The organism is Neisseria animaloris, from assembly GCF_900637855.1.
In the GTDB taxonomy this organism is placed as follows: domain Bacteria; phylum Pseudomonadota; class Gammaproteobacteria; order Burkholderiales; family Neisseriaceae; genus Neisseria; species Neisseria animaloris.
Genome location: NZ_LR134440.1, coordinates 1,836,056 through 1,893,726, shown reverse-complemented (window position 1 = coordinate 1,893,726; position 57,671 = coordinate 1,836,056). Strand labels below are relative to the sequence as shown.

At 49.5% G+C, this 57,671-nt stretch carries 56 protein-coding genes and 2 pseudogenes (1 of these 58 cut by a window edge); 43 read left to right on the top strand and 15 right to left on the bottom strand.

Annotated features, from left to right (window positions below):
* The 17 genes from EL216_RS08890 to EL216_RS08810 form a co-directional block, all read left to right on the top strand.
* A protein-coding gene (locus tag EL216_RS08890) for a nucleotide sugar dehydrogenase (RefSeq protein ID WP_085391123.1) crosses the window boundary here: on the top strand, positions 1-1,145 show its 3' portion. It extends 160 nt beyond the left edge of the window; only the last 1,145 of its 1,305 coding nucleotides appear in the window; its start codon lies beyond the left edge, outside the window; the stop codon is at positions 1,143-1,145.
* 15 nt (positions 1,146-1,160) lie between these two features.
* A complete protein-coding gene (locus tag EL216_RS08885; protein ID WP_085391122.1) occupies positions 1,161-2,213 on the top strand; it encodes a Gfo/Idh/MocA family protein in 1,053 nt (350 codons plus the stop codon).
* Between the two features lie 136 nt (positions 2,214-2,349).
* The gene (locus EL216_RS08880; RefSeq protein ID WP_085391121.1) at positions 2,350-3,390 is read left to right on the top strand and encodes a glycerol-3-phosphate dehydrogenase/oxidase; all 1,041 of its coding nucleotides are present in this window, start codon (positions 2,350-2,352) and stop codon (positions 3,388-3,390) included.
* Positions 3,387-3,968: an acyltransferase gene (locus EL216_RS08875; protein WP_085391120.1), complete on the top strand. Its 582-nt coding sequence runs from the start codon at positions 3,387-3,389 to the stop codon at positions 3,966-3,968. The genes EL216_RS08880 and EL216_RS08875 overlap by 4 nt, the downstream gene beginning before the upstream one ends.
* Positions 3,969-3,984: 16 nt before the next feature.
* Positions 3,985-5,064 carry a DegT/DnrJ/EryC1/StrS family aminotransferase gene (locus EL216_RS08870; protein WP_085391119.1) on the top strand — a complete coding sequence of 360 codons (1,080 nt, stop codon included), beginning with the start codon at positions 3,985-3,987 and terminating at the stop codon, positions 5,062-5,064.
* 40 nt (positions 5,065-5,104) lie between these two features.
* Entirely contained in the window at positions 5,105-6,523 is a 1,419-nt protein-coding gene (locus tag EL216_RS08865; protein WP_085391118.1) for a lipopolysaccharide biosynthesis protein, read from the top strand.
* A gap of 34 nt (positions 6,524-6,557) precedes the next feature.
* Entirely contained in the window at positions 6,558-7,724 is a 1,167-nt protein-coding gene (locus tag EL216_RS08860) for a glycosyltransferase (protein ID WP_085391117.1), read from the top strand.
* Between the two features lie 30 nt (positions 7,725-7,754).
* A complete protein-coding gene (locus tag EL216_RS08855; protein WP_085391116.1) occupies positions 7,755-9,059 on the top strand; it encodes an O-antigen ligase family protein in 1,305 nt (434 codons plus the stop codon).
* A complete protein-coding gene (locus tag EL216_RS08850; RefSeq protein ID WP_085391115.1) occupies positions 9,056-10,123 on the top strand; it encodes a glycosyltransferase family 4 protein in 1,068 nt (355 codons plus the stop codon). The genes EL216_RS08855 and EL216_RS08850 overlap by 4 nt, the downstream gene beginning before the upstream one ends.
* 16 nt (positions 10,124-10,139) lie before the next feature.
* Positions 10,140-11,312, top strand: a complete 1,173-nt coding sequence (locus EL216_RS08845) for a glycosyltransferase (RefSeq protein WP_085391114.1) — start codon at positions 10,140-10,142, stop codon at positions 11,310-11,312.
* Positions 11,305-11,916, top strand: a complete 612-nt coding sequence (locus tag EL216_RS08840; protein WP_085391113.1) for a sugar transferase — start codon at positions 11,305-11,307, stop codon at positions 11,914-11,916. Before EL216_RS08845 ends, EL216_RS08840 begins: the two co-directional genes overlap by 8 nt.
* A complete protein-coding gene (locus tag EL216_RS08835; protein WP_232005239.1) occupies positions 11,909-12,544 on the top strand; it encodes an acetyltransferase in 636 nt (211 codons plus the stop codon). Before EL216_RS08840 ends, EL216_RS08835 begins: the two co-directional genes overlap by 8 nt.
* A gap of 6 nt (positions 12,545-12,550) precedes the next feature.
* Complete coding sequence (locus EL216_RS08830) at positions 12,551-13,726, top strand: DegT/DnrJ/EryC1/StrS family aminotransferase (protein WP_085391111.1); 1,176 nt, start codon at positions 12,551-12,553, stop codon at positions 13,724-13,726.
* A gap of 99 nt (positions 13,727-13,825) precedes the next feature.
* Positions 13,826-15,730, top strand: coding sequence for a polysaccharide biosynthesis protein (locus EL216_RS08825; RefSeq protein WP_085391110.1), 1,905 nt, complete (start codon positions 13,826-13,828; stop codon positions 15,728-15,730).
* Positions 15,731-15,800: 70 nt separating this feature from the next.
* Entirely contained in the window at positions 15,801-16,928 is a 1,128-nt protein-coding gene (locus tag EL216_RS08820) for a polysaccharide export protein (protein WP_232005290.1), read from the top strand.
* Between the two features lie 36 nt (positions 16,929-16,964).
* A complete protein-coding gene (locus EL216_RS08815; RefSeq protein ID WP_085391108.1) occupies positions 16,965-17,405 on the top strand; it encodes an arsenate reductase/protein-tyrosine-phosphatase family protein in 441 nt (146 codons plus the stop codon).
* A 43-nt stretch (positions 17,406-17,448) separates the two neighbouring features.
* A complete protein-coding gene (locus tag EL216_RS08810) occupies positions 17,449-19,599 on the top strand; it encodes a polysaccharide biosynthesis tyrosine autokinase (RefSeq protein WP_085391107.1) in 2,151 nt (716 codons plus the stop codon).
* Positions 19,600-19,689: 90 nt separating this feature from the next.
* Here EL216_RS08810 and queA read toward each other — a convergent pair whose 3' ends face one another.
* Entirely contained in the window at positions 19,690-20,727 is a 1,038-nt protein-coding gene (queA, locus tag EL216_RS08805) for a tRNA preQ1(34) S-adenosylmethionine ribosyltransferase-isomerase QueA (protein WP_085391106.1), read from the bottom strand.
* A gap of 415 nt (positions 20,728-21,142) precedes the next feature.
* Here queA and accB point away from each other — a divergent pair, with 415 nt between their 5' ends.
* From accB to EL216_RS11100, 6 genes are all read left to right on the top strand, one after another.
* Complete coding sequence (gene accB, locus EL216_RS08800) at positions 21,143-21,604, top strand: acetyl-CoA carboxylase biotin carboxyl carrier protein (protein WP_085391105.1); 462 nt, start codon at positions 21,143-21,145, stop codon at positions 21,602-21,604.
* 93 nt (positions 21,605-21,697) lie between these two features.
* Complete coding sequence (gene accC, locus EL216_RS08795; RefSeq protein WP_085391104.1) at positions 21,698-23,059, top strand: acetyl-CoA carboxylase biotin carboxylase subunit; 1,362 nt, start codon at positions 21,698-21,700, stop codon at positions 23,057-23,059.
* A gap of 145 nt (positions 23,060-23,204) precedes the next feature.
* The gene (gene prmA / locus EL216_RS08790) at positions 23,205-24,092 is read left to right on the top strand and encodes a 50S ribosomal protein L11 methyltransferase (RefSeq protein WP_085391146.1); all 888 of its coding nucleotides are present in this window, start codon (positions 23,205-23,207) and stop codon (positions 24,090-24,092) included.
* A 316-nt stretch (positions 24,093-24,408) separates the two neighbouring features.
* A complete protein-coding gene (locus tag EL216_RS08785) occupies positions 24,409-25,218 on the top strand; it encodes a Slam-dependent surface lipoprotein (protein WP_085391103.1) in 810 nt (269 codons plus the stop codon).
* A gap of 266 nt (positions 25,219-25,484) precedes the next feature.
* Positions 25,485-26,492: a biotin synthase BioB gene (bioB, locus tag EL216_RS08775; protein WP_085391102.1), complete on the top strand. Its 1,008-nt coding sequence runs from the start codon at positions 25,485-25,487 to the stop codon at positions 26,490-26,492.
* Positions 26,493-26,647: 155 nt separating this feature from the next.
* Positions 26,648-26,854, top strand: coding sequence for a hypothetical protein (locus tag EL216_RS11100; protein WP_085391101.1), 207 nt, complete (start codon positions 26,648-26,650; stop codon positions 26,852-26,854).
* Between the two features lie 63 nt (positions 26,855-26,917).
* Here EL216_RS11100 and rclC read toward each other — a convergent pair whose 3' ends face one another.
* Positions 26,918-27,496 carry a reactive chlorine resistance membrane protein RclC gene (gene rclC / locus EL216_RS08770; RefSeq protein ID WP_085391100.1) on the bottom strand — a complete coding sequence of 193 codons (579 nt, stop codon included), beginning with the start codon at positions 27,494-27,496 and terminating at the stop codon, positions 26,918-26,920.
* A gap of 317 nt (positions 27,497-27,813) precedes the next feature.
* Here rclC and leuS point away from each other — a divergent pair, with 317 nt between their 5' ends.
* The 16 genes and pseudogenes from leuS to EL216_RS11515 all read left to right on the top strand — a co-directional run bounded on the left by leuS (position 27,814) and on the right by EL216_RS11515 (position 41,043).
* Positions 27,814-30,450: a leucine--tRNA ligase gene (gene leuS / locus EL216_RS08765; protein ID WP_085391099.1), complete on the top strand. Its 2,637-nt coding sequence runs from the start codon at positions 27,814-27,816 to the stop codon at positions 30,448-30,450.
* Between the two features lie 583 nt (positions 30,451-31,033).
* The gene (locus tag EL216_RS08760; RefSeq protein WP_085391098.1) at positions 31,034-32,590 is read left to right on the top strand and encodes a TerC family protein; all 1,557 of its coding nucleotides are present in this window, start codon (positions 31,034-31,036) and stop codon (positions 32,588-32,590) included.
* 174 nt (positions 32,591-32,764) lie between these two features.
* Positions 32,765-32,908, top strand: coding sequence for a hypothetical protein (locus tag EL216_RS11095; protein WP_158087738.1), 144 nt, complete (start codon positions 32,765-32,767; stop codon positions 32,906-32,908).
* Positions 32,909-33,002: 94 nt separating this feature from the next.
* Positions 33,003-33,209 carry a hypothetical protein gene (locus EL216_RS08755; RefSeq protein WP_085391097.1) on the top strand — a complete coding sequence of 69 codons (207 nt, stop codon included), beginning with the start codon at positions 33,003-33,005 and terminating at the stop codon, positions 33,207-33,209.
* Positions 33,206-33,829 (top strand): hypothetical protein, encoded by a 624-nt coding sequence (locus EL216_RS08750; protein WP_085391096.1) that lies wholly within the window; start codon positions 33,206-33,208, stop codon positions 33,827-33,829. Before EL216_RS08755 ends, EL216_RS08750 begins: the two co-directional genes overlap by 4 nt.
* 1,040 nt (positions 33,830-34,869) lie before the next feature.
* Positions 34,870-35,061: a hypothetical protein gene (locus EL216_RS08745; RefSeq protein WP_126300862.1), complete on the top strand. Its 192-nt coding sequence runs from the start codon at positions 34,870-34,872 to the stop codon at positions 35,059-35,061.
* The gene (locus EL216_RS08740) at positions 35,039-35,395 is read left to right on the top strand and encodes a hypothetical protein (RefSeq protein ID WP_126300861.1); all 357 of its coding nucleotides are present in this window, start codon (positions 35,039-35,041) and stop codon (positions 35,393-35,395) included. The genes EL216_RS08745 and EL216_RS08740 overlap by 23 nt, the downstream gene beginning before the upstream one ends.
* A complete protein-coding gene (locus EL216_RS11355) occupies positions 35,346-36,020 on the top strand; it encodes a hypothetical protein (RefSeq protein ID WP_408633964.1) in 675 nt (224 codons plus the stop codon). The genes EL216_RS08740 and EL216_RS11355 overlap by 50 nt, the downstream gene beginning before the upstream one ends.
* A gap of 159 nt (positions 36,021-36,179) precedes the next feature.
* Complete coding sequence (locus EL216_RS08730; protein ID WP_126300860.1) at positions 36,180-36,791, top strand: hypothetical protein; 612 nt, start codon at positions 36,180-36,182, stop codon at positions 36,789-36,791.
* A gap of 385 nt (positions 36,792-37,176) precedes the next feature.
* Positions 37,177-37,581: a hypothetical protein gene (locus EL216_RS08725; RefSeq protein WP_085390975.1), complete on the top strand. Its 405-nt coding sequence runs from the start codon at positions 37,177-37,179 to the stop codon at positions 37,579-37,581.
* A 303-nt stretch (positions 37,582-37,884) separates the two neighbouring features.
* Positions 37,885-38,406: pseudogene (locus EL216_RS08720) on the top strand (calcium-binding protein); the annotation flags it as partial.
* 61 nt (positions 38,407-38,467) lie between these two features.
* Positions 38,468-39,163, top strand: coding sequence for a hypothetical protein (locus tag EL216_RS08715; RefSeq protein WP_126300859.1), 696 nt, complete (start codon positions 38,468-38,470; stop codon positions 39,161-39,163).
* 867 nt (positions 39,164-40,030) lie between these two features.
* On the top strand, positions 40,031-40,240 hold the full coding sequence (locus EL216_RS08710; RefSeq protein ID WP_126300858.1) for a hypothetical protein: 210 nt from the start codon (positions 40,031-40,033) through the stop codon (positions 40,238-40,240).
* 58 nt (positions 40,241-40,298) lie between these two features.
* A pseudogene (locus tag EL216_RS11350) lies at positions 40,299-40,685 on the top strand (hypothetical protein); the annotation flags it as partial.
* Entirely contained in the window at positions 40,671-40,859 is a 189-nt protein-coding gene (locus EL216_RS11520; protein WP_282956166.1) for a calcium-binding protein, read from the top strand. The pseudogene EL216_RS11350 and the gene EL216_RS11520, both read left to right, overlap by 15 nt.
* A gap of 49 nt (positions 40,860-40,908) precedes the next feature.
* Positions 40,909-41,043 (top strand): calcium-binding protein, encoded by a 135-nt coding sequence (locus tag EL216_RS11515; protein ID WP_158087735.1) that lies wholly within the window; start codon positions 40,909-40,911, stop codon positions 41,041-41,043.
* Between the two features lie 652 nt (positions 41,044-41,695).
* Here the strand turns inward: EL216_RS11515 and EL216_RS08695 are convergent.
* The 8 genes from EL216_RS08695 to EL216_RS08665 all read right to left on the bottom strand — a co-directional run bounded on the left by EL216_RS08695 (position 41,696) and on the right by EL216_RS08665 (position 45,849).
* Complete coding sequence (locus EL216_RS08695; RefSeq protein WP_085390970.1) at positions 41,696-42,346, bottom strand: site-2 protease family protein; 651 nt, start codon at positions 42,344-42,346, stop codon at positions 41,696-41,698.
* A 41-nt stretch (positions 42,347-42,387) separates the two neighbouring features.
* A complete protein-coding gene (locus tag EL216_RS08690) occupies positions 42,388-42,756 on the bottom strand; it encodes a Type 1 glutamine amidotransferase-like domain-containing protein (protein ID WP_269471225.1) in 369 nt (122 codons plus the stop codon).
* Between the two features lie 7 nt (positions 42,757-42,763).
* Positions 42,764-43,000, bottom strand: a complete 237-nt coding sequence (locus EL216_RS11445) for a Type 1 glutamine amidotransferase-like domain-containing protein (protein ID WP_269471214.1) — start codon at positions 42,998-43,000, stop codon at positions 42,764-42,766.
* 173 nt (positions 43,001-43,173) lie between these two features.
* A complete protein-coding gene (locus EL216_RS08685; RefSeq protein WP_085390969.1) occupies positions 43,174-43,794 on the bottom strand; it encodes an L-threonylcarbamoyladenylate synthase in 621 nt (206 codons plus the stop codon).
* Positions 43,795-43,911: 117 nt separating this feature from the next.
* On the bottom strand, positions 43,912-44,301 hold the full coding sequence (locus EL216_RS08680) for an ACP-like domain-containing protein (RefSeq protein ID WP_232005289.1): 390 nt from the start codon (positions 44,299-44,301) through the stop codon (positions 43,912-43,914).
* A 259-nt stretch (positions 44,302-44,560) separates the two neighbouring features.
* Positions 44,561-45,397: a PHP domain-containing protein gene (locus tag EL216_RS08675; protein ID WP_085390983.1), complete on the bottom strand. Its 837-nt coding sequence runs from the start codon at positions 45,395-45,397 to the stop codon at positions 44,561-44,563.
* Positions 45,398-45,407: 10 nt separating this feature from the next.
* Positions 45,408-45,638: a hypothetical protein gene (locus EL216_RS08670; protein ID WP_085390968.1), complete on the bottom strand. Its 231-nt coding sequence runs from the start codon at positions 45,636-45,638 to the stop codon at positions 45,408-45,410.
* Positions 45,616-45,849, bottom strand: coding sequence for an RNA-binding S4 domain-containing protein (locus EL216_RS08665; RefSeq protein WP_085390967.1), 234 nt, complete (start codon positions 45,847-45,849; stop codon positions 45,616-45,618). The genes EL216_RS08670 and EL216_RS08665 overlap by 23 nt, the downstream gene beginning before the upstream one ends.
* A gap of 294 nt (positions 45,850-46,143) precedes the next feature.
* Here EL216_RS08665 and EL216_RS08660 point away from each other — a divergent pair, with 294 nt between their 5' ends.
* Positions 46,144-47,673 (top strand): catalase, encoded by a 1,530-nt coding sequence (locus EL216_RS08660; RefSeq protein ID WP_085390966.1) that lies wholly within the window; start codon positions 46,144-46,146, stop codon positions 47,671-47,673.
* Positions 47,674-47,987: 314 nt separating this feature from the next.
* On the opposite strand, the gene EL216_RS08655 is transcribed toward EL216_RS08660, so the two are convergent.
* Genes EL216_RS08655 through EL216_RS08635 form a run of 5 tightly spaced genes read right to left on the bottom strand, consistent with a single transcriptional unit; the run spans position 47,988 to position 51,757 of the window.
* The gene (locus EL216_RS08655) at positions 47,988-48,248 is read right to left on the bottom strand and encodes a hypothetical protein (protein ID WP_085390965.1); all 261 of its coding nucleotides are present in this window, start codon (positions 48,246-48,248) and stop codon (positions 47,988-47,990) included.
* A gap of 12 nt (positions 48,249-48,260) precedes the next feature.
* Complete coding sequence (locus EL216_RS08650) at positions 48,261-49,088, bottom strand: metal ABC transporter permease (protein ID WP_085390964.1); 828 nt, start codon at positions 49,086-49,088, stop codon at positions 48,261-48,263.
* A complete protein-coding gene (locus EL216_RS08645) occupies positions 49,081-49,944 on the bottom strand; it encodes a metal ABC transporter permease (protein ID WP_085390963.1) in 864 nt (287 codons plus the stop codon). Before EL216_RS08645 ends, EL216_RS08650 begins: the two co-directional genes overlap by 8 nt.
* A gap of 2 nt (positions 49,945-49,946) precedes the next feature.
* Positions 49,947-50,876: an ATP-binding cassette domain-containing protein gene (locus EL216_RS08640; protein ID WP_269471213.1), complete on the bottom strand. Its 930-nt coding sequence runs from the start codon at positions 50,874-50,876 to the stop codon at positions 49,947-49,949.
* Positions 50,876-51,757, bottom strand: a complete 882-nt coding sequence (locus EL216_RS08635) for a metal ABC transporter substrate-binding protein (protein ID WP_085390962.1) — start codon at positions 51,755-51,757, stop codon at positions 50,876-50,878. The genes EL216_RS08640 and EL216_RS08635 overlap by 1 nt, the downstream gene beginning before the upstream one ends.
* Positions 51,758-52,032: 275 nt before the next feature.
* On the opposite strand from EL216_RS08635, the gene EL216_RS08630 reads away from it, so the two are divergent.
* From EL216_RS08630 to dnaE, 3 genes are all read left to right on the top strand, one after another.
* Complete coding sequence (locus tag EL216_RS08630) at positions 52,033-53,346, top strand: valine--pyruvate transaminase (RefSeq protein ID WP_085390961.1); 1,314 nt, start codon at positions 52,033-52,035, stop codon at positions 53,344-53,346.
* Between the two features lie 126 nt (positions 53,347-53,472).
* A complete protein-coding gene (locus tag EL216_RS08625; protein WP_085390960.1) occupies positions 53,473-53,811 on the top strand; it encodes a PepSY domain-containing protein in 339 nt (112 codons plus the stop codon).
* Between the two features lie 138 nt (positions 53,812-53,949).
* Positions 53,950-57,384: a DNA polymerase III subunit alpha gene (gene dnaE / locus EL216_RS08620; protein WP_085390981.1), complete on the top strand. Its 3,435-nt coding sequence runs from the start codon at positions 53,950-53,952 to the stop codon at positions 57,382-57,384.
* Positions 57,385-57,671: the final 287 nt, after the last annotated feature.

The following is a 57,671-nucleotide window of genomic DNA, read 5'->3' as shown; positions in this document are numbered from 1 at the left end:
ACGGCGAGAGCTACATCGAGCATATCCCCGCCGACAAAATCGCCGCTGCCGGTAAAAACCTGTTTGAAGCCACTACCGATTTCTCACGCATCGGAGAGGTGGAAGCCGTTATTCTGTGCGTGCCAACCCCACTCAACAAATACCGCGAACCGGACATGAGCTTCGTAATCAATACCACCGATGCGGTCAAACCTTATCTGCGTGCCGGTCAAGTATTGTCTTTGGAATCTACCACTTATCCAGGCACCACCGAAGAAGAACTGCTGCCGCGCATGGAAGAAGGCGGCCTGAAAGTGGGTGAAAACGTATTTTTGGTTTACTCGCCGGAACGCGAAGACCCGGGCAATCCCGATTTTGAAACCCGCACCATTCCGAAAGTGATCGGCGGCCACACTCCTACCTGTTTGGAAGTGGGCATCGCGCTTTACCAACCCGCCATCGACAAAGTGGTGCCCGTCAGCTCCACCAAAGCGGCCGAGTTGACCAAACTGCTGGAAAATATCCACCGCGCCGTCAACATCGGCTTGGTTAACGAAATGAAAATCGTGGCCGATAAAATGAATATCGACATCCACGAAGTGATCAACGCCGCCGCCACCAAACCGTTCGGCTTCGTCGCCTACTACCCCGGCCCGGGCTTGGGCGGCCACTGCATCCCCATCGACCCGTTCTATTTGACTTGGAAAGCCCGCGAATACGGCGTTAACACCCGCTTCATTGAATTGGCGGGAGAAGTGAACTCAAGCATGCCCGAATACGTGGTCAACAAAACCGCTTTGGCGCTCAACGATCACCAACGTTCAATCAAAGGCAGCAAAATCTTGGTATTGGGTATTGCCTACAAGAAAAATGTGGACGACATGCGCGAGAGCCCTTCGGTGGAAGTGATGGAACTGCTGCGCGATTTGGGTGCGGAAGTAGCGTACAGCGACCCGCATGTGCCGGTGTTTCCGAAAATGCGCGAACACAAATTCGATTTGAAGAGCGAACCTTTCACCGCTGAAAACATTGCCCGCTTCGACTGCGTGGTGCTGACGACCGACCACGATAAATTCGATTACGACTTGCTCAAACAGCACGCCAGATTGATTATCGACACACGCGGCAAATATTTGGGTAAATCCGATAACGTCGTCAAAGCATAAAGAGGCCGTCTGAATATGTTTGAAACCATCAAAGACCGTAAAATCAAATTTGCTTTGGTCGGCTGCGGCCGTATTTCCAACAACCATTTCGGTTCGTTCGAAGCCTTGAAAGACCAATGCGAAATCGTCGGCGTGTGCGACATCGACCCCGCCAATCTGCAAGCCGCCGTCGAGCGCACGGGTGCCAAAGGCTATGCTTCTTATACGGAAATGCTGGCGAATACTGATGCCGACATTATCGTGCTCACCACGCCCTCCGGCCTGCACCCCGACCAAGCCGTGCAGGCTTTGGAAGCGGGTTTTCATGTGGTTACCGAAAAACCGATGGCCACCCGCCTGCACGACGGCGAGCGCATGGTGAAAGCGGCCGACAAAGCCGGCAAACGCTTGTTTGTAGTGAAGCAAAACCGCTTGAACGCCACTTTGCAGATGCTCAAACGCGCCGTCGAAGAAAACCGCTTCGGCAAAATCTGCATGGTGCATTTGAATGTATTCTGGACGCGCCCGCAGTCTTACTACGACCAAGGCGGCGGTTGGCGCGGCACATGGGAATTCGACGGCGGCGCGTTTATGAATCAGGCCAGCCATTATGTCGATTTGATGGAATGGCTCATCGGCCCGGTACAAGACGTGCAGGCGATGATTTCCACCCACCGCGACATCGAAGCCGAAGACACCGGCGTGATGAACATCCGTTGGCGCAACGGTGCGCTCGGCTCGATGGCTGTAACCATGTGCACTTACCCGAAAAACCTCGAAGGTTCGATTACCATTTTGGGCGAAACCGGCACGGTGCGCATCGGCGGCATGGCGGTGAACGAAATTCAGGAATGGAACTTTGCCGATTCGCGCGATTACGACCGGCAAGTGAAAACCGCCAACTACGAAACCACCTCGGTTTACGGTTTCGGCCACCCGCTCTACTACCGCAACGTGATTGACGTGATGCGCGGCGAAGCCGAACCGATTACCGATGGCCGCGAAGGGTTGAAATCACTGGAACTGCTGATTGCCGCCTATCTCTCCGCCCGCGACAACAGAACCGTTTCGTTACCTTTGGTTTATTAACAGGCTCCGACACACAGGGCAACGCAAAAACATCACCCTGTGTGTTGCCCGCTTAACAAGAAGCCTCACTTTTTCCAAACAACATCAAATCCTACCTTCCAAAACGGCGGGATTTCCGGTCAATAAGGAATTTTTGATGAAAATCGCCATAGCAGGCGCAGGCATCATCGGTGCGTGTACCGCTTGGGCAGCGGCAAAACAAGGCCATGACGTTACCCTGTTTGAACAGGATACGGCAATGGCACACACCAGCCGGTCATCATCCAAGTTGTTACACGGTGGTCTGCGTTATCTTGAAACCGGACAATTTTCTTTAGTGAAAAAGGCTCTGCTCGCCCGTCGCTTCTGGTTGGAGCGCGCACCCGAATTGTGCCGTCCGCTGGAATTGCTGTTTCCGATTTATAAAGGCCGCGGCCGCCCGAAATGGCAAATCGGCATCGGCACCAAACTGTATGATCTGCTGGCATCAAGCAGCGGCTTTCCCCGCAGCTCGTGGCTGGATAAAACGGAAGTGCTCAACCGCTGCCCCGCCCTGCTTTCAGACGGCCTCAAGGGTGCGTTTTCCTTTTACGATGCCCAGATGGACGATTTCGCACTCGGCCGGTGGGTTATCGGCCAATGCCGCGATTTGGGCGTGGAAGTGGTCGAACACCGCAAAATCGAATCGCTCGACCTGCTGGCGGATTTCGACCGCATCGTCAACGCCACCGGCCCGTGGGCGATGGAGCTGCGCGCACAACAAGGCGGCTCTCCGGCCTATACCATCGATTGGGTGCGCGGCAGCCATATCTTTACCGACAGCGAATGCACGCAGGCGTTGATGCTGCCGATTCCGCAGGAAAAACGGATTTTCTTCGTGCTGCCTTATCAGGGCAAAACCTTAATCGGCACCACCGAAGTGCGCCAACACCACCCCGAAGCAGAGAGGCCGTCTGAAGAAGAAACCGATTACCTGCTGGCCGCCTACAATGCCTATCACAGCGAAAAGCTCACGGCAGAAGACATCAGCGGCAGCTTTTCCGGCGTGCGCCCTTTGTTGAAAAGTGCCGCCAATCCCAGCGATGCCACCCGCGAATGGGCGTTCGAACGCGTCGGCAACGTGCTGCACATCTACGGCGGCAAATGGACGACGGCACAGATTCAGGGCGAAGCCGCCTTACAGGAGCTATTGAAATGACCGACTACACCGTACACCCCAGCGCCATTGTCGACGACGGCGCGAAAATCGGCGCAGGCAGCCGCATTTGGCATTTCGCGCATATCTGCGGCGGTGCCGAAATCGGCAAAAACTGCTCGTTCGGCCAGAACGTGTTTGTCGGCAACAAAGTGAAAATCGGCGACAACTGCAAAATCCAAAACAACGTTTCCGTGTACGACAACGTTTATCTCGAAGACGGCGTATTCTGCGGCCCCAGCATGGTGTTTACCAACGTCTACAACCCGCGTTCGCTGATCGAGCGCAAAAGCGAATACCGCGACACACTGGTTAAAAAAGGCGCGACTTTGGGCGCAAACTGCACCATCGTGTGCGGCATAACCATCGGCAAATTCGCCTTTGTGGGCGCAGGAGCGGTGGTAAACAAAGACGTGCCCGACTACGCCCTGATGGTCGGCGTGCCCGCCCGCCAAATCGGTTGGATGAGCGAATACGGCGAACAGCTCGACCTGCCCGTGCACGGCAGCGGCAAAGCAAGCTGTTCCCACACCGGAGCCGTTTATACGCTTTCAGACGGCCTCTTAACCAAATCAGAATAATATTAAGGAAACCATCATGCAATTTATCGACCTCGCCGCCCAACAAGCCCGAATCAAAGACCAAATCGATACCAACATCCAAAAAGTGCTGGCACACGGCGGCTATATCCTCGGCCCCGAAGTCGCCGAATTGGAAGAACAGCTCAAAGCCTATTGCGGCGCACAATACTGCATCACCTGCGCCAACGGTACCGACGCGCTGCAAATCGCGCTGATGGCTTTGGGCGTGCAGGCCGGCGACGAAGTGATCACCCCCGGCTTTACCTACATCGCCACCGCCGAAACCGTGGCCCTGCTCGGCGCCAAACCCGTGTATGTCGATATCGACGAAACCACCTACAATATCGACCCCGCCAAAATCGAAGCGGCCATTACCGACAAAACCAAAGCCGTCATTCCCGTATCGCTCTACGGCCAATGCGCCGACTACGACGCCATTAACGCCGTCGCCGCCAAACACAACCTGCCGGTGATCGAAGATGCCGCCCAAAGTTTCGGTGCCACCTACAAAGGCAGAAAATCGGGCAACTTAACCACCATCGCCTGCACCAGCTTTTTCCCCAGCAAACCTCTGGGCTGCTACGGCGACGGCGGCGCGGTTTTCACCAACGACGAAACGCTGGCGACCGTTATCCGCCAAATTGCCCGCCACGGCCAAGACCGCCGCTACCACCATATCCGCGTGGGCGTAAACAGCCGTTTGGACACGCTTCAAGCCGCCATCCTGCTGCCCAAACTGGCGATTCTCGAAGAAGAAATGCAGTTGCGCCAAGAAGTTGCCGCCCTGTATGCCGAAGCCCTGCAAGATACGGGCATCGCCGTGCCGTTTGTCGAAGCGCACAACCGCAGCGCGTATGCCCAATACACCATCCGCGTGAAAAACCGCGATGCCGTTCAGACGGCCTTGAAAGAAGCGGGCGTTCCTACCGCTGTGCACTACCCGATTCCGCTGAACAAACAGCCCGCCGTTGCAAGCGATGCCGTGCTGCCGGTGGGCGATTTGGTGGCACAGGAAGTCATCAGCCTGCCGATGCACCCGTATATGACGCACAAACAAGTGCGGCAAGTGGCCGACGCACTCAAAGCGGCCGTTTAAGCGGCCGGCCTCTTCGGAGGCCGTCTGAAAACATACTGACATGAATGCACGCAAACTTTTAGGTTACGCTCTCGGCCCGCTCGGTAGTGCCGCCGTCGGCATTATCTCCCTGCCGCTGATTTCTTGGTATTTTCCGGCGGAAGACATCGGCCGCATCATCATGCTGCAAACCGTGTCGGCATTGATACTGATTGCCGTGGGATTGGGGTTGGATCAAGCGTATATCCGCGAATATTACGCCGCCGGAAACAAAGCGGCTTTGTTTAAAACCACCGTGGTTCCGCCTGTTTTGCTCACTGCGCTGCTGATTGCCGGTATTGCAATATGGAACTTGAACTGGCCGTCTGAAAAGATACTTGAGCTGGACGATACCGCTTTAAGCATATTGTGCCTGTTGTTTTTTACGGGCGTGTTGCTGGTGCGTTATTTCTCGCTGATTTTGCGAATGCAGGAAAAGGCTTTTGCATTTTCATTCAGCCAGTTCACGCCGAAAGTGTTGATTTTGGCATTGGTACTGTGCTGCGTGTTGCTCAAGCTGCCCACCGATACGTTTACTTTGGTATCGGCTTATACGCTGGCCCAGTTGGTTACCGTCGGCGTATTGGTTTTACAAACCCGTACCGAACTGAAAGCCGCCGCCGCTGCGCCGTTATCGCCCCGACAATTGAAAGACACCCTCAATTACGGCCTTCCGTTGGCTTTAGGCGGGCTGGCGTATTGGGGGTTTACTTCGGTAGACCGTTTTTTGCTGAAAAGCTTGGGCGGCCTGTCGGAGTTGGGTATTTACTCGATGGCGGTCAGCTTTGGTGCCATTGCGCTGATTTTTCAAAGCATCTTTTCCACGATTTGGGCACCGATGGTGTTCAAATGGGTCAAAGAAGAAACCAACTTGGATAAAATCGGCCGGATTACCGGCTTGATGACGGATTTAATCGCGGCAATACTCTGCATAGTGGGTATTTGCTCGCCACTAGTTGCTTGGATACTGCCGGAAAAATACGCACCGGTGCAGTTTATCCTGCTTTCCAGCATGTTGTTTCCATTGCTGTATACCCTGACCGAAGTAACCGGCATCGGCATCAATGTGAGCAAGAAAACTTGGTTGATTACCGTGTTTTCAGTCGTTGCCCTGCTGTGTAATTTAGGCTTGCTCTATCGACTGGTTCCCGCTTTGGGCGCGAAAGGTGCGGCAATGTCGACCGCCGTCTCTTTTTGGGTGTTTTCCGTTTTGAAAACGGAAGCCTCTGTGCGTTTGTGGCAGCCGCTGCCGCGCATACAGCTCTACGGCACCATGCTTGCCTGCCTGATTTGCTGTTTGGCCTATACCCGTTGGGGAAATACCGGCAATTATTTTGTTTTCGCTGCCGTTTGGCTGCTGGTGTTGGCAATATTATTGATGAAACACAGAAACATACTTCTTCAGGCGGCCTCGGTTATCAAAGGCCGTCTGAAAAAGTAGGACGTTGAAAACAGAAAATTAAAAGCGTATAGCCATGCATGTATTGATTATCCCTTCGTGGTACCCTACCACCCGCCAAGATATGAACGGCATCTTCTTCCGCCAACAGGCTCAGGCTTTGCAGCATTCCGGCCTGAAAGTGGGCGTGATTGCGCCGATTTTCCGATCCGTGCGCGGCGAACCCGCTTCTATTTTTACCGGCGGCTACGGCATCCGCAGTTATGTTGAAAAAGGGGTTCCGACTTATGTGTATAAAAGCATGTATTTTTTCCCGCGTACCGCACTGGACCGCAACCGCTGGATAAAAGCCGGACGCAAACTGTTTGAACTCTATGTGCGCCAACACGGCAAACCGGACGTTATCCACGCCCACTGCATGAATCACGCCGGAATTCTGGCCCATCAAATCCACGCGGGAACACAGATACCGTACGTTATCACCGAGCACAGCACCACTTATGCGCGGAAACTCATTCGCGACTGGCAATGGGATGCGATGCACAAAGCGGCCGAACAATGCGCATCAAGAATTGCGGTCAGCAAAGATTTCAAGCAACGGCTGGAAAAAGAATACCGCGGCCTTAGTTGGAAATATATTCCCAATATTTTGTCCGCCAACTTCGAAGCACCCGTCGACCTAAACAACAAACCATCGAATACCGACTTTACTTTCTGTTCGGTTGCCCACTTACAGCACAAAAAAGGTTTTGATATTTTATTGCCTGCCTTTGCCGAGGCTTTGAAAAAATATCCGCAACTGAAACTGAAAATCGGCGGCACGGGGCCTGAGGAAGGCAAACTGCACCAATTGGCAGAAAGCCTCGGCCTTAAAGGATCGGTCAGCTTTTTAGGCGGGCTGAAAAGCGATGAGGTGTTGGATTTGATGTATAACAGCGATGCCTTCGTGCTGCCCAGCCGCCATGAAACGTTCGGCGTGGTGTTTATCGAGGCGCTGTCGCAAGGGCTGCCGGTGATTGCCACGCGCTGCGGCGGCCCCGAATCTATCGTTAACGACGATAACGGCCTGCTCGTCCCCTCCGAAAACCGGCAGGCCCTTACCGAGGCATTAATCCATCTGTATGAAAACCGCCGGCATTACAATGCCGCCGTGCTGCGGGAAAACTGTTTGAAAGAATTCGGGGAAAAAAGCGTAACCGCGCAAATCACAGCCGAATACGAGCAAGCCGTTTCCAACAAATAAACAAGCATCAATAAAAAAGCCGGAGTGATTGTGAAACTCAGAAGCCAAACCTTATACATTTTGATGATTTACACCATGCTCTGCGCATACATGGTGGGGCCGATGCTTTCGTTCACGGCAGGCATTCCCCGTATCGACAACCCTCTGTCGTTATTATTCGTATGCTGCACACTTGTCATCGCTTTCTTTGAAAACAAGCGTTTTCCAACTCAAATCGGCATGCCTTTGATATGCCTGAGTTTCATGGCCGCTTGGAGTGCTTTGCACCTGCTTATCTCTACATTGAGCAACACACAATTCGCCGACCTGATGTTTTTCCTCGTCGTGCCCTGCTTTTTCTACATTCTTTACCTTTGCATTTCGAGACATGAAGACCCACTCGGCTTTATCCAGCGTTTGATGATCGTATTCACTTTATTCATCGCTCTGCCGCCGTTAGCAGAAATAGCGATAGGTATGCCTTTTGTAAGCACCTCGGGAGAAGAACTTTCGATTGAATCGGGAGCGGCGAAAGGTTTCTTCTTTAACCCCAATAACATGGCGGCGACGGCTGTTTGCGTTGCCCCTGCAATTTTAATATTTTTCAATTACTTCGGACGTACGGCAAAAGAAAAAACGGCAGGTTGGGCATTGTTTGCTTTATTGGGCGCGGCTATTTTCATCAGTGCCTCCCGAACCGCAATTGCTTGTTACCTTGCCCTGCTGGCTTTACATTTTATCTATCGGAAAAACGGTTTGGCCACGTTAATCGCTTTGGCAGGTACCTATATGCTGTTTGCGATCACGCCTTCGTACATCATCCAGAATTTCCTATTGTCCCTTAACAGCAATCCGTTTTTAGAGCGCCTTTCATCGCGCCTGTATTTATTTCTATATGATTTCGGCAGCGATAATTCCGTATCCTACCGCCAAGAAATTTACAACTACTTTTATGACAATCTGCCTTTTCTGTATACCGGCTACGGCCCGAAAAATTTTAGCGGATATTTCGGCGGTCATCTCAGCTACAGCTTGGGCTTTGAAAACCCGCACAGTTTCATCATCGAACTTTATTTGGGCTTCGGCATCATCTCGTTACTGGCCTTTATCGGGTATGCCGCCGTGTATTGCACCGGAATAATTTTTGCTAAACCGCTTGAAAACAAAATACGCTTTTTCGCCTTGATCGGCATGGCGGTTTTTCTGGTAGCAGGCTTTATCCCCTCTTCCATTTTGCGGCTGCCTTTCGTTTGGATTCCTTGTTTTTTAATTTTTATTTATATCGTTCTCCATACTTCGCAATACAACCGTACTCCGATTTACGGGTTTATCCGTTCCTCTTGGAAACATTTATGAAAATTATCTTAACTTCTTCCATGAGCGGCCTCGGCGGAACAGAGCATGCCACCTTCCGCCTCGGGCGTTTACTGAGCGAACAAGGCCACACTGTTATTTTGGCCTCTTCAGACGGCCCTTTGATTCAAGATGCAGAGAAACTGAGCATAAAATGGTATGAAATTGATTTCTACCAAAGCACGGCCGGCTATTTCAAAGGAATGCTGGCATTCGCCAAAATGCTGAAACTCGAAAAACCGGATATCGTGCACTGCCAGATGGCCCGTATCGTGCCTGCCTGTGCCGTGGCGGCGAAAATCGCTTCGCCCAAAACCAAAGTGTTCTACCATGCCCGCGGCCTCAACCCTGAAACTTATCCGAAAATCGCCAAACTTTTCGACAAGCTCGGCGTGTATATCATCGCCAATTGCAGACACGAACAGCAAAAACTGATCCGACACGGGTTTCCCGCCTCCCGCATTGACTACACCTACAATGCCCTGCCCGAAATCGATTCGGTTCCTGAAAAAACCGAAAAAGATTACGTGATGCTCGGCACGCTTTCCCGTTTGGATAAAGTTCGCGCGGTTAATCTGGCCATTGATATGGTGAAAGTACTGCTCGACCGCGGCTTATCCGTACGGCTTTCGGTTGCCGGTATCGGCGAAGAGTTGGAAAACCTGAAAGCGCAGGCCCGCCGCTTGGGAATGGACGACAAAGTGATTTTCCTCGGCGGGGTACGCGATTTGAACGCTTATTTCAAAGAAGTCGACATTCTGCTCAACACACCCGTTTTGGTAGGCGACCACGGTGCCGGAGTCGGTAACAATACGCTTGAAGCAGGCTTGTACGGCGTGCCCGTGGTTACTTATGATGTGGCGGGCGTATCCGAAATCGTACTCAACGGCAAAACGGGCTATTGCATTCCGTTTGAAGACAAAACCGCCTTTGCCGATGCGGTCGAAACGCTGGTACGCGATGCCTCTCTGCGCCGACAAATGGGAACCGCTTTAAAACAACATGTCGAAACCCTCTGTTCCGACGAAGAGATTTACCGCACCACCATGGCAGCATACAACATGTAAACAAGAGGTAAGCCGGATGAGAATTACCATTGTCGCCCCTTATTGCTCGCTGCCTGCCGAGCCGCATTTCAACCGCTTCTGGTATCTTGCCGAGCTGTTGTCCCAATCGCATGACGTTTTGCTGATTACCAGCAACTTCAAGCATTACGACAAATGTTTCAGACGGCCTCGGGATGCCGAAACAGCTTCCAGAGGCCGTCTGAAAGTGATGTTGCTCAACGAAAGCGGCTACAACAAAAACGTATCGCTGGCACGGGTGCAGAGCCATCATGTATTTGTTAAAGAATTCGAACGATGGCTTGCCGGCTGCCGCCCCGGTGATCAGAGTGTCGTATATTCCGCCTATCCGCTGATCGCCACCAACATTCTGCTGGGGCGACACAAAGCCCGTTTGGGCTACAAACTGATTATCGACGTGCAGGACGTTTGGCCGGAATCTTTTTCTTCGGTTGTGCCTTTCTTGAAAAAAATACCGCACAACCTGCTGCCGTTTGCCTCGCGCGCCAATGCTGCCTACCGCTGTGCGGACGGCTTGGTCGCAGTATCGCAAAGCTACCTCGACCGCGCCCAAGAAGCCAACCCGAACGCGCCCGGAGAAGTGGTTTATATCGGTGCTGATTTTGAAAAACTGGCCACCGCTCCGGCCAAAACATTCGGCGACAATAAAACCCGCTTTTTCTATTTGGGCACGCTGAGTTTCAGCTACGATGTCGAAACCGTTTGCAAAGGCATACGGCAACTTGCCAACGAGGGCGAAAACGTAGAACTGCATGTTATGGGTGGCGGCCCCGATTTAGACAAACTCAAACAATATGAATCCAATTCGGTTAAATTTTACGGTTTCCTTCCTTATGCGGAAATGATGTCAGTGGCCAAAGGTTGCGATATCGCCGTCAACCCGATTCATTCTTATGCCATGCAATCGATTACCAACAAACTCTCCGACTACATGGCTTTGCAGAAACCGATTCTCAACAGCCAAATCAACCGGGAAGTTGCGGAAGTACTGACGCTGGTGCCACATGCCGATTACCGGTCGGGCGATGTGGCGGATTTTGTAGCGGCGGCAAGAAAAATTCTGCTGCATAAAAACGATCCCGTGCAGTCGGAAGAAATCAAACGCCGCTTCAAACGCGATATCGCCTATCAAAAAATCGTCAACCTTATCGAAAGGTTAGGCCATGCATAAACTGCTCAAACGCCTGCTCGACATCATTGCCTCGGCATTAGGGTTGATTGTTTTATCCCCCGTGTTTCTGGTGTTGATTTACCTGATCCGTAAAAATCTCGGTTCGCCGGTATTTTTTACCCAAACCCGCCCGGGCATGAACGGCAAGCCTTTCAAAATGGTTAAATTCCGCTCGATGCGCGATGCGGCGGATTCAGACGGCCATCCCCTTCCCGACAACGAACGCCTGACCCCGTTCGGCCGCAAACTGCGCTCCACCAGCCTCGACGAACTGCCGGAACTTTGGAATGTCTTAAAAGGGGAGATGAGTTTGGTCGGCCCCCGCCCGCTGCTGATGGAATACCTGCCGCTGTATAACGCTTTCCAATACCGCCGCCACGAAATGAGGCCGGGCATTACGGGGTGGGCGCAGGTAAACGGCAGAAACGCCATTTCATGGAACGAAAAATTCCAATTGGATGTCTGGTATATAGACAACCATTCTTTTTGGTTGGATTTGAAGATTTTGCTGCTGACCGTAAAAAAAGTATTCGTCCGCGAAGGCATCTCGGCAGAGGGCGAAGCCACCACAACCAAATTTACAGGCAATGAAGATAATGAATAACAAACTGGCCGTTATCGGTGCGGGCGGGCACGCCAAAGTGATATTGGACGCGGCTTTGTTGATGGAAAAGTGGGAAACCGTGGTCTTTCTCGACGATTATCATAACGGCAAAAAAACCGAATTTATGGGCTTTCCGCTGCTCGGCGGCTGCGGGCTGCTCGGGCAAACCGTTACCCCCGACCAATATGATGTCGCCCTCGCCATAGGCGACAATGCAACCCGCAAGAGGCGTTTTGAAGAAGTGGAAAAAATGGGCTTCCACCTACCCGTTATCACCCACCCCTCCGCCGTCGTCAGCCGTTTTGCCAAGGTAGAACACGGAACGGTTATCTTCGCGCAAGCCGTTGTAGGTGCCGGAGCACATATAGGAAAAGGGGTAATCATCAACAATTCGGCCACGGTCGATCATGATTGCCGGCTAGGTGATTTCGTGCACATCAGCCCCGGTTCTCATTTGGCAGGAAACACTTCTATCGATGAATTGAGTTGGATAGGAATCGGCAGTTGTACCCGGCAAAACAGCAAAGTAGGAAAAAACTGCATCATCGGCGCAGGAGCTGCCGTTATCGAAAATATTCCCGACAATGAAACCGCATTCGGTATCCCCGCCCAAAAACTGACAAGGTAGAAAAACATGCTAAACACCTCACTTGCCCCGTGGCCTTCGTTTACCCAAGAAGAGGCCGATGCCGTATCCCGCGTATTGCTCTCCAATAAAGTCAATTATTGGACGGGCACGGAATGCCGCGAGTTTGAACAAGAATTTGCCGCTTTTGCCGGCACGCAATACGCGGTTGCACTCGGCAACGGCACGCTGGCTTTAGACGTTGCCCTTAAAGCCATGGGCATCGGTGCGGGTGACGATGTGATCGTTACCCCGCGCACGTTTTTGGCTTCTGCCTCATCGATTGTTACAGCCGGTGCCAACCCCGTGTTTGCCGACGTGGATTTAAACAGCCAAAACATTTCCGCCGAAACCATTCAGACGGCCTTAACTCCGAATACCAAAGCCATTATCGTGGTGCATTTGGCCGGTATGCCCGCTGAAATGGACGCGATTATGGCTTTGGCCGACAAGCACAATCTGTGGGTCATCGAAGACTGCGCCCAAGCCCACGGCGCGAAATACAAAGGCAAACCGGTCGGCTCCATCGGCCATGTCGGCGCATGGTCGTTCTGCCAAGACAAAATCATGACCACCGGCGGCGAAGGCGGCATGGTTACCACCAACGATAAAGCGTTGTGGTCGAAAATGTGGTCGTATAAAGACCACGGCAAAAGCTACGATGCCGTGTACAACCGCCAACATCCGCCCGGCTTCCGCTGGCTGCACGAAAGTTTCGGCACCAACTGGCGCATGATGGAAATGCAGGCCGCCATCGGCCGCATCCAGCTCAAACGTATGCCGGAATGGACGGCCAAACGCCAAGCCAACGCCGCCAAGCTGGAGGCCGTCTTAAAAAACTTCGGCAGCATCCGTTTGGTGAATGTTCCCGACTACATCGAACACGCGCAATACAAATTCTATGCGTTCGTGAAACCCGAAAACCTCAAAGCAGGCTGGAGCCGCGACCGCATCGTCGAAGAATTAGGCGCGCGCAAAGTGCCGTGCTATCAGGGCAGCTGCTCGGAGGTGTATTTGGAAAAAGCCTTCGACAACACGCCGTGGCGGCCGAAAGAGCGTTTGAAAAACGCGGTGGAATTGGGCGACACCAGCCTGATGTTTTTGGTGCACCCGACCATCACGCCCGAACAAATCGATTTCTGCTGTAAAAACATCGAATCCGTGTTGAAAGAAGCAACAAAATAAACATAACCCGCTTTCTGCCAAAGGCCGTCTGAAAGGCAGGATATTGCGTGGGCCCGACCCATATCAACGTCATAACAATCTTACTCAGAGTACACCGCCATGAACCTGGAAACGCTGTTGACGCTACCCCGTAATGTCAAAAAAACCTTTTTCGTGATTCACGATGCCGTTGTAATCTTTGTAGCTTTCTGGTTTGCCCAAAGCCTGAAAGCCAGTTACAACGAAGAATGGTCCAACCCCGCCAACTGGCTGGCTTTCGGCAGTACCGCCGTGCTGACTATCCTGCTGTTTATCAAACTGGGTCTGTACCGTGCCGTTACCCGTTACGTAAGTACCCGTGTTCTGACTACGGCGGTCTTGGGCTGCTTCATCTCGGCAATGCTGTTTTTCTTAAGCGTGTTGATATTCGAACAGCGGCTGCGGTTGGCTTTGCCGATTGTTTATTTCTTGCTGCTGGTCGTGTTGGTTACCAGCTCACGCATGATACTGAAAACCATTTTGTCCGACCGCCGCCGTAGAAAACATATGATTCCCGTCATCATCTACGGCGCAGGCCAATCGGGGCGGCAGCTTTTGGAAGCCATCAAACAAGTCAGCGAATATTATGCGGTTGCTTTTGTAGACGACAACACCGCCATCCAGTGTACGCTGATTTACGATCTGATGGTGTACAAGCCGTCTGAACTCGACGATCTGATCAACCGCTACGGTGTCGAAAAAATCCTGCTGGCCATTCCGAGCGCCACGCAGGAAGAACGCAAAATCATTGTCGAACGTTTGAAAGCGTATCCATGCGAAGTGCTGGCGATTCCCGGCATGAAAGATTTGGTAGACGGTAAAATTACTGTCAGTGCCTTGAAAAAAATCTCGGTTGTCGACCTACTCGGCCGCGACCCCGTAGCTCCCGACGACAAACTGATGGGAGCCGACATTACCGGAAAAGTAGTCATAGTTACCGGTGCGGGCGGTTCTATCGGTTCGGAGTTGTGCCGCCAGATTATCCGCTACCGCCCGGCCAAACTGCTGCTGTTCGAATTATCCGAGTTTTCGCTGTACAGCATCGATAAAGAACTGTTCGAATTTCAGACGGCCTCGAACACCCATATCGAAGTTATCCCCCTGCTCGGTTCCATACAGCACCGCAAACGTCTTTTTACCATCATGAAAGCATACGGCGTGCAAACCGTGTATCACGCCGCCGCCTACAAACACGTACCCATGGTGGAATTCAACACCATCGAAGGCGTGCGAAACAATGTGTACGGCACCCTCTTCTGCGCACAGGCGGCAATCGATGCGGACGTGGAAACTTTCGTGCTGATTTCCACCGACAAAGCCGTCCGCCCCACCAATACCATGGGTGCGAGCAAACGCATGGCCGAGCTCTGCCTGCAAGCATTGGCCGCCGAACCCGGCCAGAAAACCCGCTTCTGTATGGTGCGTTTCGGCAACGTGCTCGGTTCTTCCGGTTCGGTTGTGCCCGTATTTGAAAAACAAATCGCCGCCGGCGGTCCTGTTACGCTGACCCACGAAGACATCACCCGTTACTTCATGACTATACCCGAAGCCGCCCAGCTGGTGATTCAGGCCGGAGCGATGGGTAAAGGCGGCGACGTATTTGTGCTCGACATGGGCGAATCGGTCAAAATCATCGACCTTGCCCGTCAAATGATCCGCCTCAGCGGTTTGGAAGTAAAAGACGAAAATCACCCCGACGGAGACATCGAAATCAAAGTTACCGGATTGCGTCCGGGTGAAAAATTATATGAAGAATTGTTAATCGGAGATGACGTACAAAAGACCACACACCCCCGAATTATGACAGCCAGCGAGGTAATGCTGCCTTGGAGCGAGCTATCCGACATTCTCGAACGTATGGATTCGGCATGCAAAGAAATGAACCAAATGGCCCTTCGCCAACTCTTACTCGAAGCACCAACCGGTTTTACCCCCAAAGACGACATATGCGATTTGGTTTGGAAACAAAACCTCAAGGCCGTCTGAACACCCTGCTCTTCATTTCCTGTTTTCAGACGGCCTCACGAAACCAATGAGAAGGACGAATTACGTGAACATCAGAAAACTCACTGTTATCAGCTTTTCCCTGCTGGTTTTCACGGCAGGCTGTACCGTTATCCCCGGGTCGGGACTCCCCACACGCAATAAAACCGTGGTTTATGAAAACAACGAAACCGTTGCCGACACCAAACTCGATAACAGAGTCAATATCTACCCGATTACCCTCGGCTTGGTGGAGCGCATGCAGGAATCTCCCCGCCGTGCCTTAAGCAACCCGGCTCTGGAACGCCAAAAAGCAGCTTACCGCTACCGCATCGGCAGCGGCGACGTATTGAACATTCTGGTGTGGCACCACCCCGATCTGAACACACCCACCCCCATCAGCACCAACCCCGAAAGCAAACAGGTCAGCAACGGGGCATGGGTGGACGAATCAGGCTATCTTGCCTACCCGCTGGCAGGGAAAATCTATGCCCGCGGCAAAACCCTGCCCCAATTGCAAAAAATCCTCACAAGCCGTCTGAAACGCTACATCAAAAGACCGCAGGTTTCCGTCAACATAGCCGAATTCCGCTCGCAACGCGTTTCCGTATCGGGAGCAGTGGCCAAGCCCGGCCAATTTCCCGTTACCAATATCCCGCTCACCTTGGTTGACGTAATCGACCAAGCCGGCGGTGCGGCCGAAAACGCCGATACCAACAACATCAAATGGACTAAAAACGGCATAGAACGCACCATTTCACTGCAAGACATCCGCCAATACGGTGATTTGTCGCAAAACCTGCTATTAAGCGGAGGCGACATCGTTTATGTGCCCACTACCGAAAACAGCCGTGTTCACGTAATGGGTGAAGTCGGCAAACAAACCACGCTGCGTATCGGCAGCCACGGTCTGACCCTCACGCAGGCTTTGGGCGATGCAGGCGGCATGAACCAAATAACGGCTAATGCTTCGGGCGTGTTCGTTATCCGCAACGCACCTTACGACCGTAAAAAACCGATACACGTTTACCAGCTTAATCTGAAAGACGCTTCGGCCTATGCGCTGGCCAACCGTTTCAAACTGCGTACCGATGACGTGGTGTATATCACCGCCGCTCCGGTGGCACGCTGGAACCGCGTCATTTCACAGCTGACAAGCTCGATTACCAACGCCAATTCTTTGGACAACACGTTCAAATAGTCAGCTGATGTTGTAGTCCGACAGGTTTTAAACGTGATGTACCAAAAGATTTTGATTGTCTGTATCGGCAACATTTGCCGCTCCCCTACCGCCGAACGGCTTTTGCAGCAGAAAATGCCGCTTCTAAACATATCTTCAGCAGGATTGCGTGCGGTAACAGGTAAAGATGCCGAATTGCAAGCAATTAGAACAGCGCTCAAACACGGTGTGATTGTCGCGGGGCATACTGCCCGCCAGCTTACACCGGAAATGTGCAAAGAAGCGGATCTGATTCTAGTGATGGAACCCATACACATCGAGATGGTGGCGGATATTCTGCCGGAAGCCAGACGGAAAACCATGCTGTTTGCCCAATGGCTGCCCAAAAAAAGCATTCCCGACCCATTCCAGCAACCGGAAGAAGTTTTCGAAGCCGTTTACCGGCAGCTTGCTGATGCGGCAGAACAATGGGCGATGAAACTGACCCTCAGACCCTAATCCGATAAAAATATAACCGATAAAGCTTAAGGAAATTCCGATAATGGCTAAACACTATCCTCCTTTTCCGCAAAATAACGGCAACGGTGGCGAAATCGACCTCGGGCAGCAAATACACAGCCTGTTGGCCTACAAAAAACCGATTCTTACTGCGGTGCTGGCAGGCGGCCTGCTCGGTGCCCTGTACAGCGTTTCGGCCACCCCGGTATACCGTGCCGATGCCATGCTTGAAATCGAAACCAAGCAAAACCAGATTCTTTCCGAAATCAATGCGGTATACAGACCGGACAACCCACCGACTTCGGATGCTGAAATCGAACTGGTTCAGTCGCGCTTGGTTATCGGTAAAACCGTGGACGATTTGCAGCTCGACCAAACCATCACTCCCGAATATTTTCCCGTATTCGGACGTTTGGCACACAACCTCAGCAGCGATGTCGAACCCGAGCTGAAAATCCACACTTTCACTGTTGATAAAGAATGGCTGAATGAGCCGTTTACACTCACTGCAACCGACAAAAAAACCTACAAACTCGAGCTACCCAACGGCAAAGTGTTGGAAGGCCGGGTCGGGCAGCCACTGAAAATCAACGCGAAAACCACCTTACAGGTCAATCAGATTTTGGCTGATGCCGGCCAAAAATTCTCAATGGTCAAACATTCAAGACTGAGTGCCATCGAAAACATCAAACAGAACCTCACCGTATCCAGTAAAGGCAAAACCAGCCCGATTATCAATCTGGCTTATACGGGTGAAGATTCCGAAAAAATCCACGCCATACTCAACAGCATTGCCGACAACTATGTCAACCAAAACGTCAACCGTGATGTTCAGGTTGCCGCCAGCGGATTGGCTTTTATCAGCAGCGAGCTGCCCCGTTTGCGCGAAACGCTGCAAGATGCCGAAAACAAATTAAACGAATACCGCCGGAAAAGCGGCTCGCTTGATATTCCCGTCGAATCCAAAGGGGCACTTGAAAGCCTGATTAATATCGAAGCCCAAATCACCACACTGAAAACCGAAGAAGCAGGAATGGCCGAGCTGTACACGCCCGAGCACCCGTCATACAAAGCCGTACTCGACAAACTGGCCGTGCTGCAAAAAGCCAAAAGCAAAATCAACCAACAAATCGCCGACCTGCCGAACACCCAGCAGGAAGTCATCCGCCTGACGCGCGACGTCGAGACCAACCAAACCACCTACACTCAGCTTTTAGCCAAACAACAAGAGCTCAACATCTTGAAGGCCAGCTCGCAGGGCAACGTGCGTATTATCGACTATGCCGACGTACCTGAAAAACCCGTAGCTCCCCGAAAAGGCATGATTACCCTGCTGACAGCCTTAACTGCAGGCATGATTGCTTCAGCTTGGTACCTGTTGCGTTCCGGTGTACGTAAAGGCCTGACTACGCCGTCTGAAATCGAGCACATGGGCATGGAAGTGGCCGCCATCGTACCCTTATCGAAAGTGCAAAGCCGCTACAGCAACAAACTGAAGCCGCTTACGGGCCGCTCGGACTTCCTGCTGGGCGAACAAGAGCCTACCGATGCCGCCATCGAAGCTTTGCGTGCTCTGCGTACCAATATTTACTTCTCAATGATCGGTGCTAAAAACAATATCTTGATGGTAACCGGCAGTGCACCCGATGTCGGTAAATCTTTTATTTCGTCGAATCTGGCCACCGTGATGGCACAATCGGGCAAAAGAATCCTGCTGATAGATGCCGACATGCGCAAGGGATATTTGGATCAGCTTTTCAATGCCCGTGCCGATGAAGGCCTTGCCGAGATTTTGGAAGGCAAAGTTTCTCCGGGGCAAGCCGTTCAGGAAACCCAAATCAACCATCTGGACTTCATCAGCCACGGCACCATGCCTGAAAATCCTTCCGAGCTGCTGATGGACGGCCGTCTGAAATCACTGCTGCTGCGTGCCAGCCAACGTTATGACTATGTAATCATCGATACGCCGCCGGTATTGTCTGTTACCGATGCCAATATTATCGGCCAACACGCCGGCATTACCTTGCTGGTAACGCGCTATGAGATTACCACCGCCCGCGAGCTGGACAACAGCGTCAACCGCCTGTTGCAGAGCAATGTAGACATCCACGGCGTGATTCTGAACGGCATGAAACGCAATTCGCACGACGGCTACGCCTATTATGCAGCCTATGTAAATAAAGATAAGAATTAAAGCGTACCAAATTTCACGACACAAAGAGGCCGTCTGAAAAGATTCTTTCAGACGGCCTCTCCGACATATATATCCAAAATTCAGAAAGATCTAACTGTCGTCATCCTCCCGCCCCAGCAGCATCGCGTCCCCATAACTGAAAAAGCGGTATTTCTGTTCGACCGCATGGCGGTAAACGTGGCGGATGTGTTCCGTGCCCGAAAACGCACTTACCAGCATCAGCAAAGTCGATTTCGGCAGATGGAAATTGGTAACCAAACGGTCGACCACCTTGAAACTGTAGCCCGGCGTGATAAAGATATCCGTATCGCCCCTGCCCGCTTTCAGACGGCCTGTTTCCCTTGCCGCCGACTCCAACGCCCGCATCGACGTTGTGCCCACCGCCCACACTTTATTTCCCCTACGGTGAGCCGCTTCAACCATTTCTACCGTTTCAGACGGCACATCGAACCATTCGCTGTGCATCTTGTGTTCGGCAATATTCTCCACCCGCACCGGCTGGAACGTGCCCGCCCCCACATGCAGCGTTACTTCGGCCGTCTGAATACCTTTGCCGCGCAAAGCCGTCAGCAACTCTTCGGTAAAATGCAACCCGGCCGTCGGAGCCGCTACCGCTCCCTGATGTTTCGCATAAACGGTTTGGTAACGGTTGTCGTCGTTATCGTCCGCCGCACGTTCAATATAAGGCGGCAACGGTAAACGGCCGTTGTTTTCCAACAGATCATATACACTTTGGCTTCCCCCAAAACGCAGGCAGAACAACTCGCCCACACGTTCCACCATCGTGGCGGCGATACCGCCGTCAAACACCAGTTCCGTACCCGGTTTCGGCGATTTTGACGAACGTATATGCGCCAATGCGGTATGTTCGTCCAACACCCGCTCGATTAAGGCCTCGATTTTACCGCCGCTGGCTTTCTGACCGAACAAACGGGCTTTCATGACTTTAGTATTGTTAAATACCAGCACATCACCCGCATCCACATATTCCGGCAAATCATTAAATATCCCATCACACAACTGTTTACCCGGCAACGCAACCAGCAAACGACTGCTCCCGCGCACGGCAGGCGGATGCTGTGCAATCAATTCATCCGGCAGTTCGAAATCAAAATCGGAGATATGCATCGGTGGAATCCGTAAAAAAACAGGCCGCTATTATAGCGGAAGAATCCTTTAGCAGACATGAAGCCGCAATACCGCCTTTATTGCATACAAACAACGTTATTCTTCCGGCATCAGTTGATGTTAAAATAACGCAGTAGAACAAATACTCAATTAAATTTTCCACAAATGACAGCAAAAACAGAAACTGATTTTTACAGGCCAAAACTGCCTTTTTTTGATATTTTGCTGGACATTTAACAGCAAGTTAGTGAAAATAGCCGAATATTCTTTTTTGTAACAACCTGTAAACAGCATAGAATTCCAATCCTAATCCTGCCTGATACTCGATTTTCAGCCACAGGATTATTTATTTTTCATAGCACAGAAAACGCGGTAAATCGCGCTCTGCACAGCCTCAAGCACAAGGAACCATATTATGGACTTACGCAAACTGAAAAAACTGATCGACTTGGTTGAAGAATCGGGCATCGCCGAAATCGAAGTAACCGAAGGCGAAGAAAAAGTACGTATCACCCGTTCCACTGCCCCGCAGCAAGCCATCTATGCCGCACCGACTGCCGTCCACCATGCGGCGCCCGCCCCGGTAACACCGGCCACCGCCGCGCCGGCGGCAGCACCCTCCGCGCCGGCAGCACGCGATTTGACCAATGCGCAAAAATCACCGATGGTCGGTACCTTCTACCGCGCTCCCAGCCCCTCTTCCCCTCCTTTTGCAGAAGTCGGCCAAACCGTTAAAGCCGGCGATACTTTATGCATTATCGAAGCCATGAAGCTGATGAATGAAATCGAAGCCGAGAAATCAGGCGTTATCAAAGAAATTCTGGTAGAAAACGGCCATCCCGTCGAATACGGCGAACCGCTGTTTATCATCGAATAATATTTCAGGCGGCCTCGGTTATGTATCGGGCCGTCTGAAACCCGTCAGAACCAAAGTCCGCAAACTTTGCCCGTTCATTCCGAAAGACACCGTATGTTGAAAAAAGTCTTGATTGCCAACCGTGGCGAAATCGCGCTCCGCGTATTACGCGCCTGCCGCGAAATGGGTATCGCCACCGTAGCCGTACACTCCGAAGCAGACAAAGACAGCCTGCATGTAAAACTGGCCGATGAATCCGTATGTATCGGCCCCGCCCCTTCCCCGCAAAGTTATCTGAATGTTCCCGCCATTATTTCTGCCGCCGAAGTAACCGGTGCCGATGCCATCCATCCCGGCTACGGCTTTCTGGCTGAAAACGCCAGCTTCGCCGAACAAGTGGAACAATCGGGTTTTACCTTTATCGGCCCCCGTCCCGACACCATTCGCATGATGGGCGATAAAGTGTCGGCCAAGCATGCCATGATCGAAGCGGGCGTACCTTGTGTACCCGGTTCCGACGGTGCATTGCCCGACGACGACAAAGAAATCTTAAAAATTGCCGATAAAGTGGGCTTCCCCGTGATTATCAAAGCATCCGGCGGCGGTGGCGGACGCGGCATGCGCGTGGTCGAGAAAAAAGAAGACCTGCTCAAATCGGTGGAAATGACCAAAACCGAAGCCGGAGCCGCATTCGGCAACCCCATGGTTTACATGGAACGCTATCTGCAAAAACCGCGCCATGTCGAAATTCAAGTTCTCGCCGACGAGCACGGCAACGCCATTTACTTGGGCGAGCGCGACTGCTCCATGCAGCGCCGCCACCAAAAAGTCATTGAAGAAGCCCCTGCGCCCGGCATCACCCAAGCCGAACGTGAAAAAATCGGCGAAGCCTGCGTAGCCGCCTGCAAACGCATCGGCTACCGCGGCGCGGGCACATTTGAATTTTTGTATGAAGACGGAGAATTCTTCTTCATCGAAATGAACACCCGCGTGCAAGTGGAACACCCCGTTACCGAGCTCATCAGCGGTGTCGACATCGTGCAGGAACAAATCCGCGTTGCCAGCGGCCTGCCCCTGCAATACCAGCAGAAAGACATCCGGCTCGAAGGCCACGCATTCGAATGCCGTATCAACGCCGAAGACCCTTACAACTTCATCCCCAGCCCCGGCCTGATTGAAAGCTGCCATCTGCCCGGCGGCCTCGGCATCCGCGTCGACAGCCACATTTATCAAGGCTACCGCATACCGCCAAACTACGACAGCTTGATCGGCAAAATCTGCGTACACGGCAAAACCCGCGAACAAGCCATGGCCAAAATGCGCGTGGCGTTGGCAGAGCTGGCGATTACCGGCATCAAAACCAACACTGCCCTGCACCGCGATTTGTTTATCGACCCCGGCTTCAGCCAAGGCGGAGTGAGCATCCACTATCTCGAAAAATGGCTGGAAGAGAAAAAAGCCAGGGAAGCCAAATAAGCACGTATCCGCCCGCATGGAGGCCGTCTGAAAGATTTCAGACGGCCTTTTTCAATAGGCACTTATCCGTTAGAATGACCACCACTTTCCCGAACACATGCCGTCTGAAAAACAGTTTCAGACGGCCTCAACCTTGAAAGATGCCATGTCTTACCAACAGATCACCATTGCCGTAAACGACCACACCGCCGAACGCCTTGCCGATGCCTTAATGGAGCACGGCGCACTTTCCGCCGCCATTGAAGATGCCTATGCAGGCACCGCTAACGAACAAGCCATCTTCGGCGAACCCGGTATGCCCACCGAACAAATCTGGCAGCAAAGCAAAGTGATTGCCCTGTTCGACGAGCACACCGATGCCGCTTCGATTATCGCCGCCGCCGCGCAAGACTGCTGCATTGCCACCCCCGCATACGACAAAGAATTCCTGCCCGAACAAGACTGGGTACGCCTTACCCAAGCGCAATTCGACCCCATCCGGATTTCCGACCGCCTGTGGATTACCCCTTCATGGCACGAAGCCCCCGCCGGAGATGCAGTCAACCTGCAACTCGACCCCGGCTTGGCGTTCGGCACCGGCAGCCACCCCACCACCCGCCTTTGCCTGCAATGGCTCGACAGCAATCTGAAAGGCGGCGAATCGGTGCTGGATTACGGCTGCGGTTCCGGCATCCTCGCCATAGCCGCCCTGAAACTCGGCGCAGGTTCCGCCACCGGTGTGGATATCGACGAACAAGCCATCCGCGCCAGCAACGGCAACGCCGCTCAAAACGATGCGCCCGCCGATTTCTACCTGCCCGATGCCCTGCCGCAAGGCCAGTTTGATGTTGTAGTCGCCAATATCCTCGCCAACCCGCTGCGTATGCTCGGCAGTCTGCTGGCAGAGCGCACCAAACAAGGCGGACGCATTGTTTTATCGGGTATTTTGGAAGAACAAATCGAAGAAATGAGCGAAATCTACAACCAATGGTTCGAGCTTGCTCCCGCCCGAACCGACGACGGCTGGGCATGCTTGAGCGGCGTTAAACGCTGATCCAATCCGGTTTGAAACCATCGGCAAGTATCGGGAGGCCGTCTGAAACCGTGTTTTCAGACGGCCTCCCGATATGCTTTTCCTTAACAACAAACTTCACCGCCATATCAGCCGCCGAAATTCTGATTACAGACAATTTTTATTTATAAAGCATACACATAGAATAAAAAACAACACTCCTCTTCCTGCCGGATAAATAAATTCTTACTTAAATATACCTTTCCTTTACGATTATGTTACATTTGAAAACGTTTTAATCGTTTTTCCAAAGAAAATATTTTTTATTGTTAATTATTCAAAGAAAAAGAGATAACCGATGAAAATCAAAAGAATATTGACAGCATGCACACTTGTTTCCGCTCTGGCAGCTTGTTCAGGAAGCGGCGGCAGCCCGAACACACACCCCACGAATACCACCCTCCAACAGTCTTTGGAGCAGATGCGCAAACAATCGAACAAGCAGCATCAAAACCTAACGGACATTACCGGCGTTTATCAATCCACTTCAATAAGGGTAGACGGCAGCCTGAAACGCGATCCGATCATCGCACCGATCAACAATATAGGCAGCGTCCACACCTTGCAAATCGGGCGCACGGTTGTCGATTTAATTCCTGCTGGAGCGGATGAAACACAACCCGTTATCCGCCATATTTCAAAAAACGAACACCTTGTTTTGGGAAATAATTTAAAACATGCCGCTTACGGCTGGCACACAAAACTCGAACCGGCAGGCGGGGCAACCGGCACCTTGTTTTTCCAAGGCAAGCTGACCCCGTCCGACCAAATGCCCGAAAAAGGTACGGCCGTTTATAACGGTTTGGCACTGTACACCGGCAAAGACAGCGTTACCGGCAACGTTTTGGCACACATAGAAGGGAAATCCACCTTTAACGTAAACTTTGCCGACAACACCGTTAAAGGCAACATTTCCGCCAACAACCGGGAATTCGAAACCGCGCATTTCAATGCCGATATCAAAGGCAATCTATTTACCAGCCGTGAAGATGCCGCCAATAAAATCGACGGCTTGTTTTACGGCCCCAATGCTGCGGAAATGGCCGGCATTTTCTCGGGACAATCCGGCACCAACCACTTTAAAGGGGTTTTCGGAGCAAAAAAATAAACACAAACCTTTTATTACGATCAATACTTTGCACAACCAAACCATGCAGCCGCCGTTTTCCGATGATCCGGCAGGCAATTCTCCGTGCCGGCGGCATTACCATTGTCAGGGATAAACAAACTGGCTAAACTAATCGTGCTTCAAGGCCGTCTGAAACCGGTTTTCAGACGGCCTCAACATTACCCGCCGCTGTAAACATTGCGCTTGCAGCCCGAGCACGTCAGCGTCATTGCGCCGCTGCGAAACCCGATAAAGAAAGACACGATATGACCGTATCCCCCGTAGCCTTGCGCCGCCAAACCGAGCGCAAGCCCCATGCTACCGCCCAATACTGGCGCAAATGCCAAGTTGAAGAACTGTTTGAAATGCCGTTTTTGGATTTGGTTTACAAAGCCGCCGCCATCCACCGCGAACACTTCAACCCGCAAGAAGTCCAGCTTTCCACCCTGCTTTCCATCAAAACCGGCGGCTGCCCCGAAGATTGCGAATACTGCCCGCAATCGGCGCACTACAACACCGGCCTCGAAAAAGCCAAAATGATGGACGTGGAAGAAATTCTCGAAAAAGCCAAAATCGCCAAATCGCGCGGCGCCAGCCGTTTCTGCATGGGTGCGGCGTGGCGCGGCCCCAAACCGAAAGACGTAGAAACCGTGTCGGAAATCATCAAAGCCGTCAAAGGCTTGGGTTTGGAAACCTGCGGCACTTTCGGCATGCTTGAAGACGGCATGGCCGAAGATTTGAAAAACGCCGGTCTCGACTACTACAACCACAATCTCGACACCGACCCCGACCGCTACAACGACATCATCCACACCCGCCAACACGAAGACCGCATGGACACGCTGGGCAAAGTGCGCGGCGCAGGTTTGAAAGTGTGCTGCGGCGGCATCGTGGGCATGAACGAAACCCGCCCCGAACGCGCCGGCTTAATCGCCAGCCTCGCCAACCTCGACCCGCAGCCCGAAAGCGTGCCGATTAACCAATTGGTAAAAGTGGAAGGCACGCCGCTCGCAGATGCCGAAGATTTGGACTGGACGGAATTCGTGCGCACCATCGCCGTCGCCCGCATTACCATGCCGAAAAGCTATGTTCGCCTGTCCGCCGGCCGCACCGCCATGCCCGAAGCCATGCAGGCCATGTGTTTTATGGCGGGTGCAAACTCGATTTTCTACGGCGACAAACTGCTTACCACTGAAAACCCCGAAGAAGACGGCGACCGCGTGTTGATGGAAAAATTGGATCTGTATCCGTTGCAGCATCAGACCGATGCTTAACCGCAAAGCTGTTACAGGATAATACAGAGGCCGTCTGAAGCTTTGTTTTCAGACGGCCTCTTCACATTCCTCAAAAACCCTTCATTAAACCGCCATAATCATTCTTTATTTTTTACCGTTTCTCCTTATCAAACGCATTTTCAAAGTAAAACATCATGCAAGAACAATACCAACCGTCTGCCGTCGAACCAGCAGCGCAAACCAAATGGGACGAAGCCCGTTTGTTTAACGTGGCCGAAGACGCCCCCAAACTCAAATACCTACTGCCTCACCATGTTCCCCTACCCCAGCGGCAAGCTGCACATGAAACGCCATCATCGACCGCAAAATTGCCTCCTTCAACTGCAGCACTCAAACGGTAAAAAGCCTCGGAGCATTCTGAGGCCTCATTTTGTCAAAACGTTTCTGCCTGATAAGTAAACACTTTAACTATGTCTATTCCGTTGCCTGCGTAAAATCGTTTTGGCAGAGTCCACCATAGCGACAAAACCTGCAGCACACATCATGGCATCTTTCAAAACCAAACGTCCCGCACCGGAAAGATACGGGAATCCGGTGTGCGCATCTTTGCCATGAACCCAAGTTTCAGGGGTGAAAATCAAAAATGTGTAGGTAACGAAAGGGGTCAAGAAACATAATGCCGCACCTACGAAACCGATTTTTGGAGAAACATAGTGGGCAAGCAACATCAGGGCAAACGCAATTTCCACAACGCCCAAGCCGTTCGAATAGCCGTAAGTATTATTCATTTCATGCCAGGCACGATGTTCGGGAATCAATGCCCCTTCATGATTCATATATTGAAGATAATTTGCAGGGTCGTTATACAGCCAAGACATAAACGGGCTGTTGGCTACAAAAGGTACGATGCTGTCGGCTTCGTAGGGAATAAATTTCAGCCAGCCTATCCATAAAAACACGATGGCAATCGAGATACGGCAAAGATGTATGCCCAGCTGCTCGGAATTGGCAACTTTTTCAATTAAATATTCATAAAAGCGCATAATATTTCCTTTCTTGAGGTTGGTTAAATCATTATGTTTGTGTGTATTGTTTATCCAAATGTGTAAAAAAAATGGTTAAAAAGTCGCAAGCATTGGAAAAAAAGAAGCAGAGCCGGATATAAGCAGTATTTGTTTGATTTACCTCAACAGAATACGACATAGTTTGAACCGGCAGCTTGGACAGGCTCTTCAAAATACGCCTGCACCTTTTCAGACGGCCTCCCTACATTTCCCAAAAACCCTTCATTAAACTGCTATAATCACCCTTTATTTTTACCGTTTTCCCTTATCAAACGCATTTTTCAAAGCAAAACATCATGCAAGAACAATACCAACCGTCTGCCGTCGAACCGGCAGCGCAAACCAAATGGGACGAAGCCCGTTTGTTTAACGTGGCCGAAGACGCTTCCAAACCCAAATACTACTGCCTTTCTATGTTCCCCTACCCCAGCGGCAAGCTGCACATGGGGCATGTGCGCAACTACACCATCGGCGACGTATTGAGCCGCTACAAACTGCTCAACGGCTTCAACGTGCTCCAACCGATGGGCTGGGACGCTTTCGGCATGCCCGCCGAAAACGCCGCCATCGACCGCCAAGTCGCCCCCGCCAAATGGACTTACGAAAATATTGCCTATATGCGCAAGCAGCTGAAAAGCTTGGGTTTTGCGTTTGACTGGGAACGCGAACTGGCTACCTGTACTCCCGAATACTACCGCTGGGAGCAGCTTCTGTTTACCAAACTGTTTGAAAAAGGCGTGATTTACCGCAAAAACGGCACGGTAAACTGGGATCCGGTCGACCAAACCGTTTTGGCCAACGAGCAAGTAATCGACGGTCGCGGTTGGCGTTCGGGCGCGTTGATCGAAAAACGCGAAATCCCGATGTATTACTTCAAAATCACCGATTACGCCGAGCAGCTTTTGAGTGATTTGGACAGCCTGAACTGGCCTGAGCAAGTGAAAACCATGCAGCGCAACTGGATCGGCAAATCGCGCGGCGTACAAGTGCGCTTTGCATTGGACAGCGGCAGCAAACAAGGCTTGGAAGGCGATTACGCCGAATACTTGCAGGTGTACACCACCCGCCCGGATACTTTGTTAGGCGCGACTTACGTTGCCGTGGCCGCCGAGCATCCGCTGGCCACCGCCGCCGCAGCCGACAAGCCAGAACTGCAAGCGTTTATCGCCGAATGCAAATCCGGCAGCGTGGCCGAGGCCGATATGGCGACAATGGAGAAAAAAGGCGTGCCGACCGGCCGCTATGTGATCAATCCGCTCAATGGCGACAAGCTGGAAGTGTGGATTGCCAACTATGTATTGTGGGGCTACGGCGACGGCGCGGTAATGGCCGTACCCGGTCACGACGAGCGCGATTTCGAGTTCGCCAACACATTCGGCCTGCCGATCAAACAAGTGGTTGAATCCACTTTGGAACAGCCTGCTTACAACCCGAACGAATGGCAGGATTGGTACGGCGACAAAGAAAACACCCGCCTGATCAACAGCGGCGAATTCGACGGCATGGACTTTCAGACGGCCTTTGATGCCACTACCGCCAAACTGCAATCCCTAAACGCCGGCGCACCGAAAACCCAATACCGCCTGCGCGACTGGGGCATTTCGCGCCAACGCTACTGGGGCTGCCCGATTCCGATTATCCATTGCGAAAGCTGCGGCGACGTGCCCGTACCGGCCGACCAGTTGCCCGTAGTGCTGCCCGAAGACGTTGTACCCGACGGCAGCGGCTCGCCTTTGGCCAAAATGCCCGAGTTCTACGAAACCACCTGCCCGCATTGCGGCGGCCCCGCCAAACGCGAAACCGATACCATGGATACCTTTATGGAATCGAGCTGGTATCAGTTCCGTTATATGTCGCCCCAGTTTTCAGACGGCATGGTTGCCCCCGAAGCCGCCCGATACTGGCAGCAGGCCGACCAATACATCGGCGGCATCGAACACGCCATCCTGCACCTCTTATACGCCCGCTTCTTCACCAAACTGATGAACGAAGAAGGCATCGTGCCGGTGAAAGAACCCTTCGCCAGCCTGCTCACGCAAGGCATGGTGCTGCAAGCCACCTACTACCGCGAAACCGAAGGCGGCAAAAAGCAATGGTTCAACCCCGCCGAAGTAGAAGTGCAAACCGACGACAAAGGCCGCCCCGTCTCCGCCGTATTGCGTTCAGACGGCCTCCCCGTTGAGATCGGCGGCGTGGAAAAAATGTCGAAATCGAAAAACAACGGCGTCGACCCGCAAGAGCTGATCGAAGCCTACGGTGCCGACACCGCCCGCCTGTTTATGATGTTCGCCTCGCCGCCCGAACAATCGCTCGAATGGAGCGATGCCGGCGTAGAAGGCGCACACCGCTTCCTGCGCCGCCTGTGGCGCACCGTGTTTGAATACATCAACCGAGGCGGGGCGGTCGAAGCCTTTTCAGACGGCCACGACAGTCTAAGCAAAGACCTGAAAGACCTGCGCCACAAACTGCACGCCACCATCGCCAAAGTCAGCGACGACTACGGCCGCCGTCTGCAATTCAACACCGCCATTGCCGCTGTGATGGAATTGCTCAACCAATACGACAAAACCGATTGCACGTCCGAACAAGGCCGCGCCGTGGCGCAAGAAGTATTGGAAGCCGTTGTCCGCCTGCTGTGGCCGATTGTGCCGCACATCTGCGAAGCCTTGTGGAGCGAACTGCGCCCCGGTTCGTCATTATGGGAAACCGGCTGGCCGCAAGCCGACCAAGCCGCGCTGGTGAAATCGGAAATCGAAATTATGGTACAGGTAAACGGCAAACTGCGCGGCAAAGTAACCTTGCCCGCCGATGCCGACAAAGCCGCCGTCGAAGCCGCCGCACTCGCTACCGAAGGCGCAGTGAAATTCATGGAAGGCAAAGAACCGAAGAAAATCATCGTCGTCCCCGGCCGTTTGGTGAATATCGTGGTTTGATGTTGGTAATCTGAAAGAGGCCGTCTGAAACCAGCCGTTTGGTACTTCAGACGGCCTCTTATTTCACCTATATCGCATACAAATGCCCGTTCATGCCGATTCAATCTTTGTATCTTTCGCTTTGTATGGATAAAGTACATTATCCGCACAGGCAGGACGGCATATTGTATCCGACCGGAGTGCACAGACACTTGAAGCGCAAATAAAGCCTTCCTGCTGCTGAAACGCCGCTGGTAGACCAGCGGGATTAAACCGTATAAAAACCGATAAGCCGCCTGAAAACAAACATCGTACAGCTTTCGCCGTAGCAATCTTTTCAGACGGCCTCAATCCACAAACGATACCGATGAATCGGAAACTGCTTTTCGTCGGCAGCCGGATTTTATTACCGGCAGCTTTTTTTGCCTTATCTTTACCAAACTGATAAACTACTGATTCTATTTAACTTGAGGCATACACCACATTATGAAAGACGCGGAGCAGAGCATTTTTACCCGATGCCTTTCGTGTATGCGCCCCATTCAGGCAGCCTGACTTTTGTCGGGTTGCCTTTTGTTATGATGAAAAAAGGATAATAAGTATTATGGATTTCAGTTGGTTAGCCGAACCGAACACATGGTTGGGCTTTGCAACGCTTCTGATTCTCGAGGTCGTGCTCGGCATTGATAATCTGGTTTTTGTGGCGATTTTAGCCAATAAAGTCAAACCCTCCCTACGCGATAAAGCCCGCATCACCGGCTTGGTGCTGGCCGTATTGATGCGTTTGGTGATGCTGGGTTTTATGGCGCACATCATCACGCTGACCAAACCGCTGTTCCATATCAGCGGCATGAGCGTGTCGGGCAAAGACATCATTATGCTCGTCGGCGGTTTGTTCCTGCTGTATAAAGCCACCACCGAATTGCACGAACGCATTGAAGGCCACAATCAGTTTGCCATTGCCGACACCCATAAAAAACACTCGCCGTTTTGGGGCGTGGTGTTGCAGATTTTGGTGCTGGATGCCGTGTTTTCGATTGACGCCGTGATTACCGCCGTGGCGATGGTCGACTATATCGTTGTGGCGATGGCTGCGGTTGTTGTGGCGATGACCATCATGATTATGGCCAGCAAACCGCTCACCGATTTTGTGGCCAAGCATCCTACCGTCGTGATGCTGTGTTTGGGCTTCCTGCTGATGATCGGTTTCAGCCTGATTGCCGAAGCCTTCCACTTCCAGATTCCCAAAGGCTATCTGTATGCCGCTATTGGTTTTTCCATCCTTATCGAAGCGTTCAACCAGATTTCGCAGCGCAACGCCCGCAAAAACGACTACATCAGCAGTTCGTGGCGCAAACGCACAGCCGATAATGTGCTGGGTATGATGGGCATCCGCGAAACCGTTTTGGCGCAGTCCGGCAACAAAGCCGAAGACATTTCCCACTTTGAAGAAAACGAAAAATCCATGATACGCAGCGTACTCACGCTGGCAGAACGCCCCATTCTCGGCGTGATGATTCCCCGCCGCGACATCGAGCGTTTGGATATTTCGCAAAGCAAAGAAGAACAGCGCACCCAACTGCAAAACACGCCATACAGCCGCTTGTTGGTAGTCGGCAAAGCGGGTGTAGACGAACCGCTGGGCTATATCAATAAAAAAGACCTGCTCGCCCAATTACTTGACGAAGGCGAAATGAATATTCAAGCGGCCCTGCGGCAACCATTGGTATTGCCCGACAGTACTACCGCACTGACTGCTATCGAGCTTTTCAGGAAAAACAGTGCCGATTATGCGCTGGTGGTGGATGAATTCGGCGCAGTACTCGGCATGGCAACCATGAAAGACATGCTGGAAACCATCGCCGGCGAATTCCCCGAAGAATTCGAACGCGAAGAAGAACCTACTCTGCAAACACATGCAGACGAAAGCTTGACGGTAGACGGTGCGTTGGAATATGTCGAATTGGCTCCGCAACTGAATTTACCGCCACAAGAAGAAGATGCCGATTTCCACACCGTTGCCGGTTTAATCATGGAAGAGCTGCAAAGCATCCCCGATACCGGCGATTTTGCCGACTTCCACGGCTGGCGTTTTGAAGTGATTGAAAAAGAAGGCCAACGCATCGAACGGGTGAAGATTACCAAGCTGCCGGAGGAATAGGTTGCTACATATTTAATTTATACATATTTAATTTAAAAGACCCCTTGAATTCAGAATCAACAGGAGCAGCGTTCCAACTAAACGGAACAACAACAGGCAAGCAGGCGAACTTTTCACACTCAAATCTTTAAATATCCAATATTTAACACCGCTTATCAAGATACCAATACTCGCTTGGGCGATGGTATTACCCATTCCGACGACCAAATGCGTGAAATGGGTGATGTGCTGTTGGCCAACGATACATTCCATAGCCGTTATATTGATGCGGTAAAACTGACTGAAGAACAAATGCAGTTGCCTAAGCAGGTGGCTTGAGTTTGATACACATAAAAGTAGCTGATTAGCATTTTAATATGCCGTTTGTTGGGTTTTGATGGGATGGTTTGGGTCTGCAGATTAAGATGATAAAATGCTTGAAGCATTAGGAGAGTTTGTATTCTTAGATTTTTTAGATCGTATGAATGTTCAGATTATTTTAAATATTCAAAAATGGATATTTGTCAAAATGGCTAAGAAAGCTTGTGTAGATATTCGGCTGCAATTTCAATTTAGCCTGATTAAAATATTTTATATCATTTGTATATATTTATTGCAAAAGGTATCGGACTATCAATGAGAAAAATTTTCTGCGTATTGAAGTTAATTTTAATATTATTTCTTACAAATATTTTTTTAAGTTTTTATACCATATTTATTGGGGACGTTTATGGTAATCTTGATTTCAATTTGGGGTTTATCCAATATTTGCAAGTGGGAAACCATGCCAATGCCGCAGCCCGCTCTTTGAATTTGACGATACTGTTTTCAATCTTTTTATTTTTTTTAAGTACGAGTGTCAGCTTGGTACTGATTTACTGGTATTTTAAAGGGGTTGATAAAAGAATTTTCAATCTATTGAAAGCAAAGAACAAAATTCTTTTTGATTGTGGAATTTGGGCAATTAATCCTTATCTTGTTAAAGATATGACAATAAAGGCTGATCGTGGCAAAGCTTTTAAAGTATTTCAATTTTTATTTCACATATTAGGGATTTGGCTTATTTTTCTTTTTCTTTTTGACTTCGAAGCTGCCAAAACGCCAGAGGTGCAGAGAACATTGAGTCTGGTGATAAATCATAAAATATATTTATTTATATTTAATATAATATTTTCTTTGATCGTTTCTTTTATGTGGTTTGGTCTTTTGTTTATTGCGGTATTGATTTTACTATCTATTTTTAAAAAGCAGGAGTTTTAACATGTCAGCTAATTGCAATACTTATGATGAAGAAACAAAGTTGGTGATGCCATTGGGGCGGGATTTACAAGTGCGGATAAAGGATATAAGAGTTTTTTAGAAAAATTCGGTGCTTCGGATCTGGCGAAATCAAGAGCAAACCCGGTTGCCAATTTATTTGGGCATGTAAGCTTAATGATTGCTGCGGGGCAGGTGGTGCAAAAGTATAGGCAAGGCAACAAAGAGCAGGCATTCATAGAATTTACTTCGATTGCTGCTGTTTATCTAGTTGCTCAGATTTTTTTGTATTCAGTTTAGATGAAAAGATTTTTCATTTGAAATTCTCGGAATGGCTGCTAAAGTTGGTTATAACTTAAATTTTCAAGATATAAATCATAAAAGCTATTCTAATATTTTTATTCTCATCAACTTTCTTTTTTATATTGGGAATATTTTTCTTTAAATTTAGAAGTAGATTATGCCAAGGTCGCAAGGTGTAATTTATATGCTATCAAATGTGGGTGGAAAAGTAGGGGCGGTTGATGGAATGCTTGAAGCAAGTACAAGTTCCAACGCAACAGGGGCAGTTACGGGAACGATTACAGTAGTAGGAAGTGGGCCTCAATGTTTCCTGGCCCCGTTGGGCAAGTGAAAACAGCTTTAACCGTAGGAGTTAATTTAGGGAAAACAGAAAGATAAAATTTATGGTAAATCAAAAAAAATATTTTTGCTATCTTTATTATTTATATGTAATATCATCTATATTATTCAATATTTTGAATTTTAAGAATAATATGGGAATTTCTATAGTCTGTTCGTATCTCATTCTGCTATCTTTATTCTTTTTTAGAAGAATAAATATTAATACTTATGAGTAAAATATGAATATTAGGAAATTTGAAACAGTATTAATTGCTTTAAATATATCTTTATTTTTGACATTAATTATAGATCTTGAAAATTATAAAATATTTATATTGCCCATTTTTATTCTTTCCATTCCATCTATTTTCTTTATTTTAGTAACAAAAAAAATCTTCTTAGCTCAAAAGGGGTCCTAAATGAAAATTTCTAATATCGCAAAACAAGCAGCTCAAGCAATAACACAAATTGGCGGGGGAGCAACTAATATGTATGGGGCTTTGACCGGCTTCGGAGAGGCAGTTAGCAAAGGAGATGCAGGAAGTATTTTATCTACGGGCATCAGGCGTTATTTCTACAGTGAATTCAATGGCAACTATTGCTGGAAGTAATTCAAAAGGTTCTGATGCCATTGCACTTGGCGCTGCTGCTAGTAGTTTGGCAGCGAATATCAATAAGCTTTCGAAACAAGTGGAAAGTAATGAGCGAATAAAACTTACAGATATTCAAAATATAATTGGTGATGTTTTTAGTATTGCAGGTGATACTGCATCCTTAGTAGGAGGAAAAGCAGGTCAAGCTCTTAGCGTTGAATTGAATGCTATTGGGCTTGGTATTAAAGCATATAGAGAAGCTACTTTAGGAAATCAAACAATATCCCCCGATGATTTATTCAATGCTGATAATTGGAAAGGCTTTGGATGGGATTTGGCTGGATTTGGCTGAGCGGTGGTCTCGTCAATTCTACGAACTATTCCCCGATGAACTTAACCCGTGGAAAGACATCAACCGCGATGGCAAATACCACATCGTCGATCCCTTGGTACTCGACCTCGACGGCGACGGCATCGAAACCGTCGGCACGCAGGGCTATCACGGTGCGCTGTTCGACCACAACAAAGACGGTATCCGCACGGCCACGGGCTGGGTGTCTGCCGACGACGGCCTGCTGGTTATCGACACCAATTCAGACGGCCTTATCGATGCACAAGACGAAGCCTTCAAACAACTGCGCGTATGGCGCGATCTCAACCAAGACGGCATCAGCCAAGAAAACGAGTTATTCACACTAGAATCCCTGAATATCCAATCTCTTAACACAGCCTATCAAGATGTAAGCACCCGTTTGGGCAATGGCAACAACCTTGTTCAAAAAGGCAGCTATACGCTTTCAGACGGCCAAACTCGCGAAATGGGTGATGTGCTGTTGGCCAACGGTACACTCCATAGCCGTTATATTGATGCGGTCAAACTGACTGAAGAACGAATGCAAACGGCAAACCTGCAAGGCATAGGCCGTTTGCGCGACCTGCGCGAAGCGATAGGCTTGTCGCCCAAACTGGCGGCTTGAGGTTGGCAGTTGATTTGATATTTAAATATATAGTTTTTATGGTTATTGAAAATACATTTAGTATTTTTATACCGTTTGTAAGGTTTTTTTGTTGGCTTAAGGATAGATGGCTATTATCCCGTTCGTTTTTGACGTTTGAAGTTTTGGTTATGGATAGTTATGGATATTGGTAGAAAAAAAAATCTTCTTTTGATTGACGATATTTTAATTTATGGTTTTTTACTCTCTCAAGTAGTAAGCATATTTTTTCTGGATTATAGAATTAATTTTTTTGATGCGCCCGGTGTTTTGTATTTGGAAGGGAAGTCTAACTTTCCTGTAGCAACATTTAATTCTATAAATTTTACTTTATGTTTTGGATTTGCTTTTTTTATTATAAATGTAATTCCTTATTTCAATATGGTTTTTGACTATATAAAAAATGGCGACTTGAGTTTTTTTGATACTTTGAAGAGAAGCCATAGATTGCTCAATTGGGCAGGTTATGTTCATTTGAATCCTGCTCGCATAGTAGGAAATGTTAAAAAAATTACATTTCAGTTTAAAGTTTTCTTGCTTTTGTTTATTTTTTATATGGTTTTTATATTTTTTTATTGGTTGTTTGGTTGGGCGGTTCCTGATATTCCTGCCCATGCTGTTTTGGTCTCTTTGATTTCCTTGTATAAGGTTGTTTTGCTTGTATTCAATATGCTGCTTTTTTCTGCCTTGAGCTTTTTTCTTCTTTCTTGCTGTATCAATGTTATTTTGATTTTTTACTATTTTTTTCGTTAAAGTTTCTTTTTTTAGAAATTTTTAATGATGTGAATTATGAATTTGCTATGAATTATATTTTTTTCTTTATTTGTTTAATTTTATCTTGTTTATATTTTATTTGTGGTGTGATTTTCTTTAAGGGTTATGACATTGCATTATATTTTAGTAATTTTGATAAGTTTAATCAATATGTTCTTTATGGAGGAGCGTTATTTTTAATTATTGTTTCGAAGCCTTTGAAATATCTAAATATTAAAATTCTCAATAAGAAAATTTCCGAAGGAAATCGTATTGCAATAATAATTCAGAATTATATCGGGTTCTTATTATATTTTATAATGATTATCAATTTAATATCATTCTTTTGGTTTGTTATCTTTAATTTTTCTTAAAGGAAAATAAAATGTCAAAAATACAAGATGGTCTTACATATGCAGAAGTTTTGCAAAATGCCAACAATATAAAAGATTATTTAAGTAAACCTAGTAATTCTCGTACTTCTTTGGATGGGCTGGATGCAACGATTGCTGCTATGTCTTTGGTTGCCTCTGGAGCTACCGCCACTGCAAGTTTGCAAAATACGGGAACATCTGGTGGCGCACATGCGATAGGAGCGGTATCTGCAGCAACTGCATTTCAATTAAACGGAGCGGTAGCCTCTGCATCATTGGCTGCAACTGCTGCATATGTAAAGCAGGAGCAGTTTGATAAAGCAGCATCAACCAGTTTGGGTGTGATTACCGGCATTGCAGGTATGATTCAAACTGGAGCATCGGTTGCGCCAGGTGTAAATAAAACTGAAGGCTAAGCAGCTGCGGTTGGGGCTGTTGCAACGGCGGTTAATTTGGCTGTTTCCAATAAAGCACTTTTTGAAAAAACCATGAATGATATAGGGGAGCAATACGATCAAGGTGTTAAAGATTTTGCAAATTGGTTTTTGCCTAAAGTTTTTGATTTTGGGGATAAATTTAATGATGCAGTCAATCCCGATACATGGCGTGATTTTGTTAAAGAAAAATTTGATGAAGCAGGTAAAGCATGGGATGAATTTCAAAAAGATTTGGGCGACTGGCTGCTGTCGAATCTTTTGGATTGGAGTGATAAATTGGGCGATTGGCTCGACCTCAACCACGACGGCAAATACCACATCGTCGATCCCTTGGTACTCGACCTCGACGGCGACGGCATCGAAACCGTCGGCACGCAGGGCTATCACGGTGCGCTGTTCGACCACAACAAAGACGGTATCCGCACGGCCACGGGCTGGGTGTCTGCCGACGACGGCCTGCTGGTTATCGACACCAATTCAGACGGCCTTATCGATGCACAAGACGAAGCCTTCAAACAACTGCGCGTATGGCGCGATCTCAACCAAGACGGCATCAGCCAAGAAAACGAGTTATTCACACTAGAATCCCTGAATATCCAATCTCTTAACACAGCCTATCAAGATGTAAGCACCCGTTTGGGCAATGGCAACAACCTTGTTCAAAAAGGCAGCTATACGCTTTCAGACGGCCAAACTCGCGAAATGGGTGATGTGCTGTTGGCCAACGGTACACTCCATAGCCGTTATATTGATGCGGTCAAACTGACTGAAGAACAAATGCAGTTGCCTAAGCAGGTGGCTTGAGGTTGGTGATTGATTTGGTACTTAAGATATAGTTTTACAGTTAATTAATTGTGTGTCGGGTATGGAAAATACCCGTTTGTTTTATTCTGAACAAATGTTGAGCACTCATTACATGTCGATGTATTTTATAAAGATTGAAATAATGACATTAAAAAATATTGATTATGTTTTTAAAATAAATTCACTGATTACTGCTGTTTATCTGGTTGCTCAGATTTTTTTTGTATTCATTTTAGATGAAAAGATTTTTTCATTTGACATTCCCGGAGTGGCTACTTTGGAAAACAAATCATTGTTTCCTGTTCGGACGGCCAATTCCCTAACGGCAACTCTGCTTGTTGGCTTGGTTTCTTTACTTATTAATATCCCTGTGGTTTTTCAATTGGTTCAAATTTTTCTGAAAGACAAATCGACAGATAATTTGGAATCATTAAGAAAAAAATATATTGTTTTTTATTATTTGGGCTATGGGGTTTTAAATCCGTACAGGATTTGGAAGGGGTTTAATAGCAGAACCATAAAATTTAGAATGTTTGCCATATTTTTTTATTGCTACATGGTGTTTATCCTGCTTTATTGGATATTTGGCTGGGATTTTATAAATATTCCGCAACACTATACTTTAGTTTATTTGGTTTCTAGCTTTAAATTTTTTTTGTATCTGTTAAATATTGTAGTTTTTATTAGTTTGGGGTTCTTTTTCCTGACTATTTGTTCAGGTGTTTTTTTAATTATTTATTCTTTATTTTCTGATTAATCCTAATTTTGAGGTGAAAAATGAAAGATTGTACATATAACAATCCAAGTCGTACCAAGCAAATAGATTACAATGATTTAATCGGTTGCTGATTATTTTATGTTGTAAGGGTTTTAGGTTTTATATGCGTGATTTTCTTAATCTAAAATTATTTAATTTTATTTCTATGTTTGGATTTGATATGCTGTCATTTATGTTAGTTAAGGTTTCACATTTCTATTTTAATTTATGAATAAAAAGTTTTGTTAGGTTTGGTTTAAATGAAAAAATCTATATCTCTATGTTTATTCTACCTTTTATTTTAATAGTAATATATTTATACTTGTCTCGAAAAAACATTCGGAAAATCCTGATTTATTAAGTTGTACATCATTTGAAAGAGCTCTAATTACTTCTGTTCCTTTGTATGTGGAAAAGTCCGAATTTGATAAGAGTATTACAGATATTTGTCTCTGTTTTAAAAGAAATAATTCAAATTCTAATCCAAAGCAATTTGTAACTAAAAAAAGTTTAGATATATGTGCGAAAGATAAAATATCTACTTGGATTTTTATAGATAAAGATAATGTTTCTACAATGACAATAGATTCAAGAGTGAAATGTTTCAAAGAAGGAGTGTATGAAAAAATTATAGTACCTAAAATTTTGAAGGAGTTAGAAATTACACATGAATCTGGATTTTTTAGAAATGATTTATTTCAGTATAAGGAAGATAAATCTTTCTTAATTACATCAATATATAATTCTTGTAGCAAGTAATCTAGGAGTTTTATTATGAGTAGAGCATTATTGGAAGCTGTAAATGGAGCAGTTTCAGGTATGGAAGGCACACTTATATGCAAATAACTCAATTGGTGTTGAACGGGCTTGTCTCAAACGGTAGCGGCATTACGAGCTATTGCTTTAAATCCAACTACGGCAGGTTTGGCTATTGCTACTAATGCGGGTGCGGCAACTTTAACTTTAGGGAAAATGATTAATGATTTTGATAAAACAGGTAAAGTTTCTTTGTCTGATGCAATTGCAGTAGCTGGTAATATCGCTCCTATCGCCGCATCTTGTAGCAGTTTCTATTAATCCTGCTACAAAATTAGGAGCACTTGCAGCATTTGGAATTGCTGCCGGATTTGAGGCTGGATATAGAGCATTTAATGATTACAAAAACTCCAATCGCGACGGCAAATACCACATCGTCGATCCTTCGGTACTCGACCTCGACGGCGACGGCATCGAAACCGTCGGCACGCAGGGCTATCACGGTGCGCTGTTCGACCATAACAAAGACGGCATCCGCACGGCTACGGGCTGGGTGTCGGCCGATGACGGCCTGCTGGTTATCGACCGCAATTCAGACGGCCTTATCGACGCACAAGACGAAGCCTTCAAACAACTGCGCGTATGGTGCGATCTCAACCAAGACGACATCAGCCAAGAAAACGAGTTGTTCACACTCGAATCCCTGAACATCCAATCGCTTAACACAGCCTATCAAGATGTAAGCACCCGTTTGGGCAACGGCAACAACCACTTTTGCGGTGGAGCAGGCAACGATGTTCTAATCATCGGTATCGGCAACGATTACTTAGTCGGGGGAGAAGGCAGAGATACTTATATCTTTGTCAAAGGGCATGGCCGAGATACTGTATCAAATTACGACAGTGGAAGTATCAGTATAGATAATCTGCTGGCTGTTTGAAGATGCGGAATCTACCCATGCGATTTTCAGCCGGTCAGGTAATGATTTATTGGTAAAAGCCTTTGGTAAAGACGATCAGGTAACAGTACAGGGATATTTTTACTCTGAAAATTACCGTCATGCTCATTTTACTTTTGCAGATAAAAAACTGGCTAATAACGAGATTATGAATTTGGTCGTTTGACAAGCCAAAACCTTCAGCTCTGAACAAAACCAGAAAAGATAAAACCGCTCTACTCTCATCTGAACAGGAATGGCAGCGGTTTTGTCTTGTTTTCTGGTAAATTTCGATTCAAATTTGAAATATGGCAATCAAAAAACCGGAGGAAACAGATTTAAGAATAAAATACTTAGCCTTGCATAGCTAAGTATTTTCTTACCTGACGGTTTAACTCCTCTTGAACCCTTCCAATCTTATGATGGCTGATGTAGCAAAAATCAGTTTGTGTGGGAAAGTATTAGCATATAAATTTGTTGGTATTTTTACTCAGTCCCTTTTCCTACGAATGATAAGGCTAACAGAAGTAAGTTTACACTGCTTGATCTGCCACTTTTGCTGCCGTCCTTAAGTACAGTACCGTTTGATTTCGTAGCTAATACGCTTTTATGACAGTTAATCTGCTTGACGATTTCAGAGAGGGCTTGGTTACAGAAGAGGTACTGGATGCGGTATCGCTCGTCTTCGGTCAGTTGTGAATAACTCATTGCAATCTCTTTATGTTATAAAAAGCCAGTATGCTAACGCATACCGGCCTTCTTCCGTGATAGAAAGTTAAAGCTATCCTTCAAATCTGAATCTGCGGCCGTCTGAAATGTATTCAGACGGCCTTTCTTGCTTACATAAACAAATTTGCCACCGAGCCTACCAGTACGATAATACCCCGCACAAACGGCATCATGATCGAACCTAACACACCTGTCATCAACAGCAGTAAAATCACCCAAGTGCCGTAGGGTTCGATTTTACGAAACTGCATAGACGCACGGGCAGGCAGGAAACTGTCGACGAAACGCCCGCCATCCAACGGCAGAATCGGAATCATGTTCAACACAAACAGCACAGCATTAATCAGCACACCGTATTTAGCCATTTCTCCCAATGGATATTGGAATGCCTTGGGCACGTGCGGTGCCAATGCCACCGCCAGCCCCCAACCGAAAGCCATAGCCAGATTAGACAATGGCCCGGCAATCGCTACTGTTCTCATGCCCATACGTATATCGCGGAAATTACGCGCCATAATCGGCACCGGCTTTGCCCAGCCAAATAAAAACGGTGTAAACAAAAACATCAACAGCGGCACAACAACCGTACCCAACAAATCGATATGCGCAATCGGATTGAGCGTGAGCCTGCCGAGCTGCTCGGCAGTACGGTCGCCCCAATAGCGTGCTGCATAACCGTGTGCCGCTTCATGAACGGTAATCGCCAACAACACCGGTAACAAGGCCAATAAAAATACGCCTAAATCAAAATTTTGAAACATGTTTTTCCTTTTTTAGTGTGGTGTGAAGCCGTTTGAAAGTTTCAGACGGCCTGATATATAACAGGCTTACTGCCATTTATTAATAGTGCTTGTGAATTGTTAAGCGGGTAGAGAGGCAAATGTGCATACCGCTTCCGGATGATTCGGGTGGTTTCCGCAAAAGGTTGTTCCCCATCATGCGGTAACGGGCAGATGTCCAATAAGCCCAAACCATGCTGCGTATCGTATTCGGCTTTACCCACTTCATCCATTTGGTGCACATAAGACAGATCATCTGCCAAAATCATGCTGCCTGCCGATTCGCCGATATAAGGTTTGCCGGAAGTAATTAAATCTACCAACACCTTATCCGCTCGTTTCCGCCGCAGCTGTGCCAGCAAATAAAAAGTATTGCCGCCGCTTACATAGATATAGTGGTTATAGTGTAATTTTCGAGCAATTTCTTCTACCTCGTAATACCGCTACATCAATTTCGTCAATTTCTACGCCCCAAGCCTGCCAAACCTGACGGGCTTCTTCTACATAGAAATCTGCGGTTTCTACATCCGCAGCCGTCGAAATGAAACTGACCGTTTTTCCTTGCATCGGTTCACTGAGAAACGGCGGTAACAAGGAAAACGTTTGTGCAAAATAAGAAGTTAAAAATAATTTCATGGTCTGCCTTTCTATCCTTTACCTGACTTAGTAGCCGGAAAACAGATACCGGTTCAGTCCTATTGCACAATAATTACAGCTTCGTAAGGCGGGTATCTCCACTTGTCATCCAACTTATTTCATTAAGTTTTCGGCAGATGGGAATGCCCGGCCTACATTTTCAGACGGCATCGTTATAAACCGAACAATGCTACATCGCCTTTCCCTTCGCGAATCAGTTCCACGCCGTCGGTCATATCGATAACCGAGGTAGGTTCGGTGCCACACCAGCCGCCGTCGATTACCAAGTCTACGGAATGCTCCAAACGGTCGCGGATTTCATACGGATCGGTCAGCGGTTCGTCGTCTTCCGGCAGCATCAGCGTACAACTCAACAACGGCTCCCCCAATTCTGTTAACAAAGCCAATGCGATTTTATTGTCGGGTACACGCAAGCCGATGGTTTTACGCTTGGGGTGCAGAGTGCGGTTCGGCACTTCTTTGGTGGCTTGCAAAATAAAGGTATAGCTGCCCGGAGTAGCAGCTTTTAACTGACGGAACTGGCCGTTATCCACTTTGGCATAAGTGCCCAGCTCGCTTAAATCGGCGCACATTAAAGTTAAATGATGCTTCAGGTCAATTTGACGGATACGCAGAATGCGCTCCATGGCTTCTTTGTCGCCCAAATGGCAACCAAGTGCATAACAAGAATCGGTAGGGTAAGCAACTACGCCTCCTTTCCTAATGATGTCCACCGCCTGTTTGATCAACCGCTCTTGCGGGTTGTCGGGGTGGATGGCGAAAAATTGTGCCATATTGTGTTCCTTACTTGTCGTTATGTTCAAATATATTCTATAAATTTAGAATTATATAATGAATAAAAGCCGTCTGATGTAATTCAGACGGCCTTTATTGTGCGTCAACCCGAAATTTTAACGGCGGCGGGGATTACAGCTTTTGAAAACAATTTCCTGACCCGGCGAAGTAATCATGATTGATTTAGAGCGGTGATTGGCTCGAGTCATGTAGTCGGTACTCAATTTGAAGTTGTCTTCATCACCGAAAATAGTGTCTACATTATCTGAGCTGTTCAAATTAATTGGCATGTAACGGGTTTTACCGTGTACATAAGCCGAGGCATACACAGGCAGATTTTGTTTGTTGAAGCCGTAAGTTACTTTAACTCTTTTACCTTGTTGGCAGGTATAGTTTACTGAAGATTTTCTTACTGCAGGACCGGCATCAGCATGAGCAACACCGGCAACCAATGTAGCAGCCACCAATAACGCAGTAGATAAGATTTTCATATTTTTTTCTTTCATCAAGTTAAGATATCCGGCACAGCCTACTGTCTCAAAAATCAGACAGCGCATGCACGAAAAGGATTATAGGATTGTTCGGTTTTATAGAAAGACTGCCAAATGTAATATTAAGTAAGATAAAAACAAGTTGTTGATATTAATAACAAATCTTGAACATTGCGCCATATTGAGAAGCTATTTTTATGTTGTAAACCGCCCTCATCAACACTGTTTTCTGCTTTCAACCCCTCCGGAGAAAGACCATGAAATGGCAAAGCGGCTATACCGGTTTGAATTGCAGCCAAACAGGATTACAGATTTCCGGCAGCTCGGGACATGCCCCCAAGATGCCGCCGCTGTAATCGTTCGGCCGGTGAAAATCGCTCCCTGCGCTCACCAGCAAGTCATAGCGTTGTGCCAGCAAAGCATAGTTTAAGCGGTCGTTTTTATCGCAGTTGCCACTGTGTACTTCAATGCCCTGCCCGCCCAAAGCCTTAAACTCTTCAAACAGGTTACGCTTGGCCGTTGCAGAAAAGCCATAGCGCATCGGATGGGCAATTACCGCGATACCGCCCGCTCCGTTAATGGCCGCTAAACACGCTTCCAACGTTGTCCAGTCATGCGGCACCGAAGCAGACTTGCCATCCCCCAAATATTTGGTAAACGCCTGCTGCTTGTTGCGTACATGGCCTTCGTTAATCAGAAATTCTGCAATATGGGTGCGGCTGACCATTTCAGGATTGGCCGCCAAAGCCAGCGCACCTTCATAGGCACTGCTTATGCCCTTCTTTTCCAGCTTCGCAGCAATGGCCTCCAAACGTTTCAGACGGCCTTTGCGTACTTCGGCCAACAGGTTTTGCAGCGGTTTGTTATGCTCGTCGAAATCCAACCCGACGATATGTATCGTGCGCTTGCGCCATGTTACGGAAACTTCCACACCATTAATAAAACGCATGCCGAGCTTTTCCGCTTCGGCACGCGCTTCGGCCAGCCCGCCGGTATGGTCGTGGTCGGTCAACGCCAACATGGTGCAACCATTGGCATGTGCCAAACGTGCAACTTCGGCAGGGCTTAACAGGCCGTCTGAAATATTGGAGTGGCAATGGAGATCTATCATAACAATACTTTCAGACGGCCTCATTTTCAGAACCGCCATTCAGGCCGTCTGAAAATACACCGGCTTTTGCAGCCGATTGTTCCCGCCGGATTTTCTGCTGTTCGTCGTATTTGGCTTTTTCATTCCAATAAATCGTTTGAATGCAGGCATCGCCGCAATCGCTGCCGCAGCATTCCCATGCTTCGGGGCGTACAGGCTCCGGGAGCAGGTCTTCCGGTTTAAGCTTCGGGGTCGTATCCATCCACTACCTCTAACACTGCGCCGTCAAATTCGATGATGTCGCCGCCGCGTATTTTGGCTGTTTTACGGGTTTCGGTTTCGCCGTTCCGCAACACGTCGCCTGCCGCAATGGCTGCTTTTGCTTGCCCGCCGCTGTCGGTTAGGCCAGCCAGTTTCAACAGGTCGCACAGAGCGATGTATTCGTTATCTTCCAAATAAACAGTTCCTTGCATGGTTTTTGTGTTATGGTGGCCTAAAGATGCTTTATTTTACGTCAAAACAAAGTGTTTTCGATAATGTTAAAATAACCTATCAATATTTAATTTCCGATTAAAAATAACTAAAATAAATCGAAGTCATAGTTTTAATAGTGAAAATCTTAATGTATAGTTCGTTCCATAGATTAAGGCAAATGAAATAAAAGGATATTGCACTACAAAGCCCGATATAACATTTGCTGTTGTACGCTGAACAAACACACACATATCATTTTTTATAACTACTGATTTTTTCAAGGAGCACAAACCATGTCCAAATGTCCTGTAACCCACTTAACCATGAATAACGGTGCGCCCGTTGTCGATAACCAAAACAGTATGACTGCCGGTCCGCGCGGCCCGCTGTTGGCCCAAGATTTGTGGCTGAACGAAAAACTGGCTAATTTCGTACGCGAAGTGATTCCCGAGCGTCGTATGCACGCTAAAGGTTCCGGTGCTTTCGGTACGTTCACCGTTACCCACGACATCACTCAATACACCAAGGCCAAAATTTTCAGCGAAATCGGTAAAAAAACCGAAATGTTCGCCCGCTTCACCACAGTAGCCGGTGAGCGTGGTGCGGCCGATGCCGAGCGCGACATCCGCGGTTTCGCCTTGAAGTTCTATACCGAAGAAGGCAACTGGGATATGGTGGGTAACAACACGCCCGTATTCTTCCTGCGCGACCCGCGTAAGTTCCCCGATTTGAACAAAGCGGTAAAACGCGACCCCCGCACCAATATGCGTTCCGCTACCAACAACTGGGACTTCTGGACGCTGTTGCCCGAATCGTTCCACCAAGTAACTATCGTGATGAGCGACCGCGGTATTCCTGCTTCTTACCGCCATATGCACGGTTTCGGCAGTCACACTTACAGCTTCATCAACGCTCAAAACGAGCGCTTCTGGGTGAAATTCCACTTCCGCACCCAGCAAGGCATTAAAAACCTGAGCAACGAAGAAGCCGCCGCAGTAATCGCCGACGACCGCGAAAGCCATCAGCGCGATCTATATGAGTCTATCGAGAAAGGCGATTTCCCGAAATGGACCATGTATATTCAAGTAATGCCTGAAGCCGATGCTGAAAAAGTGCCTTACCATCCGTTCGACCTGACCAAAATCTGGCCGAAAAAAGACTACCCGTTGATCGAAGTAGGTGAATTCGAACTGAACCGCAACCCTGAAAACTTCTTTGCCGATGTTGAGCAATCTGCATTTGCACCGAGCAATCTGGTTCCCGGTATCAGCGTGTCTCCCGACCGTATGCTGCAAGCCCGTCTGTTTAACTACGCCGACGCGCAACGCTACCGCTTGGGTGTGAACCACCATCAGATTCCGGTGAACGCACCGCGTTGCCCCGTACACAGCAATGCCCGCGACGGTCAAGGCCGTGTTGACGGCAACTACGGCAGCACCATCCATTACGAGCCGAACAGCTTCGGCCAATGGCAAGAGCAAGCCCAATACGCCGAGCCGCCTTTGAAAATCAACGGTGATGCTGCTTTCTGGAACTACCGCGAAGATGATTCCGACTACTTCAGCCAACCGCGTGCCTTGTTTAACTTGTTGAGCTGCGAACAAAAAGAAACCTTGTTCAAAAACACCGCTGCCGGTATGGGCGATGCGCTGGACTTCATCAAATACCGCCACATCCGCAACTGCTACGCTTGCGATCCGGCTTACGGTGAAGGCGTTGCCAAAGCTTTGGGTATGACTGTTGCCGACGCAATGGCTGCGTACAAAACCGACCCTGCTATGGGCCAGCCCGGTTTGATCGACTTCAGCGACTACAAAGCATAAGCTGTTGTTCAGTTTGAAACCTTATTGAATTAAGGTGATTGGAAAGGCCGTCTGAAATTTTCAGACGGCCTTTGGTTTTGAAACAACAATCCCGTAGGGCGGGCATTCTTGCCCGCATTCCTACCAAACAATGCCCAACGGCGGGCAAGGATACCCACCCTAACCGTGAAGAGGCTCTATCTAAAAACTTACCGACAGGCTTTTCAGACGGCCTTTGCTCTTATATTCAGAATTATTTAGACTCCGTGTCGGTGTACGCAAAATCAGATGATGTTCCACCCCATTCCGAACCAAACCTTTCCACACCAGTACAATCAAACATCTATCCGTAAGGTGGGCATCCTTGCACGCCGCAACTGCTTATGGTTCAAACCAAGCGAGAAACCGGCGGGGGTGCCCCAACATATACCGGATAAGGCCGTCTGAAAATAATTGTTCAGACGGCCTTTCATCTTTTGAATATTTTGTTTCTTGCTTCTGGAAATACCCACAATGGCGGGAAGAGATGCCTGCCCTACCTGTGAAGAGGCCGTCTGAACAATTATTTTCAGACGGCCTCTTTTCATCAGTTTCATACCGGCAAACGGCTATAAACGTTGCCTCAATTTGGAATACCCCAGCGCACATAAAAACAATATGGCCTGCAACAGAATAATCACCGGCCCGGTGGCAGCATCCAAATGGTAGCTCAATATCGTGCCGGCCAAACCGGTAATCACAGAGCACACTACCACGATAATCATCATGCGGTCAAAACGATGGGTCAGCAGCGAAGCGGTGATGCCGGGAGAAATCAGCATGGCTATCACCAGCACCACGCCCGCAACCTGTATCGCGCTAATGATGGTTAATGCCAGCAGAATCAGCAGCCCGTAGTGGAGAACGCGGGGCGGCAAGCCGACGATGCGTGCTTGTACGGGGTCGAAGCAATAGAGCATCAAATCCCTTTTCTTCAGCATCACCACCGCAAAAACAAGGGTGCAGATAATCAGCGTGCGGATCAGCTCTTCATAACTCACGCCGAGAATGTTGCCGAACAAAATATGCGTGAGGTGTTGGTCGGTTTCCACTTTGGTAAACAACACCAAGCCGAAAGCAAACATGCCCGAAAACACGATGCCCATCACCGTATCTTCTTTCAGACGACTGTTGTTTTTCAGATAGCCCACACCCACGGCGCAGGCCAGCCCGGAAACGAATGCGCCCACCACCAAAGGGATGCCGGTTACAAAGGCGACGATGATGCCGGGCAATACGGCATGGGAAATGGCATCACCCATCAGTGACCAACCTTTCAGCACCAGATAGCAGGATAAGATGCCGCACACCACCGACACCATCAGCGCGGTCAGCAGCGCGTATTGCATGAACGGAAAACTCAGCGGTTCGACAAACCAGTTGATGATGTCAGCCATGGCCGGTTTCTCCTTGCAACGCTGCAGTCTGTTTCTGTTTCAACAAGCCGTATTTGGGCGCAAAGATAAAGGCCAGCAGAAACAACGCCGTTTGCAGACAAACGATAATGCCGCCGGTGGCTCCGTCGAGAAAATAGCTGGCATACGCGCCGATGCCGCCGGTAAAAAAGCCCAACGCCACGGCAATGCCCACCAGCTTGCTGAATTTGTCGGTAAGCAGATAGGCAGTGGCACCCGGCGTAATCACCATGGCGATCACCAATACCGCCCCCACGGTTTGCAGGGCGGCCACCACGCAGGCACTGAGCAGGGTGAAAAAGAGGATTTTATAACGCAGCGGCGACAAACCCACGGCAACCGCCTGAGTTTCGTCGAAAAATACCAGCAGCAGGTTTTTCCAAAACAGCAATAAAAAAGCCAGGCACACCGCCATAATGATGCCTACTTGAAAAACGTCTTCGTCGGCAATACCCAAAATATTGCCCAATACGATTTCCTGTACATTCACGGCGGTGGGGTTGATGGAAACGATAAACAGGCCGAGTGCGAAAAAGGTGGTGAAAATAAAGCCGATGATGGCATCTTCTTTCAATTTGCTCACCGCTTTAATCCACAAAATCGCCAATGCCGCCAAGATGCCTGAAATAAAAGCACCCACCGAATAGGGCAGCGAGAGCGAATAAGTAATGGCTACGCCCGGCACCACCGAGTGCGACAAGGCATCGCCGATTAACGACCAGCCTTTGAGCATCAGATAGGCTGATAAAAACGCACATATCCCGCCCACGGCGGCACTGATGACAACGGCTTTAACCATATATTCGTAAGCGAGCGGCTCCAGCAACACATCCAGCATAATCAACGCTCTCCGCCGTTTTCCGTTTGCTCCTGCACGGCTTCTTCCTCACCGTTGCAGCCGCATTTTGCGGTTGATGCGGGCGGGTCGATTTTGGTTTCGCCGTAAAACACCGCAGGCCGTTCGTCGTCGGTCAGCACCGTAACGACACGTTTGTCTTCGTCGTCGTGTAAATCGCTGCCGGCCAGTTTGAAGTGACGCAGCACGCCGCCGAATGCAGCTTCGAGGTTGTGTTGGTTGAAAGTGGATTCGGTAGAACCCACCGCCAATACGGTGCGGTTGATCATCACCACGCGGTCGCAAAAGTCGGGTACAACCCCCAGATTGTGTGTCGACACCAAAATCAGACGGCCTTCGGCGCGCAACTGTCCCAGAAGATCCATAATCATGTTTTCGGTTTTCACATCCACGCCCGTAAACGGTTCGTCGAGCAGAATCACTCTGCTTTCCTGAGCCAATGCGCGGGCGAGAAACACGCGCTTTTTCTGGCCGCCGGAAAGCTCGCCGATTTGCCGTTCGGCAAGATGGGCGATATCAACGCGTTCCATAGCCGTCTGAACTTTCTGTTTGTCGGTTTTACTCGGAATGCGCAGCATATTCATGTAGCCGTAACGCCCCTGCATCACCACATCGTAAACCGAAACGGGAAACTGCCAATCCACTTCTTCGCTTTGCGGCACATAAGAAACCAGATTGCTTTTCAGTGCCTGCACGATGGGCAACCCGCACAGGCGGATATCGCCTTTGCGCGGCTTGAGCAAACCCATCAGGCTTTTAAACAATGTGGACTTGCCGCTGCCGTTCACACCGACCAACGCACAGGTCATGCCGCCTTCCAAATCCAGCGAAAAATCATAAATGGCCGTGTGGCCGTTGTTGTAGCGCACGGTAACATCTTCGACACGAATCGAAGCAGCAGCGGGGGACATCATTATTTTCCAAATCCTTTTACAATCGTCGATACCGTTGTATTAAGCAGGTCGGCATAAGTCGGCACGGGGCCGTTTTTGGCGGAAAGCGAATCCACATACAGCACGCCGCCGTATTTGGCACCGGTTTCTTTCGCCACCTGCTTCATCGGCTTGGGCGAAATGGTGCTTTCGCTGAACACTACCGGAATTTTGTTTTTACGCACTACCTCAATCACCTTGCGTACCTGTTGCGGCGAGCCTTGCTGTTCGGCATTAATCGGCCACAGATAAACTTCTTTAAAACCGTAATCTTTCGCCAGATAGCTGAACGCGCCTTCGCTGCTTACCAAGAAACGCTGGTTTTGCGGCACCTGCATCAGCTTGGTGCGCAAGGGCTTGTCGAGCTGCTTGATTTTGTTGCTGTATGCCGCCGCATTTTTGGTATAAACCGCCGCGTTTTTCGGGTCGTATTTCACCAGCGCATTTTTAATGTTTTCGATATACACCAAAGCATTGCTGGTCGACATCCACGCATGGGGGTTGGGCGTGTCTTTGTAAGGCCCTTCGTGAATCGACATCGGCGTGATGCCTTCGGTAACCACCACTGCCGGCTTGTTTTTCACATTTTGGAAGAAGCGTTCAAACCAGCGTTCCAGATTCAAGCCGTTCCACAGCACCAAATCGGCCGACTGCGCTTTGGCGATATCCTGCGGTGTGGGTTGGTAATCGTGAATTTCCGCTCCCGGCTTGGTAATCGACTCCACCGTTGCCGCATCGCCGGCCACGTTTTGAGCAATGTCCTGAATCACGGTAAAAGTGGTTACCACTTTAAATTTTGCATAAGCAGGCGATGCCGACAAAGCGGCCAAAACCAAACATGCGGTGGTTAAAAAACGGCGCATGATACATTCTCCTGATATAGATATGACATAAATAAGAATAAGGTTAAACGGCAGCCGTATCAAAGCCTTGTCTGCTGACCATCTACATCCATCATATCAATAATGAGAACTATTTTCAATAATAATATAAGATATACGGTTAAACGATTGAGAAAGGCTATTGTAAGACCAACGGAGAACGCACAGAACAATAAGTGCTTAAGCCGTTATTCCCCATACTGAAAAAAGCGCGCAGGGTTATAATCCTTTTATTTAAATATACAAAGGAACCCGCCATGCAATTCTCAGCCTTCGGCCAACAATTCACCCGCAACAGCGGCATTTTGCAATTAATGGACGACTTGGGCAAAGCTCTCAACAGCGACCGCCCCGTGAATATGCTTGGCGGCGGCAATCCCGCGCGTATCGAAGCCGTTAACCAAACCTATCGGGAAATACTGCAAACGCTGGTTGATAACGACGCTGCCGTAGAAAGCGCGGGCAATTATTCCACACCGCAAGGCGACGCCAAATTTATTGATGCGTTGGTCGGATTTTTCAACCGCGAATACGGCTGGGGCATCAGCGCAGACAATATCGTGCTGACCAACGGTTCCCAAAACGCCTTTTTCTATTTGTTTAACCTGTTCGGCGGCCGTTTTAACGACAACGGCGGCGAAACCGACAAAACCATCCTGCTGCCGCTCGCCCCCGAATACATCGGTTATGCCGACGCACATGTCGACGGCAAACATTTCACTGCCGTACCGCCGCGCATCGAAGCAGTCGAACACGAAGGCGAAAGCGGATTTTTCAAATACCGCGTCGATTTCGACGCGCTGGAAAACCTGCCCGAACTGAAAGCAGGCAAAATCGGTGCCATCTGCTGCTCGCGCCCCACCAACCCCACCGGCAACGTGTTAACCGACAACGAAATGGCCCGTTTGGACGCACTAGCCCAAGCACACGGCATTCCCTTGATTATCGACAACGCCTACGGCATGCCTTTTCCCAACATTATTTACAGCAAAGCCACGCTGACTTGGCACGACAACATTATTCTCTGTTTCAGCTTATCCAAAATCGGCCTGCCCGGTGTGCGCACCGGCATCATCATTGCCCACCCCGAAGTGGTGAAAGCCGTGAGCGCGTTGAATGCGGTTGTGAACCTTGCCCCTACGCGCTTCGGTGCCGCCATCGCCACACCGCTGATTCAAGACGGCCGTCTGAAAACCCTCTCCGATACCGTGGTGCAACCGTTTTACCGCAAGCAGGCCGCTCTTGCCGTGTCGCTGCTGAAAAAAGAATTAGGCGGCTATCCGATGAAAATCCACAAACCCGAAGGCGCGATTTTCTTATGGATTTGGTTTGAAGGTCTGCCTGTTTCTTCGCATGAACTCTACGAACGCCTGAAAGCCGCCGGCACGCTGATTATTCCGAGCGAACTGTTTTTCGTGGGCATGGACACTGAAAACTACCACCACGCACACGAATGCATCCGCATGAGCATCGCGCAAGACGAAGAAACCCTACGCAAAGGCATCGCCGCCATCGGCACGGCCGTACGTAACCTTTACGATTCGACAGAAAGCAGCCCAAACGCTTTGTAACCGGATAACAGATGAGGCCGTCTGAAAATATTTTTCAGACGGCCTTTTTTCATTCCCTAATTTTCTACTAACTCTTTACTTTTAATATACATACATTCTAAGTAAAACCTTACCGAGGAGTATCTCATGTTCACTGCACGCAAAATTCTCAACGGAGTGGCTTTTCTGACCGCACTGTCAATTGTAGCCTCAGCATTTATTACCGCATTCTCTTTCGGCCTGTTCGCACCGGTTTCAGGCAAACAGGCGGCGGCCAGTGCAGTTGCCCAAACCGGCGGTTACGCCAAAGAAGTGGAGTTTGAATACGACTACCACACCGGCGGCCATTACGAAGTGGAAGTGCTGGCCAACGGTATGAAACACGATGTGATTGTCGACGCGGATAACGGCCAAGTATTGGGTATTCACACCAAAGGCCACAAAAAACACTACCGACACGGCGGCGAAATACCCTTGCAAATGTAAGCCCGTATGTAAACCCGCATAAGCGGCACCACACCTTAGAGGCCGTCTGAAAAACCGTTTGCCGTTTTTCAGACGGCCTAATTCTTGCCCCAAACCCTGCTACAATACGCCTTTATTTCCGCCGCACATTTTCCCGCCATGACAAGCCCTATCTACATCCCCCTGCGCCTGCACACCGAATTTTCGATTACCGACGGCACGGTACGCATCAAAGATGCCGTGAAAAAAGCCGTTTCAGACGGCCTGCCCGCGCTGGGCGTGAGCGACCTGATGAACACCTTCGGCTTGGTAAAATTCTACAAAGCCTGCCGCGGCGCAGGCATTAAGCCGGTGGCGGCTGCGGACGTGTGGATCGAAAACCCCGCCGCGCCCGACAAACCTTTCCGCGCCATGCTGATCGTGAAAAACGACAGCGGCTACCTGCGCCTGAGCGAGCTGCTCACCGCCGCCTATGTGGGCAAAGACCGCAACGTCGATCATGCCGAGCTGCGTCAGGCATGGTTGGCAGAAGGCGACAACAGCGGCCTTATCTGCTTATCGGGCGCACACTACGGCGAAGTGGGCGCAAACCTGATGAACGGCCATGCCGATGCGGCCAAAGCGGCGGCGCAAAAATACGCGGCGTGGTTTCCCAATGCGTTTTATCTCGAACTGCAACGCCTGCCCGAACGCCCGCAATGGGAGGCTTCCGTATCCGGCAGCGTCGAAATCGCGGCGGAATTGGATTTGCCGGTAGTCGCCACCCATCCGACCCAGTTTCTCAACCGTGAAGATTTCCAAGCCCACGAAGCTCGGGTGTGCATTGCCGGCGGCTGGGTGCTGGCAGATAAAAAACGCCCGCAAGAATTTACGCCGAGCCAGTTTTTCGTATCGCCCGACGTGATGGCCGAGCGTTTCGCCGACCTACCCGAAGCCCTGCAAAACACGGTGGAAATCGCCAAACGCTGCAATCTCACGCTCACGCTGGGCAAAAACTTTTTGCCGCTGTTCCCCACACCCGACGGTATGTCGCTCGACGATTATCTGACCCAACTTTCCAACGAAGGTTTGCAAGAGCGTATGGTGCAGCTTTACCCCGACGAAGCGGAACGCGCCGAAAAAATGCCCGAATATCAGGCACGCTTGGATTTTGAATTGGGCATCATCATCCAAATGGGCTTTCCGGGCTACTTCCTTATCGTACAAGACTTCATCAACTGGGCGAAAAACAACGGCTGCCCGGTGGGGCCGGGGCGCGGTTCGGGCGCAGGCTCGCTGGTGGCCTACGCGCTGAAAATCACCGACCTCGACCCGTTGAAATACGCGCTGCTGTTCGAGCGGTTCTTAAACCCCGAGCGCGTTTCCATGCCCGACTTCGATATCGACTTCTGCCAAAGCAACCGCGGCCGCGTGATTGAATATGTGCGCGAAAAATACGGTGCCGATGCCGTGAGCCAAATCGTTACCTTCGGCACCATGTCGTCCAAAGCCGTTATCCGCGACGTGGGCCGTGTGTTGGAATTGCCGTTCGGCCTGTGCGACCGCTTGTCGAAACTGATTCCGCTCGAAGCCAACCGCCCCGTGAGCCTTGAAAAAGCGATGGAAATGGAGCCGGAAATCCGCCAGCTGATCGAAGAAGAAGGCGCGGAAGAGTTGATGACGCTGGCGCAAAAGCTGGAAGACCTCACGCGCGGCTTGGGCATGCACGCAGGCGGCGTGTTGATTGCGCCGGGCAAAATTTCCGACTTCAGCCCCGTGTATCAGGCCGACGAATCGGCCTCGCCCGTGTCGATGTACGATAAAGGCGACGTGGAAGACGTGGGCTTGGTGAAGTTCGACTTCTTGGGCCTACGCAACCTCACCATTATCGAAATGGCGCAGGAAAACATTAAAAACACCGTCGGCGAAGAAATCGACGTGAACACCATTCCGCTCGACGACCAAGCCGCCTACAAAATTTTCCGCGATGCCAACACCACCGCCGTCTTCCAGTTTGAATCGACCGGCATGAAAAAAATGCTGAAAACGGCGCACACCACCAAATTTGAAGAGTTGATTGCCTTCGTATCGCTCTACCGCCCCGGCCCGATGGACAACATTCCCGATTTCGTCGCCCGCATGAAAGGGCAGGCGTTTGAATACATCCACCCGCTGCTGGAGCCGGTGTTGGAGCCGACTTACGGCATCATGGTTTACCAAGAGCAGGTGATGCAGGCCGCACAGGTAATCGGCGGCTACTCGCTCGGCGGTGCGGACTTACTGCGCCGCGCCATGGGTAAGAAAAAGCCCGAAGAAATGGTGAAACACCGCGAAATCTTCGCCAAAGGTGCGGAAGAAAAAGCCATTTCCCGCAAAAAAGCCGACGAAATTTTCGACTACATGGAAAAATTCGCCGGCTACGGCTTCAACAAATCGCACGCCGCCGCCTACGCGCTGATTTCCTACCAAACCGCCTGGCTGAAAGCGCATTATCCCGCCGAATTCATGGCCGCCACCATGTCGAGCGAGTTGGACAACACCGACCAGCTCAAACATTTCTATGACGACGCGCGCGCCAACGGCATCGAATTTCTGCCGCCCGACATCAACGAATCGGATTACCTGTTTACCCCCAACAACCGCAAACAAATCCGCTATGCCCTCGGCGCCATCAAAGGCACCGGCGAAGGCGCGGTAGCCTCCATCATGGAAGCACGCAAACAGGGCGGCAAATTCACCGGGCTGCTCGACTTCTGCGAACGCGTCGGCAAGGAACACATGAACCGCCGCACCCTCGAAGCCCTGATACGCGGCGGCGCGTTCGACAGCATCGAGCCCAACCGCGCCATGCTGCTCGCCAACATCGACCTGGCCATGAACAACGCCGACCAAAAAGCCGCCAACGCCAATCAGGGCGGGCTGTTCGACATGATGGAAGATGCCATCGCCGCCATCGAACTGCAAGCCGCACCCGCATGGAGCGAATCGGAAAAGCTCGCCGAAGAAAAAACCGTTATCGGCTTCTACCTATCCGGCCACCCCTTCGGCCCCTACGCCCAAGAAGTGCGCCAAATCGCCCCCACCCGCCTGAGCCGTCTGAAACCGCAAGACAACGTGCGCGTAGCCGGCTTCACCACCGCCGTGCGCACCATGATGGGCAAGCGCGGCAAAATCGCCTTCGCCACCCTCGAAGACCAAAGCGGTCAGGTGGAAGTGATGATTACCGGCAACGTGCTCGAAGAAAGCGCAGGCCGTCTGAAAGCCGACCAAGTGCTGATTATGGAATGCAAAGTCAGCCGCGACGACTACACCGGCGGCGACACCCTGCGCATCGTCGCCAACCAAGTGATGACGCTGCAAACCGCCCGCGAACGCTACGCCCGCAGCCTGAGCCTGAGCCTGAAACCCGAACACGACATCCCCGCTTTGGTACAGCTGCTGAACACCCACCGCCGCCCCGATACCGGCCATATTCCGATCAGCCTTTCCTACGCCAACGCCGCTGCCTGCGGCGATTTGAAGATTCCGCCCAAATGGACGGTAACGCCGAGCGCGGAACTCTTCGACAAGCTGGAAACCTTGTTGGGGGGACGCTCCGTGCGGGTGAATTGGTAAGGTTTGCGGAAACATGGGAAAGGCCGTCTGAAAAAACTGTTTGTGGTTGTAAAACGGTTTTCAGACGGCCTCTGCTTTTTTATACACGAACATTTGGATTCCATGTAGATTCATGAAAGCAAATGATTTTTCACTCCGCTCCAAACTGTTTCACCTCAATCCAATCAAACACCCAACCGTAGGGCGGGCATCCTTGCCCGCCTTTCCTTTAAACAATGCCCAACGGCGGGCAGGGATGCCCGCCCTACCCGTGAAGAGGCCGTCTGAAAATCTACTAACGTGCTTTT

Excerpts from the sequence above, each read along its gene's own strand:
- EL216_RS08755 (WP_085391097.1), top strand. The coding sequence starts at position 33,003 with ATGCTTGAAGCATTAGGAGAGTTTGTATTCTTAGATTTTTTAGATCGT.
- EL216_RS08870 (WP_085391119.1), top strand. The coding sequence starts at position 3,985 with ATGCAATTTATCGACCTCGCCGCCCAACAAGCCCGAATCAAAGACCAA.
- EL216_RS08885 (WP_085391122.1), top strand. The coding sequence starts at position 1,161 with ATGTTTGAAACCATCAAAGACCGTAAAATCAAATTTGCTTTGGTCGGC.
- EL216_RS08850 (WP_085391115.1), top strand. The coding sequence starts at position 9,056 with ATGAAAATTATCTTAACTTCTTCCATGAGCGGCCTCGGCGGAACAGAG.
- bioB (WP_085391102.1), top strand. The coding sequence starts at position 25,485 with ATGACCGTATCCCCCGTAGCCTTGCGCCGCCAAACCGAGCGCAAGCCC.
- EL216_RS08865 (WP_085391118.1), top strand. The coding sequence starts at position 5,105 with ATGAATGCACGCAAACTTTTAGGTTACGCTCTCGGCCCGCTCGGTAGT.
- EL216_RS08740 (WP_126300861.1), top strand. The coding sequence starts at position 35,039 with ATGGCAACTATTGCTGGAAGTAATTCAAAAGGTTCTGATGCCATTGCA.
- EL216_RS08815 (WP_085391108.1), top strand. The coding sequence starts at position 16,965 with ATGTACCAAAAGATTTTGATTGTCTGTATCGGCAACATTTGCCGCTCC.
- EL216_RS08680 (WP_232005289.1), bottom strand. The coding sequence starts at position 44,301 with ATGAAAGAAAAAAATATGAAAATCTTATCTACTGCGTTATTGGTGGCT.
- accB (WP_085391105.1), top strand. The coding sequence starts at position 21,143 with ATGGACTTACGCAAACTGAAAAAACTGATCGACTTGGTTGAAGAATCG.
- leuS (WP_085391099.1), top strand. The coding sequence starts at position 27,814 with ATGCAAGAACAATACCAACCGTCTGCCGTCGAACCGGCAGCGCAAACC.
- accC (WP_085391104.1), top strand. The coding sequence starts at position 21,698 with ATGTTGAAAAAAGTCTTGATTGCCAACCGTGGCGAAATCGCGCTCCGC.
- EL216_RS08835 (WP_232005239.1), top strand. The coding sequence starts at position 11,909 with ATGAATAACAAACTGGCCGTTATCGGTGCGGGCGGGCACGCCAAAGTG.
- EL216_RS08860 (WP_085391117.1), top strand. The coding sequence starts at position 6,558 with ATGCATGTATTGATTATCCCTTCGTGGTACCCTACCACCCGCCAAGAT.
- EL216_RS08715 (WP_126300859.1), top strand. The coding sequence starts at position 38,468 with ATGGAAAATACCCGTTTGTTTTATTCTGAACAAATGTTGAGCACTCAT.
- EL216_RS08810 (WP_085391107.1), top strand. The coding sequence starts at position 17,449 with ATGGCTAAACACTATCCTCCTTTTCCGCAAAATAACGGCAACGGTGGC.
- queA (WP_085391106.1), bottom strand. The coding sequence starts at position 20,727 with ATGCATATCTCCGATTTTGATTTCGAACTGCCGGATGAATTGATTGCA.
- prmA (WP_085391146.1), top strand. The coding sequence starts at position 23,205 with ATGTCTTACCAACAGATCACCATTGCCGTAAACGACCACACCGCCGAA.
- EL216_RS08785 (WP_085391103.1), top strand. The coding sequence starts at position 24,409 with ATGAAAATCAAAAGAATATTGACAGCATGCACACTTGTTTCCGCTCTG.
- EL216_RS08625 (WP_085390960.1), top strand. The coding sequence starts at position 53,473 with ATGTTCACTGCACGCAAAATTCTCAACGGAGTGGCTTTTCTGACCGCA.
- EL216_RS08725 (WP_085390975.1), top strand. The coding sequence starts at position 37,177 with ATGTCAAAAATACAAGATGGTCTTACATATGCAGAAGTTTTGCAAAAT.
- EL216_RS08645 (WP_085390963.1), bottom strand. The coding sequence starts at position 49,944 with ATGCTGGATGTGTTGCTGGAGCCGCTCGCTTACGAATATATGGTTAAA.
- rclC (WP_085391100.1), bottom strand. The coding sequence starts at position 27,496 with ATGCGCTTTTATGAATATTTAATTGAAAAAGTTGCCAATTCCGAGCAG.
- EL216_RS08650 (WP_085390964.1), bottom strand. The coding sequence starts at position 49,088 with ATGGCTGACATCATCAACTGGTTTGTCGAACCGCTGAGTTTTCCGTTC.
- EL216_RS08675 (WP_085390983.1), bottom strand. The coding sequence starts at position 45,397 with ATGATAGATCTCCATTGCCACTCCAATATTTCAGACGGCCTGTTAAGC.
- EL216_RS08655 (WP_085390965.1), bottom strand. The coding sequence starts at position 48,248 with ATGAAACTGATGAAAAGAGGCCGTCTGAAAATAATTGTTCAGACGGCC.
- EL216_RS08750 (WP_085391096.1), top strand. The coding sequence starts at position 33,206 with ATGAGAAAAATTTTCTGCGTATTGAAGTTAATTTTAATATTATTTCTT.
- EL216_RS08660 (WP_085390966.1), top strand. The coding sequence starts at position 46,144 with ATGTCCAAATGTCCTGTAACCCACTTAACCATGAATAACGGTGCGCCC.
- EL216_RS08825 (WP_085391110.1), top strand. The coding sequence starts at position 13,826 with ATGAACCTGGAAACGCTGTTGACGCTACCCCGTAATGTCAAAAAAACC.
- EL216_RS08640 (WP_269471213.1), bottom strand. The coding sequence starts at position 50,876 with ATGATGTCCCCCGCTGCTGCTTCGATTCGTGTCGAAGATGTTACCGTG.
- EL216_RS08830 (WP_085391111.1), top strand. The coding sequence starts at position 12,551 with ATGCTAAACACCTCACTTGCCCCGTGGCCTTCGTTTACCCAAGAAGAG.
- EL216_RS08635 (WP_085390962.1), bottom strand. The coding sequence starts at position 51,757 with ATGCGCCGTTTTTTAACCACCGCATGTTTGGTTTTGGCCGCTTTGTCG.
- EL216_RS08665 (WP_085390967.1), bottom strand. The coding sequence starts at position 45,849 with ATGCAAGGAACTGTTTATTTGGAAGATAACGAATACATCGCTCTGTGC.
- EL216_RS08730 (WP_126300860.1), top strand. The coding sequence starts at position 36,180 with ATGGATATTGGTAGAAAAAAAAATCTTCTTTTGATTGACGATATTTTA.
- EL216_RS08685 (WP_085390969.1), bottom strand. The coding sequence starts at position 43,794 with ATGGCACAATTTTTCGCCATCCACCCCGACAACCCGCAAGAGCGGTTG.
- EL216_RS08630 (WP_085390961.1), top strand. The coding sequence starts at position 52,033 with ATGCAATTCTCAGCCTTCGGCCAACAATTCACCCGCAACAGCGGCATT.
- EL216_RS11445 (WP_269471214.1), bottom strand. The coding sequence starts at position 43,000 with ATGAAATTATTTTTAACTTCTTATTTTGCACAAACGTTTTCCTTGTTA.
- EL216_RS11100 (WP_085391101.1), top strand. The coding sequence starts at position 26,648 with ATGCAAGAACAATACCAACCGTCTGCCGTCGAACCAGCAGCGCAAACC.
- EL216_RS08670 (WP_085390968.1), bottom strand. The coding sequence starts at position 45,638 with ATGGATACGACCCCGAAGCTTAAACCGGAAGACCTGCTCCCGGAGCCT.
- dnaE (WP_085390981.1), top strand. The coding sequence starts at position 53,950 with ATGACAAGCCCTATCTACATCCCCCTGCGCCTGCACACCGAATTTTCG.
- EL216_RS08875 (WP_085391120.1), top strand. The coding sequence starts at position 3,387 with ATGACCGACTACACCGTACACCCCAGCGCCATTGTCGACGACGGCGCG.
- EL216_RS08840 (WP_085391113.1), top strand. The coding sequence starts at position 11,305 with ATGCATAAACTGCTCAAACGCCTGCTCGACATCATTGCCTCGGCATTA.
- EL216_RS11355 (WP_408633964.1), top strand. The coding sequence starts at position 35,346 with ATGCTGATAATTGGAAAGGCTTTGGATGGGATTTGGCTGGATTTGGCT.
- EL216_RS08845 (WP_085391114.1), top strand. The coding sequence starts at position 10,140 with ATGAGAATTACCATTGTCGCCCCTTATTGCTCGCTGCCTGCCGAGCCG.
- EL216_RS08745 (WP_126300862.1), top strand. The coding sequence starts at position 34,870 with ATGAAAATTTCTAATATCGCAAAACAAGCAGCTCAAGCAATAACACAA.
- EL216_RS08760 (WP_085391098.1), top strand. The coding sequence starts at position 31,034 with ATGGATTTCAGTTGGTTAGCCGAACCGAACACATGGTTGGGCTTTGCA.
- EL216_RS08695 (WP_085390970.1), bottom strand. The coding sequence starts at position 42,346 with ATGTTTCAAAATTTTGATTTAGGCGTATTTTTATTGGCCTTGTTACCG.
- EL216_RS08880 (WP_085391121.1), top strand. The coding sequence starts at position 2,350 with ATGAAAATCGCCATAGCAGGCGCAGGCATCATCGGTGCGTGTACCGCT.